Genomic DNA, 55684 nt, shown 5'->3' on the forward strand with positions numbered 1-55684 from the left:
CTCGCGTGCGCCGCTATCGCGACATCGCGCGAACGCTGCGCTGTCGCGAATTCGCATTCGCGCTACTGAGCGTGGCGCTGCTCGCAACGCTCAGCGCGGCCGTCGCCGTGCTCGATTATCTTTGCGTGGCGATCGCCCCGCCGTCGATCGAAAGCCATCTCGTTCGCTTCGATGCGATGCTCGGTTTCCATTGGCCGGACCTGTACCGATGGGTGACGGCGCAAGCCGGCCTGCACCGTGTGCTCGACCTCGCGTATCGCAGCGGCATGCCGCAACTGTTTGCGGTGCCGTTCATCCTCGCGGCGGTCCGTCGCGTCGACGATCTCGCCGAGTTCGTCGCGCAGTTCATGTTCGCGGTGATCGTGGTCGTGCTCGTCTCCACGCCGTTCCCCGCCGCCAGCGCATTCGTCCATTTCGGCATCACCGACCCGGGCACCGCATCGACGGTGACGCACTACGGCCTGTTGCGCAGCGGGCAGCTCCGTCAACTGAATCTGGCCGACGCGCAGGGGCTCGTGTCGTTGCCGTCGTTTCACGTGATGCTGGCGCTGCTGTTCGCGTATGCGGTGCGGCATGTCCGCTACGTGTTTCCGGCTGCGATCGTGCTGAATGCGGTGATGATCGCGTCGACGCCGACGCAGGGCGGCCACTATCTCGCCGACGTGATCGCCGGGATCGTGTGTGGCGCGCTGTCGATCGCCACGGTGCGTCGCTGGATGGGCGGTCGACGCGCGATCGAGGCGGCCGGACCGCACGCGGCAAGCCCGACCTGATTGCGCGACGCCAGAGTCGCAACCTCCCCTTGCTTGCCGGCGGGCCCGGTTCCTCACCGTCGCCGAATCGCCGTCCTCCTCGCGGCAGCTCCGGCGGAATCCCGCTGCCGATGTCCTGCTTCAGCCTTGGTTTCGCGCGCCGTTAACAATGGGCGACGGCACGCGCCTTTTGCGTCGTCGCCGTTTCCCGTCGATTCAAGGTCCCATGAAGCTGAGCTACAAGATTCCCCTCGCATTCGCCATTGCGCTGCTGCTGATGTTCTGCGGCGCCCTGTACGGCATCCGCATCCTCAATCGCTCGATCGATACGTTCGCGAACGACGTGCAGACCCGGGTCGCCGACGAGCGGCTCGTGTCGGCGACGCTCGTGCAGTTCAAGCTGCAGGTCCAGGAATGGAAGGACACGCTGCTGCGCGGCAAGCAGCCCGACAAGCTCGACAAGTACTGGCAGGCATTCCAGACGCGCGAGCGCACGGTCGATACGCTCGCCGCGCAGCTCGTGAACCAGTTGCCGCCCGGCGAGAGCCGTACGCTCGTCGAGCAGTTCTTGCGCGCGCATGCCGCGATGGGTGACGGCTATCGGCGCGGGTTCGACGCATTCAAGGCCGCTGGCTTCGAGCCGACGGCCGGGGACGCGGCCGTCGCGGGCGTCGACCGTGCACCCGCCGCGCTGCTCGAGCGCGCGGCGAAGGTGATTGCCGACGAGAGCGCCGCCGTGTCGGCGCAAGCGAGCCGCGATGCGAGCCACGCCACCGCGGCGAGCGTCGTGCTGATGCTGATCGTGCTCGGCATCGCGATGATCGGTGCGTTCCTGTTCAGCCGCGCGATCCTGCGGCCGCTCGATCGCGCCGTGGCCTGTGCGCAGGCGGTGGCGGGCGGCGACCTGACGCGCGATGTCGACGCGGCCGGTCGTGACGAGATCGCCGATCTGCTCCGGGCGTTGCGGACGATGCAGGCAAGCCTGTCGGGCGTCGTGCTCGAGGTACGTACGCATGCCGAAGCCGTCGCGACCGCGAGCGCGCAGATCGCGGCGGGCAATCATGACCTGTCGTCGCGCACCGAGGCGCAGGCTGCGTCGCTCGAGGAAACCGCCGCCAGCATGACCGAGCTGACGGGTATCGTGCGTCAGTCGGCCGAGCACGCGCAGCACGCGGCGCAGTTGGCGCGCGACGCGTCGGACATCGCGTCCGCGGGCGGCGGCGTGATGACCGACGCCGTCGACACGATGGGCGGGATCGCCGCCAGCGCGGCGAAGGTCGGCGAGATCATCGCGGTCATCGACGGCATCGCGTTCCAGACCAACATCCTCGCGCTGAACGCGGCAGTCGAGGCGGCGCGCGCGGGGGAGCAGGGGCGTGGCTTCGCGGTCGTCGCGTCGGAGGTGCGCACGCTCGCGCAGCGCAGCGCGGCCGCCGCGAAGGAGATCAAGGCGCTGATCGAGCAATCGACGCGGCGGGTCGACGAGGGCGCCGTGCTGATCGCGCGCGCGGGCGAATCGATCCACGAGATCGTCGGCGCGGTGCAGCGGGTCACGTCGATCGTCGGCGAGATTTCGTCCGCATCGCAGGAGCAGAGCGGCGGGATCCAGCAGGTGAACGTCGCGGTCACGCAGATGGACGAGGCGACGCAGCGCAACGCGGCGCTGGTCGAACAGGCGTCGGCCGCGACGCAGGCGCTGGCCGAGCAGGCGAGCGCGCTGCGGCACGCGGTCGCCGTGTTCAGGCTGCCGCAGGCCGCGTGACGATATCGGAGACCGCGACCACACCGTCGAGCATCACGCCGCGGCCGAATACTGCGCGAGCACGCGCGCGCGGATCGACGGCTTGATGTTGGACTGCGCCATGTCGCCGCCGTAATGCGCGACGACACGCGGATTCATCACGCGATACCAGAGCGGCGGCACATACGCGAACAGGATCATCGTCGCGTAGCCGGCCGGCAGTTGCGGCGAGTCGTCGAAGTGGCGCAGCGCCTGGTATGAGCGTGTCGGGTTCGCGTGATGGTCGGCGTGCCGCTGCAACTGATACAGGAACAGGTTGGTGACGACGTGATTGCTGTTCCACGAATGCTGCGGCGTGCAGCGTTCGTAGCGGCCGCTCGGCAGCTTGCGGCGGCCGAGCCCGTAGTGTTCGACGTAGTTGACGACTTCGAGCAGCGACGCACCGTACACGGCCTGGATCACGAGGAACGGAATCGCGACCTTGCCGGCCATTGCGATCGCGATGCCCCACACGACGACGGTCATCGCCCACGCATGCAGCACCTCGTTGCGCCAGGTCCACGGCGAATGCCCGAGGCGCTCGAGGCGCGCCGTCTCGAGCCGCCAGGCCGAGCGGATGCTGCCGGTCACGGTGCGCGGCAGGAACGCCCAGAACGATTCGCCGTAGCGCGCGCTCGCCGGATCCTCGGCCGTCGCGACGCGCACGTGATGGCCGCGATTGTGCTCGACGAAGAAATGCCCGTACGCGACCGGCGCGAGCGTGACTTTCGCGAGCCAGCGCTCGAAGCGGTTGGTCTTGTGCCCGAGTTCGTGCGCGGTGTTGATCGAGATGCCCGTCGCGGCGCCGAGCGACAGCGCGAAGCCGACGTAGTCGTGCCACGCGAGCGCATGCGTGCCGACGATCCACACGCACATGAAGAACGCGATGTATTCGACCAGCGTCGCGAGATAGACGATGTAGCGGTAGTAGCGCTCGCGTTCGAGGTGCGGGACGGCGGCTTCGGGCGGATTGTCGCGATCGTCGCCGATCAGCGTATCGAGGACCGGGATCACGCCGAACGCGAACAGCGGGCCGAACCACCAGAACACGTGAAGGCCCGTCGACAATGCGAGCTGGGCCGAGAGGATCGGCAGCGTGATCGTCACCGCGCCGAGCAGCCATAGATAACGTTTGCCATCCGACCAGCCCGAGGCCGATGCGTCGGTCATTGCCATTGTCTCCCTCCTTGTTTTGGCCGGCTCCCGCGTGTGCGGGCGCGGCGGCCGGGTGACGCGTTCGTCGTCGTTCGAATCGTCGCGGATCAGCGGCACGACGCGCGGCCCGGATCGTTGGTCCGGTTGTGCCATTTATACGACCGTCGCGCACGCTTTCCAAACCCTCGCGTTAGGCGTGCAACTCCAAACGGCGGACCGTGCATGACACCGGTCGGGAAGGGCCGGCATGGGGTGATTGAAACAGGCGGGCGCGGGCCGATTCCCTTGCGCGGCCTGCGTTCTTGTCAGATGAATGCTCGGCGCGACGCACGCGTGCATTCGGCGGCGAAGTTCGCAACGAATGTTGCGGCGCAGCAGGCGCGGCGCGACGCCGCCCGGCGGCGCGGTTCGTCTGGATACATATGTAACGAACCATTACGGCCTCGACGACGAAATGCAGGACCCTCGCCGCATGAGCGCCATGCATGACAAGGCGAGCGAGGCGACGCCTCCGGTCTCGCAGTGCGGGCCGCATGCGTCGCCGCACGTCGACGCATCGATGCTGCACCTGCACACCGGCGTGTGCGCGACATCGATTGCCTTTCGATCGGCGCTGCCATTTGAAAATTACGATTTGACTCATGCCCCGCTTTCGGTTGAAGCTAATAGCTTGCTGTCCGAAGGGGGCTGTGCCTGCATGAGTTCGACCTTGACCGTTCGTCGTATCGCTGCCGACCAAGGCCGCGTGTATCGCGAACTCCGCGCCGCATCGCTGCGCGAGCCCTACGCGCCCGGGGAAGCGCCGGAGGCCGAATTGCTGAACGTCGATTCCGACGCGGCGGCGGCCGTCGCCGCGCTGCGTGCCGCGTCCGACGAGTCGACGACTTTCCTGCTGTATACCGAAGGCCATCCGGCCGGCATGATCGGCGCGTATTTCGACAATACGCCCGAGCGGCGCGCGTTCGTCAGCGAGCTGTGGGTCGCGCACGCGGTCCGCCACCTGCGCGGCGGCGTGCTGTTGCTCGAAACGGCCACTGCGTGGCTGGCCGAACGCGGTGCGCAGGACGTCTACGCATGGATCGCCGATGCGAACCGCAACGCGATCCGTTTCTACGAACGCGCGGGTTTCGGCAACACGGGCGAGCATGCGCCGATCGCGCGGATGCCCGGCGCGATGAAGTCGTTGTTCGTGTCGCACGTCAACACGCCCTGACGCATGAATGCGCGGGCCGCACGGTGCGATGAATACCCGGCCGCCCGTCCGATTGCCCGCCTGCCGGTTGCGCGTTCGCCGCGACCGTCGCCACCCGGTTCCCCAAAAATAATGGCCGCGCGCGTGGACGCCTGTAAAATACGCAAAAATTTTTTGCAGAGTGTCCATGTCGCTTAAAAAATCGCCATTCTTCGAGCTGCGCAGCGGATCGGTCGATACGTTGCTGTTCACCGTGAAGACGACCGATCTCGATGCGTTGCGTACCGAACTGGTCAAGCGCTTCGAAGCGACTCCCGAGTTTTTTGCCGATGATGTCGTCGCGATCGACGTCCGCCGCCTCGCGGACGGCGAACGCGTCGCGCTTGCCGACATCCGCCAGATGCTGAACGATGTGCGGATGCGCCCGGTGGGCGTCGTCGCGCTCGCCACGCAGGGCTGGGCGGCGGAAGCCGGCCTGCCGTTGCTCGAGGCGCGCGACCGCCGCGTGTCGACGGCGAAGCCGGCCGAGGAAGCGGAGCCGGCGCCTGTCGCGGCCCCGGCCGCTGCCGCGGCAGCCGAACCGGCACCGGAACCCGCGCCGACGCCGGTTGCGGCGGGCGGCCAGACGCTGGTGATCGATCGGCCGCTGCGTTCGGGGCAGCAGATTTACGCGAAAGGAGACCTCGTGGTGCTTGCGCCGGTCAGTCACGGCGCCGAGATCATCGCGGAAGGCAACATCCACATCTACGCGCCGTTGCGCGGCCGCGCACTCGCGGGCGTGCACGGCAATCACGACGCGCGCATTTTCTGCACGTGTCTGGAGCCGGAACTGATTTCGATCGCGGGTATCTATCGAACGACCGAGAACCCGTTGCCCGCCGACATACTGGGCAAATCGGTGCAGATCCGGCTCGAAGAGGAAAAACTGATGATCGAACCGCTGCGCCTGACGTGATTCACGCGGCACGCTCCGGATCGATCGGCTCTCATTGACGAACACAGGGTATTGGGTAAATGGCAAAAATCATCGTGGTGACTTCGGGCAAGGGCGGCGTAGGCAAGACGACGACCAGCGCGAGCTTCGCGTCCGGCCTCGCGCTGCGCGGCCACAAGACGGCCGTGATCGACTTCGACGTCGGCCTGCGCAACCTCGATCTCATCATGGGCTGCGAGCGTCGCGTGGTGTATGACCTGGTCAACGTGATCCAGGGCGAAGCGAACCTGAACCAGGCGCTGATCAAGGACAAGAAGTGCGAGAACCTGTTCATCCTGCCGGCGTCGCAGACGCGCGACAAGGATGCGCTCACGCGTGACGGCGTCGAGAAGGTGCTGAACGACCTGGTCGCGATGGACTTCGAATACATCGTCTGCGATTCGCCGGCCGGCATCGAGGCGGGCGCGCTGCACGCGATGTACTTCGCGGACGAAGCGCTGATCGTCACGAACCCGGAAGTGTCGTCGGTGCGCGACTCGGACCGCATTCTCGGCATCCTGTCGTCGAAGACGAAGCGCGCGGCCGAAGGCAAGGATCCGATCAAGGAACACCTGCTGATCACGCGCTACAGCCCGAAGCGCGTGAGCGAAGGCGAAATGCTGTCGCTCGAGGACATCAGCGAGATCCTGCGCATCAAGCTGATCGGCGTGGTGCCGGAATCGGAAGCCGTGCTGCACGCATCGAACCAGGGTCTGCCGGCGGTGCATATCGACGGCACCGACGTTGCGGAAGCGTACAAGGACGTCGTCGCTCGTTTCCTCGGCGAGGACAAGCCGCTGCGCTTCACCGATTACCAGAAGCCGGGCCTGCTGCAGCGCCTCTTCGGCAGCAAGTAACGGAGGCCGCCCATGTCCATCCTTTCGTTTCTCCTCGGCGAGAAGAAGAAGTCCGCATCGGTCGCGAAGGAGCGCCTGCAGCTCATCATCGCGCACGAGCGGGTCGGCGGCCGGCCGCCGGCCGATTACCTGCCGGCGCTGCAGAAGGAGCTGGTCGCGGTCATCTCGAAGTACGTCCATATTTCGAACGATGACATCCGCGTGAGCCTCGAGCGCCAGGACGATCTCGAGGTCCTCGAAGTGAAGATCGAGATCCCGCAAGCCTGACGCTTGCCTGTCCCCCCGCACGGCGGCGCATGCCGTCGTGCGCGTCTTACGCCCTGTTGCACTTTCGGGCTCGCCGTAACACGGCGCCTGTCGGCCGCCGATCGACCTCCCGCATTGAACGAATACGCTCGCGTCATTTGTTAATCAGGAGGTTGTAATGGCTGTCTCTACCGTTCGACGTCGTATCGTTTCGCTCGCGCTGTTCGCCGCGGGCCTGTCAGCCATCGCCGCGCCGCTTGCCGCACGTGCGGACGAAATTCTCGTCGGTGCGCCGGTGATGGTGCAGTCGGGCCGGATGGTCGTCGCCGAACCGGTGGCGGCGCCCGTCGAGGAAATCGTCGTCGTCGCGCCGAATGCGCCGCCGCCCGTGCGCTACGAGGTCGTGCCCGACGCGCGCGTCGGCTATGTCTGGGAGCGCGGGCACTGGCGCTGGGATCACGGTCGCTACGTCTGGATCGGCGGTCACTGGGAAGCCGAGCGCATCGGCATGCACTGGGTGCCGGGCCACTGGGATCAGCGTGGCCCGAACTGGTTCTGGAACCGCGGCCACTGGGCTTGACGGAGGCCTGCGATGAAACGAACCGCCATTGCCATCGCGCTCGTCGCGATCACGCTCGCCGGCTGTATCGTCGTGCCGGCCCGTCCCGTCTATTATCGGCCGGCGCCGGTGGTGATCTACTGAGGGTCACGCGGGCCCGTCCGCGCCGGGCCGCTCGCACCGGATGCTGACGGGTCGGGTTCGTGCGGCGTCGCCGTCGTGTGCGTGGCGACGTTGCCGGCCACCGGGGCCTCCGGCTCGCCAGCGTCCCGCTCGCGCAGGGTGTCGAGCGGATCGGCTGGCGCGGCGGCTGCATCCTGCGGCTCGACGACACCGGCCGCAGCCGCCGGCGCCGCGGCGGGTTCGGCGGTGGCGGCGGGCGGCGCGAGATAGCGCTCGGCGAGTGTTTCGTAGAGCGGCGGCGCGAAGAAGCGCGCCATGCGGCTCGATACCAGCGCGGTCGCCATCAGCGAAATCACGAGCGCGTGACCGTTGATCATCTCCATCACGATCACGAACGACGTGATCGGCGACTGGGTGACCGCCGCGAGGTAGCCGACCATCGCGAGCGCGATCAGCATCGGCAGGCTCATGTCGCCGAACACGATGTGCAGCAGGTTGCCGAACCCGGCGCCGATCGACAGCGAAGGCGCGAAGATCCCGCCCGGGATGCCCGGCAGGTATGACGCGACCATCGACACCATCTTCAGGAACGGATAAAGCACCGACAGGCGTTCATGGCCGTCGAGCAGGCCGCGCGCCTCGGCATAGCCGCTGCCGAACGTCGTCCCGCCCGACACGAGGCCGACGACCGCGATCACGAAGCCGCACAGCGCCGCGAACGCGATCGGGCGCTCGCGATACAGGCCGAGCAGGCGCGCGGGCAGCCAGCGGCCCGTATTGAGCAGCAGCCAGCTGAAAAGGCCGCCCGCGATGCCCGTCACGATCGCGGTGACGAGCACGGCGACGGCCAGCATCTTCGGAAAATGCTGGCCGGCGTCGATCGTGCCGAAGTACGTGTAATTGCCGTTCAAGCCCAATGCGACGACACCGGCGAGGATGATCGCGGTGATCAGCACGCCGCTTGCGCGGGCGGAGAAGCTGCGGGTCAGCTCCTCGATCGCGAACACGATCCCGGCGAGCGGTGTGTTGAACGCGGCCGACAGGCCGGCCGCCGCGCCGGCGAGCACGAGCTGCCGTTCGATCTGCGCGTTCGAGCGCGGGTAGAAGCGCCGCAGGTTGAACATCAGCGCCGCGCCGACCTGCACGGTCGGGCCTTCGCGGCCGATCGTGAAGCCGCCGAGGATCCCCAGGAACGAGATCAGGACCTTGCCGAACAGGATGCGCAGCGTCAGCAGTCGCGCACCGAATGCGCTCGGGCTCGCGTGCAGTGTCGCGATGACCTGCGGGATCCCGCTGCCCTCGGCACCGCGGAAGAAGCGGCGCGTCAACCATGCCGACGCCGCGGCGATCGACGGCGTCAGCAGCAGCGGCAGCCATGCGGCGTGCTCGCGCATCGTGCGGAATGTGTCGTAGCCCCAGTCGATCAGTCGCGCGTACAGCACCGCCGCGAGGCCGACGGCGATCGCGCCGAGCCAGAACACGCCATACTGGCGCCAGATCCGCAGCGACCGGCGGGTGAGAGCAGGAAACAGCGCGGGAAAGGGAGGGCGTTGCATCGGCAGCGGGCCGGAAGAGCAAAGAACGCATTATAAAAAGAACCCGATGCGGCCGGGGCTCGACAAATATTCACAAGAACGTCGCATTTTGTTGCAAATGTAATGCCGGCGTAATGTCTGCGCACCGCAAGCGTCGTTAGCATGGCGCAATGGCCAGCCATTCCTCATAACGAACGTGAAACGCATCCTCATCGTGAAAGTGACGTCGCTCGGCGACGTCGTCCAGACGCTGCCCGTCGTCGCGGACCTCCATCGCGCCTTCCCGGGCGTGACGGTCGATTGGGCCGTGGACGAATCGTGCGCGGAGGTCGTGCGCTGGCATCCGGGCGTGAGCGAGGTGCTCTGCGCACCGCTGCGGCGGTTCAAGAAGCTGCGCAACGGCGGCGACCTGAAGGCGATCTCCGCGTCGATCGGCGCACTGCGCGCGCACCGCTACGACGCCGTCATCGACCTGCACGGCGTCTACAAGAGCGCGATCATCTCGGCACTCGCGCGTGCCGCACGCCGTGTCGGCTATCAGACCCAGGATCTCGGCGAGACGGGTGCCCGTTTCGCGTACTCGCATCGCTTCGGCCCGCGGCCGGACTGCGACGCGTGGCACGGAATGCGCGTGAGCGCCGGCGAGGCGCTGGGCTATGTCCCCGAAGGCATCGCCACGTACGGAATCGTCCCGCCGCAGGATGCGAACCTGCCGCCCGCCGTGGCCGACGGCGCGCCGTTCATGCTGCTGTTCCATGCGACGTCCAATCCCGACAAGAAATGGCCGGCCGACGACTGGGCCGCGCTGGCCATCCGGATGATGGCGCGCGGCGTGCGCGTGCTATTGCCGTGGGGATCGGCCGCCGAGCACGACGATGCGAAGGACATTGCCGCCCGCGCGCCGGGCGCGATCGTGCTGCCCGCGATGTCGGTGCGTGAACTGGGCGCGGCCATCGGCCGGGCTGCGCTCGTGGTGGGGGTCGATACCGGGTTCGTGCACATGGCGCACGCGCTGCAGCGGCCGACCGTGATGATTTTCGTCGCAACCTCGCGCCACCATTGCGGCATCGGCGGCGCACCGAATGCACTGTCGATCGGCGAGCCCGGCGTGCCGCCGTCGGTGGCGCAGGCACTCGATGCGATCGATGCGGTCGGGCCGGCCTACGACGCGCAGCGCGAGCGGCTGACGGCCTAGCCTGCACAGGCCCGGCTTTCGGTGTGAACAGGCCCCGGGGAAACGGAGCCAATCGGTTCAGGCGAGCAGCGCTTCGACCGTGATCACCGCGGCGACGGCGGCCAGGTTGGCGAGCAACGCCTCGAACAGAAGGCCGCGCCAGGTTTTCGGCCGGAAGCGTGCCGCGAGCAGCAGGGCGCCACCCAGCGCGAGCGCCAGGATCAGCACGAGGTCGGCGTTGTTGAGGTGGATGTTCATCGCGGCGGCTCCTTCGGGGATCCAGGGGGGCGCCACGGCGCCCCCGGATCGAGTATAGGCAGCGCCGCCCGCCGCACAACCCGGGGCGCCCCGGAGGCTCAGACGAGCGATGCGTCGCGGGTTTCGCGCATCAGCAGCACGCCGATCAGGCTGATCGCCGCCGCGACCGACACGTAGCCGCCGACCCACGACAGGCCGCCTCGCGCGGCGAGCAGCTGCGCGATGTACGGCGCGATCGACGCGCCGAGGATCCCGCCGAGGTTGTACGCGACGCCCGCGCCCGTATAGCGGACGTTGGTCGGGAACAACTCGGGCAGCAGCGCGCCCATCGGCGCGAACGTCACGCCCATCAGGAACAGCTCGAGCGTCAGGAACAGCGCGACGAGCGGCATCGAGCCGCTGCCGAGCAGCGGCTCCATCGCGAAGCCGGACAGCAGTGCGGCGATCGCGCCGACGGCCAGCACCGGCTTGCGGCCGAAGCGATCCGACGCCCATGCCGACAGCGGCGTCGCGAGCCCCATGAACACGACAGCAAAGCACAGCAGGCCGAGAAAGCTCTGGCGCGGAATATGCAGCGTCGACACGCCGTACGACAGTGAAAACACGGTCGAGATGTAGAACAGCGTGTAGCAGACCACCATCGCGAGCGCGCCGAGCAACGTGGGCTGCCAGTGTTGCGAGACGAGCGTCGCGACCGGCACGCGCACGCGTTCGTTGCGGTCGAGCGCGGCCTGGAACGCCGGCGTCTCGGTGATCTTCAGCCGTACGTACAGGCCGAGCGCGACGAGCACCGCACTGACGAGGAACGGGATGCGCCAGCCCCAGCTGCGGAATTGCTCGTCGGACAGCGACAGCGCGAGCGCGAAGAACAGCCCGTTCGACATCAGGAAGCCCACCGACGGGCCCAGTTGCGGGAACATCCCGAACCAGCCGCGCTTGCCTTGCGGCGCGTGCTCGGTCGCGAGCAGCGCCGCACCGCCCCATTCGCCGCCGAGGCCGATGCCCTGGCCGAAGCGCAGCACGCACAGCAGCACCGGCGCGAGCGTGCCGATCGTGTCGTAGCCGGGCACGAAGCCGATCGCGGTAGTGGACACGCCCATCACGAGCAACGACGCGACGAGCGTCGACTTGCGGCCGATGCGGTCGCCGAAGTGGCCGAACAGGAACGAGCCGATCGGCCGCGCGATGAACGCGATGCCGAACGTGACGAATGCGGAAAGCGCCTGTGCGGTCGCGGAGCCGTGGGGAAAGAACACGGGGCCGATGACGAGTGCCGCGGCGGTCGCATACACGTAGAAGTCGTAGAACTCGATCGCGGTGCCGATGAAGCTCGCGAACACGATGCGCCGGTGGCTGACGGCGCCGGCCGAACCGGTTGCGTGTGCAACGGCCGGGGGAGATGCGGACATGGATGTCTCCGTTTTGTCGTTGGGCATTCGACTGAGCGTGCGCTCGGGCGGGCAGGTGGACGCCTGCCGGGAGAGCGCAGCCGGGCGGATGATGCGGTAGCGGCGTGGACGCGCGTCGTGGCGCGGACGTCACCCGCCGGTCGACGATGGAGACGGATAGGCCGCCGCCGCCCTGTGCCGGCATGGTCGGCTCGCATGCCGGGTGCGGCGCGCGAACGCGCGCGCGGGAGGGTGGCCGCGCGATTGCGGAAAATTATAGCCAGCGCCGCGACATAGCGGCAATCGCGGGTGGGCGCGGGCTCAGTCGATCGATTGCGCCTGTGCGGATGCAGTGCTTTGCAGCTGGAAATGGCCGTCGTCGTTGAACAGCCAGCCTTCCATCATCTCGAGCCGGCCATTGCCGTCCAGCAGTTTCGACGGCGGTGGCGGCAGCGGTGCCGAGCGGCGCAGCGACGCGAGCGCGAGCCCTTCCGCTTCGCTGTCGCCGTTGCTGCGATAGACGGACGCGTTGACGAGGCGGCCGCTGCCATCGACGGTGTACGCGACGACGACGAGCGAGCGCAGCATCGCCTGCGGCGTCCCGTGCGAGACGCCGGACGGATTGTGCTCGGTCACGCAGCGCGCGACTTCCACGCGATATTGGTCGCGATTCGCGCTGCGGATGACGGACGGAATCGTCAGCACCGAGTGCAGCGACGGCGGCGGCGTGATCGTGCACGCGGCAAGCAACGAGGCGGCGACCAGCGCGGCAATACGCAGCCAGCTGGCGCATGAGAGGGGAAGAGGGGACATGGCGGAGTGCCGGAGGGTGACTATAAAAAAATGATAGGCGTCCCGGCGCGACCTGTTATCGGGAGAAACGCATAGTGGGCGAAGCGCGACCTGGCGATTCGCGAAGGATGGCGATCGGCGGGCCGACCGGCATGCGTCGCGATGTGACGTGACATGTGACGTGACATGTGACGTGACATGTGACGTGACATGTGACGTGACATGTGACGGCGCGGGCGCGATATGTGCTCGCGCATCGTGCGCCGTGGCGGTGGGCGTGGCCCGACCGGCCCGCTCAGTAGCCGTGCGTGACGAGCGACAGAACGGACAGGTCCGGATGCGTGCCGTCGATGATGCTCTTGCCGATGTGCACGGCTTCCCGAACCGCTTCGTCGACGCTCGCGAAGCTTTCCTCGCCGTCGGCGTGGAAGGGCACCGCATGATCGGGCAGCGCGGGATTCACGCCGGGATGGCAGACATAGCCGGTGTAGGTGTAACGCGTGTCGCTGCCGGGAGCGAGGCCCGGCACCACATGGATCTCGAAGCCTTCGTAATCGACGTGATCCGTCGCTGTCGACAGTTCGGTCATGGCGGTCTCCGTGGGCCGCTCGCACGGATGGTGCGGGCGGCATCGAGTCGCGGCGGCGGTCGTGTCGCCGTGCTGATCGAATTCTAGGCGATGGCGGCCCGGCTCGTGAGGCGCGCGCGCGTCGTCGGCTGCCACGGCGGGCGTGCCGTGTCGCGCGTTACCGCGTGCAGCGCGCGTCCTTGCGCTGCACCACGAGGATCACGGGATACTTCTCGCCGTGCTCGAGTTCCACAGGCGCGACGACCGTCAGCGTCGCCGGGTCGGAATCGTCGTACACGCTGACCTGTTCATTGCGGATATAGGTCACGCCGGTGCAGTTCGATGCGCGCCCATCGTCCGACACCTTGCACTGGATCTCGTTTTCCTTCAGGTAGTTGTACGGCGTCGGGCTCGCGAGATATTCGCGCAGGCTGCGCGGCGAGCCGCCGACGCCCTTCACATACGCGATCGCGCACGAAGGCGTTTGCGCGTCCGTGCCGGAGGCGGAATCGGCGGCCGCGGCGTGCGTGCCGACGGCAGCCAGCAGGGCGACGAGCGACGAGGCGATGAAGGGCTTCATGACGTGGTTTCCCGTTTCGCGAATCGGAGCGCCGGATTGTAACGGCATCGCGCGAGATGCGTCGGCCCGTTGTGCGGGCACCGTGCGTGGCGCGCGGCGGACAAACAAAAACCCCGTCATTCGATGAATGGACGGGGTTTGGCGAACTTCCTGGCGGAAGCGGTGAGATTCGAACTCACGGACAGTTTCCCGTCGCCGGTTTTCAAGACCGGTGCCTTAAACCGCTCGGCCACGCTTCCACACGAGGCGGCATTGTAACCGAAATGCCGCCTCGTTCAGCCTCAATCGTCGCGCAGGAACAATTCCTGCAAGTCGTTGAGGAAACGTTGACCAAGCGGTGTCGGCGCGATCTGCGCAAAATCGCGCGTGATCAGTCCGCGCTGCTCCGCTTCCTTGAGTGCCGGCTCGATCGTGCCGATCGGCAAGCCCGTGCGTTCGACGAAGCTGTGCACGGGGAAGCCCTCGACGAGCCGCAGCGTGTTCAGCATGAACTCGAACGGCAGGTCGCGCGCACCGACTTCACGTTCCTCCTGAACCGGCGTGCCGGCCATCGCCTGTTCGATGAAGGTGGCCGGATGCTTGTAGCGTGCCTGCCGCAGGATCCGGTTCGGGAACGACAGCTTCGTGTGCGCGCCCGCGCCGATCCCGAGATAGTCGCCGAAGCGCCAGTAGTTCAGGTTGTGCTTGCACTGATGATTCGGCTTCGCGTAAGCGGACACTTCGTAGCGGTCGTAACCGGCCTCGGCCGTGCGCGCGTGGATCCATTCCTGCATGTCGGCCGACGCGTCGTCGTCGGGCACCGCGGGCGGAAACTTCGCGAACAGCGTGTTCGGTTCGAGCGTCAGGTGATACAGCGACAGATGCGGCGGCGCGAACGACAGCGCGGTCTCGATGTCGGCCCGGCATTCGTCGAGCGTCTGGTTCGGCAGCGCGAACATCAGGTCGAGGTTGAAGTTGTCGAACGTCTTCGCGGCGATCTCGACGGCCGCGCGCGCCTGCGCGGTGTCGTGAATGCGGCCGAGCGCCTTCAGATGGCCCTCGTTGAAGCTCTGGATGCCGACCGACAGGCGGTTCACGCCGCTCGCGCGGAACTGCGCGAACTTCGCGGCCTCGAACGTGCCCGGGTTGGCCTCGAGCGTGATCTCGGCATCGGCATCGAGCGGCAGCAGCGCGCGCACGTCGGACAGCAGCCGGTCGAGACCGGCCGCGGACAGCAGGCTCGGCGTGCCGCCGCCGATGAACACCGTATGCACCTGCCGGCCCCAGACGAGCGGCAGCGCCTGTTCGAGATCGGCGCGCAGCGCGTCGAGGTATTCGGCTTCCGGAAACCGCTCGCCCTTCCACTCGTGCGAGTTGAAATCGCAGTACGGGCACTTGCGCACGCACCATGGAAAATGCACGTACAGCGCGAGCGGCGGCAGCGACGTGAGCCGTACCTGCCCGGGCGACGTGAAGGCCGCGACGACGCGCGCGCCGGTTTCCGCGGCCTGGCTCATGCGGCCTCCGGTTGCGAATGCGTGACGAAGACGATCATGCCGGTTCCTCCGCGAGCCGCGCGAGCAGTGCCTTCAGCGCGAGCGCGCGATGGCTGTGCGTGTTCTTCACGGCCGGCTCGAGTTCGGCTGCCGTCGCGCCGAGCGACGGCAGGTGGAAATACGGGTCGTAGCCGAATCCGTGCTCGCCGCGCGGCGTGTCGACGATCTCGCCCGCCCAGCGACCTTCGGCGAACAGCGGCTCGGGATCGTCCGCGTGGCGCACCAGCGCGAGCACGCAGCAATAGTATGCGCGCCGGTCGGCGACGCCGCGCAGCTGCTCGACGAGGTACGCATTGTTCGCCGCGTCGCCCTTGTCGCCGCCCGCGCGCTGCGCGTAGCGCGCCGAATAGACGCCCGGCGCGCCGCGCAGCGCGCGCACGCACAGGCCGGAATCGTCGGCGATCGCCGGCAGGCCGGTGAGCCGCGACGCGTGGCGCGCCTTCGTCAGCGCGTTCTCGATGAACGTGCCGAACGGCTCTTCCGCCTCCGGCACGGCCAGATCGCCCTGCGGCACGATCTCGATGCCGACCGTCGAGAACAGCGCGGTGAACTCGCGCAGCTTGCCGGCGTTGTTCGACGCGAGCACGATGCGCGACAGCGGCGCGAGGGTGCGATCGTCAGACATGGCCGGCGCCCAGCACGTCCTTCTGCAGCTGCACGAGCTGGCCGATCCCGCTTTGCGCGAGGTCGAGCAGCGCGTTCATCTCGGCGCGCGAGAACGGCACGCCTTCAGCGGTGCCCTGGACTTCGACGAAGCCGCCGGCGCCCGTCATCACGACGTTCATGTCGGTGTCGCAGCGCGAATCTTCCGCGTAGTCGAGATCGAGCACGGGCGCGCCTTCGTACACGCCGACCGAGATCGCGGCGACGTGGTCGGTGATCGGCGAGCGCGCGAGCTTGCCGGCCGCGATCAGCTTCGACACGGCGTCGTGCGCGGCGACGAAGGCGCCGGTGATGCTGGCCGTGCGCGTGCCGCCGTCGGCCTGGATCACGTCGCAGTCGATGTGGATCGTGCGCGGGCCGAGCGCTTCGAGATCGAACACCGCGCGCAGCGCGCGGCCGATCAGGCGCTGAATTTCCTGCGTGCGGCCCGTCTGCTTGCCGCGCGCGGCTTCACGGTCGCTGCGCGTGTGCGTCGCGCGCGGCAGCATCCCGTATTCCGCCGTCAGCCAGCCCTGGCCGCGATCGCGCAGGAATTCGGGCACGCGTTCGGCGACGCTCGCGGTGCAGATCACCTTGGTATCGCCGAATTCGACGAGTACCGAGCCTTCGGCGTGTTTCGTGTAATGGCGCGTGAGGGCGACCTTGCGCAGTTCGTCGGCGCGGCGGCCGCTCGGGCGGGACAGGGAAGACGTCATGGGGGAATCGTGGACGGAAGAGGAAACCCCGATTTTAGCGCCGAACGGCAGCCTTGCCCGGCGGGGTGGGGCGCAAAAATGGGATAATGCGCGCTTCCCGCCCCGCGCCTTGCAATGCGCCGGGCGCCTCGACATATTCCCGCCCGAGAAGGGCACCCAGACGGCGAGACGAACCATGATCTACAGCATGACGGGCTATGCGAGCGCGACGCGCGAACTCGCGACGGCTACCGGCAACGGCGGCACCAGCGTGTCGGTCGAACTGCGCACCGTGAACTCGCGCTTCCTCGACCTGAATTTCCGCATGCCGGACGACGTGCGCGCGTGCGAGCCCGCGCTGCGCGAAATGCTGATGAACAAGCTGTCGCGCGGCAAGGTCGACGTGCGCATCAACCTGCAGCGCGGCGAGCAGAGCATCGGTGCCGGCGCGCTGAACCAGACGGCCCTCGGCCAGCTTGCCGAGCTCGAGCGCTCGGTGCTCGATTCGTTCCCGGGCGTCGGCCGCCTGCGCGCGGGCGAGATCCTGCGCTGGCCGGGCGTGCTCGCCGAGAGCGGCGTGTCGGCGGAAGCGATCCGCGACGCGGTGCTAGCGTGCGGCAAGGAAGCGATCGGCGAGCTCGTCGTCGTGCGTTCGCGCGAAGGCGCGCAGCTGGCGACGATGCTGCTGTCGAACGTCACCGAAATGGAAGCGATCGTCGCGCGCATCACGCCGCTCGTGCCGGAGCTGATCGCGAAGCATCAGCAGAAGATCGTCGAGCGGCTGCAGGAAGCGCTCGGCCTCGCGGCGCCCGAAGGCAGCGCGCCGATCGTCACGCGCGAGGAAGCCGCGGAACGCATTCGTCAGGAAGTGACGATGTACGGCATCCGGATCGACATCGCGGAAGAACTGTCGCGACTCACCGCGCACCTGAACGAAACGCGTCACGTGATCGAGAAGGGCGGCCGCGTCGGCAAGCGTCTCGACTTCATGATGCAGGAACTGAATCGAGAAGCAAACACGCTCGGCTCGAAGGCGGCGGCAAAGGAACTGGCCGACGCATCGATGGCGCTCAAGCTGTTGATCGAGCAGATGCGTGAGCAAGTGCAAAACCTGGAGTAACGCAACATGACCCATCCCACTCACGACGGCCACGCGTCGCATGCGCTGCACGGCGGCGTCTATCCCGGCAACCTGTTCATGGTCATCGCGCCGTCGGGCGCCGGCAAGTCGACGCTCGTGAACGCGCTGCTGTCGAAGGACAGCGACATCTGCCTGTCGATTTCGTACACGACGCGCAAGCCGCGCCCGGGCGAGCAGGACGGCCAGCACTACCACTTCACGACCGTCGAGGATTTCCGCACGCGCCACGCCGCGCACGAATTCCTCGAAAGCGCGGAGGTGCACGGCAACTATTACGGTACGTCGCGCGTCTGGATCGAAGAGCAGATGATGAACGGCCACGACGTGCTGCTCGAGATCGACTGGCAGGGCGCGCAGCAGGTGAAGAAGCAGTTCCGCAACGCGGTCGGCATCTTCATTCTGCCGCCGTCGCTCGACGCGCTCGAGGAACGTCTGAAGAAGCGCGGCCAGGACGAACCGAACGTGATCACGCGACGCCTGCTCGCGGCGGGCAGCGAGATGGCGCACGCGTCCGAAGCGGAATACGTCGTGATCAACGAGAATTTCGATCGTGCACTGGCCGAGCTCGAATGCATCGTCGCGGCGACGCGCCTGCGCTTTGCTTCGCAGTACGCGCGACATGCCGAGCTGTTCATCGAGCTCGGCATCCATTTGCCCCACGCGGAATGACGCGGGGGTAGAGGGACATAAGGTAGAATAGGGACTATATTCAGAAGGAATTACCAACATGGCTCGCATTACCGTCGAAGACTGCCTGAAGCAAATCCCCAACCGCTTCGAACTGGCGCTCGCCGCCACTTACCGCGCGCGGCAGCTCGCGCAAGGCCATACGCCGAAGATCGAGAGCCGCGACAAGCCGACCGTCGTCGCGCTGCGCGAGATCGCCGCCGGCCAGGTCGGCGTCGAGATGCTGAAGAAGGTGCCGGTGTAACGCGCATCCGGCCCGTTCCAGCCATGTAGTCCACGCGCGCAACGACTCGACCTGGAGGCGAATATGAGCACCACCCCATCGTCCGCCTCCGCGGATTCGACCACCGAAGCCACGGCCCAGTCGCCTGCGCGCCAGTACATCGACGCGGTCCTCGAACAGTCCTTCCGGCATCTGTTCGGGCCGACCGCCACGCCGGAGCAGCCGCGCAAGCACGGCGTCGTTTCGATCGCGAAACTGACGACCGCGCTTGCCGAGTATCTCCCTCCGGAAGAAATCAAAGAGGTCAAGGCGGCGTTCCACTTCAGTGACGAAGCCCACCTCGGTCAATATCGCCAGAGCGGCGAACCCTATATCACCCATCCCGTCGCCGTCGCGGAAATCTGCGCCGGCTGGAAGCTCGACGCGCAGGCCGTGATGGCCGCACTCCTGCACGACGTGATGGAAGACCAGGGCGTGACGAAGAGCGAGCTGGCCGAACGGTTCGGCCCGAAGGTCGCTGAACTGGTCGACGGCCTGTCGAAGCTCGACAAGATGGAGTTCCGCAGCCGCGAGGAAGCGCAGGCGGAAAACTTCCGCAAGATGCTGCTCGCGATGGCGCGCGACGTGCGGGTCATCCTCGTCAAGCTCGCCGACCGTCTGCACAACATGCGCACGCTCGGCGCGGTGCCGATGGAAAAGCGCCGCCGCGTCGCACGCGAGACGCTCGACATCTACGCGCCGATCGCGCACCGCCTCGGGTTGAACAACACGTATCGCGAGCTGCAGGACATGAGCTTCGCGAACTTCAACCCGCATCGCTACGCGACGCTCGAGAAGGCCGTGAAGGCCGCGCGCGGCAACCGCCGCGAAGTGATCAGCAAGATCCTCGAGGCCGCGCAGCGCGCGATGGGCGACGCGAAGCTCGACGCCGAGATCACCGGCCGCGAAAAGACGATCTACAGCATCTATCGCAAGATGCGCGACAAGCAGCTGTCGTTCTCGCAGGTGCTCGACGTATACGGCTTTCGCGTCGTCGTCGAGAATCCGCTCGACTGCTACACGTGCATCGGTGCGTTGCACGCGCTGTACAAGCCCGTGCCCGGCAAGTTCAAGGACTACATCGCGATCCCGAAGATCAACGGCTATCAGTCGCTGCACACGACGCTCGTCGGCCCGTTCGGCGCGCCGATCGAGTTCCAGGTGCGCACGCGCAAGATGCACGAGATCGCCGAGGCGGGCGTGGCCGCGCACTGGCTGTACAAGAACGGCGGCGCGGATCTGAACGACGTGCAGAAGCGCGCGCATCAGTGGCTGAAGTCGCTGCTCGACATCCAGAGCGAAGCCGGCGATTCGAGCGAATTCCTCGAGCACGTGAAGATCGACCTGTTCCCGGATGCGGTCTACGTGTTCACGCCGAAGTCGAAGATCATGGCGTTGCCGCGCGGCGCGACGGCGCTCGATTTCGCGTATTCGATTCACAGCGATCTCGGCAACCAGTGCGTGGCCGTGAAGATCAACAACGAGTTGCTGCCGTTGCGTACCGAGCTGAAGAGCGGCGACATCGTCGAGGTGATCACCGCGCCGTATTCGAAGCCGAACCCGGCGTGGCTCGGCTTCGTGCGCACCGGCAAGGCACGCTCGGCGATTCGTCACTACCTGAAGACGATGCGCCTGAACGAGTCGGTGCAGCTGGGCGAGCGGCTCGTCGACCAGAGTCTGAAGGGTTACGGGCTCGCGCTCGCCGATGTCACGCCCGAGGTGTGGGAGAAGCTCGTCCAGTGGACGGGCAACAAGAGCCGCCAGGAAATCTTCGCGGACATCGGCCTTGGCCGCCGCGTCGCCGCGGTGATGGCCAAGCGCATCGAGGTGCTGATGAGCGGCCGCGATGCGGACGACGATCTGCCGAAGTCCGAGCGGCATCCCGCACACAATGCGCCGCCGGTCGTGATTACCGGCACGGAAGGGATGTCCGTGCAACTGTCGGCGTGCTGCCGGCCGATTCCGGGCGATGCGATCATGGGCTATATCGGCATCGGCCTCGGGATGGCGATTCATACGACCGATTGCCGGGTCGCGCAGCGCATCCATCGTCGCGATCCGGGCCGCTGGATCGACGTCGAGTGGGCGCCGCAGCCGGGTCGTCTGTTCGACGTCGCGGTGAAGGCGCTCGTGAAGAACACGAAGGGTATCTTCGCGCGTGTCGCGGCGGACATCACGTCGGCCGACGCGAACATCGTGCACATCGCGATGGACGAGGATCTGACGCACGAATCGACGGTGCTGCGGTTCGTGATCCAGGTCAGCGATCGCGTGCATCTCGCGAACGTGATGCGGCGCGTGCGGACCAATCCAGACGTGATGCGGATCATGCGCGAGCGCTCGACCGACGACAGCGTGCATGCGCGTCACGACGGCGGCATGCGCATCGAGCGCGAGCGGCAGGATTACTGACGCCGCGCGTGGGTTTGCGGCGGGATACGACGGCGGCCACGGGCCGCCGTTTTCGTATGTGCCGCGGGTCGGGTGGTGTCGCGCAGCGGCAACCCGACTCGAGCCGAGCGGGCGATGGCCGAAGAGAAGAGGAGCGGAAAAGAAAAAAGGGCCTTCCCGGAGGAAGGCCCTTCTGAGGTGGCGCGGCTGGCAGGATTCGAACCCACGACCCCTTGGTTCGTAGCCAAGTACTCTATCCAACTGAGCTACAGCCGCACGCAAAACGGTACTGCTTCAACTGTCGGAGCCTTCTGCGATGGGAAGGCCCCCAAAAAGGTGGCGCGGCTGGCAGGATTCGAACCCACGACCCCTTGGTTCGTAGCCAAGTACTCTATCCAACTGAGCTACAGCCGCACGCAAAACGGTACTGCTTCAACTGTCGGAGCCTTCTGCGATGGGAAGGCCCTCGAAAAAGGTGGCGCGGCTGGCAGGATTCGAACCCACGACCCCTTGGTTCGTAGCCAAGTACTCTATCCAACTGAGCTACAGCCGCACGCAGAAGCGGAAGTATAGCAGGGTTGTATAAAAAGGGAAGCCTTATTCGCAAAAAATGTCACCCGATCTTGGGCGGCCGCGTTCGTGTACCCTTGATGCACCAGTCATCCATGTGTTGAATCTGCATCATGAACAAGGCGTTTGTCAAAGAGTCGGACGGCGACGACGACGATCTCGACCCGAGTCAACCCGCGATTCCGGCGGGCACGAAAAACTACATCACCCCGGCCGGCCACAAGCGGCTCAGGGACGAACTCCTGAACCTGATCGACGTCGAGCGTCCCGAGGTCGTGCGGCTGGTGTCGTGGGCGGCGTCGAACGGCGATCGGTCGGAGAACGGCGACTACATCTACGGCAAGCGGCGGTTGCGCGAGATCGACCGCCGGATCCGCTTCCTGACGAAGCGGCTCGATCTCGCCGAAGTCGTCGACGCGAGCCGGCAGGAGAATGTCGACCAAGTGTTCTTCGGCGCGACCGTCGATTATGCGACGCCGGACGGCGAGGATCACACCGTCACGATCGTCGGGATTGACGAGGTCGATCTCGATCGCGGTTGTGTCAGCTGGATCTCGCCGGTCGCGCGGGCCCTCATCAAGGCGAAGATCGGCGACACCGTCACGCTGATGACGCCGGCCGGTCCCCAGCCGATCGACGTGCTCGACGTTCGCTATCCGGCACCGGGCAGCACGTGAGCAGCGAGTGGCGCATCCGCGCAGTGCCGCGCCGAAACGACGAGCGCCCCGGGGTGGGGCGCTCGTCATGACGCTCCCGGCCGAAGCGCCGGGACCGATGGCGTGGCTCAGAAGCGGTGGCGCATGCCGGCCGTGACCGCGATCTGCTTGTTCGTCGACGACGCGGTGCCGAGCCCGTTGATGTTCGCGCCGACCGCCAGGCCGTCCGCATTGACCCGCTGGTACTCGCCCTGCAGATACAGGTCGGTGCGCTTCGACAGCGCATAGTCGGCCTGCAGGTTGAACTGGTGCCAGCTCGGCGTCTGGCCGTCGAGGCGGCCGTCGGTGTACGTGTACGAGCCCGCGAGCGAGAACGCCGGTGTCAGCGCGTAGCGGCCGTTCACTTCGTAATTGTTGAAGCGCGTGCCGCCGGCGAGCGGGATGCCGCCCGACACACCGGACTGCCCGGCGCTGATCCTGGCCGAATCGGTCAGGCGCGTCTGCGTGAACACGAAGCCGGCCGTCGCGGGCCCGAACGTGTAGTTGAGGCCCGCGCCCCAGGTGCGCTGACGGCTGGCGGCAAACGTCCAGTCGCCGGCCACCGCGCCGGGGTCGCTGGCTGCGAGCGACAGCGCGTTGATGTTGTTGTTGAGCTGCATGTACGCGGCCGCGACGTTGAAGCCCATATAGCTGTACGACGCGCCTACGCTGTATGCGCGGTTGTTCGAGAAATCGCTGGAATTCGAGAAGCCGTACAGCGCGCCGAACTTCAGGCCGCCGTAATTGGCACTCTGATACTTGACCGAGTTGTTGATCCGGAACGAGTTGTTCAGGTTGTCGTTGTCGAACGGATGCGCGAACTGCGTGCCGCCGTATTGGGTGCCGGTCAGCGACAGCGGGCCGAGGAAATCGACGACGCTGTCGTACTGGCGGCCGAGCGTGAGCGACCCGTAGCTCTCGTGCGCGAGGCCGACGAACGCCTGGCGGCCGAATTCGCGGCCGTTCTGCTTGAGCGAACCGTTGTTGATGCCGAAGCCGTTTTCCAACGTGAAGATGGCTTTCAGTCCGCCACCGAGATCTTCGGTGCCGCGCAGGCCCCAGCGGCTGCCGTTGATCGAGCCGCTCGTCTCCTGCCACGCGCTGTGGCCACCCTGGTTGTTCGTATAAGTGATGCCGGCGTCGATCAGGCCGTACAGCGTGACGCTGCTTTGCGCATGGGCGGCAGTGGCGCACACGCCGGTCAATGCGGCGACGATCAGGGGCTTTTTCATGATCTGTCTCCAGACAGGATGATGTCGATCGAACCTGCTGCGGGCATCGGCGGCGTCGCGGGTTGGCGACGCCGTGCGCGTGGAGCGCGGCACCCTCGTCGGAAATCCATTTGCAGTGTACGGATGGGGCCGGGTGCAGAAGAAAATTGCTTCCGGCAATACTGTATTTTGAATCCCGCAAGAATAAGTGTATGCGCCGGGAGCCCCGGCCATCAAGGCTTTGCGGCAGCGCAGCAGGCGGAGAAGGTGCTCAGGACTGCATAAAGGGTGTCGTGGACGTTGCGCGATCGCGACAGGCATTCACTGGCGGGCGGAAGCAGGCATAGCGCGATTATTGACACATCGGCAATAGAGGTTTGTGTGGAGCATGGATAATGAAAGGATGTTCTCTCGCTATACTGCGATCTCTGCTTTCCGAAGCAGACTTTTTCGTTGACGGAAAAGATCTCCAAACCTTTGTCGGCGCGACTTCCCAGTCGCGCTTTTTTTTGCCCGTCTTCCAGGTCCCTATTGCGTGTACGAGCGTCGCTTGCGCTTTCCCGTCGGCGGCGTGTCGTCGGCTTCGGGTTGCGGCGGCGTATACGTCCAGTCTTCCATCACGTAGTGACGGGCGTCCAGCGGTGACGCCAGCAGGTTCTGCCAATGATCGCCGTGCCAGGTCGGGTCGAATTCGGTGTCGCAAGGTGTGTCGCGGGACTCGGCCAACGCGCGGGACTTGCGGCGCACGCGTGCGAGTCGGCTCGCGAAGCGTTTGATTCCGTCCAGCCACATGACCTTCTCCTTCCATTGCCTTGCACCAGCATCGCAACGTCCCTCGTTCTTCGCAATCCGGAAAAAACCCGAGGATTTTACCGCCCCGATTTGTCCCCGGTAGGTTTTTCACGGTTTCGATTATGTGGGATTCGATCCCGGTAATATTGACAGGTTTTTGGTGCGGATCAATTAATAAAAGGCGATGGTGTACCGATTCCAGTGGTATTGACGTTTTTTTGATAAAGAAAGCGCCAAAAATTCCCTTGACGCGCCTGGATTGTCCAATTTATAAAGTCAGCACTCCGTCCCCGGGCGGAGCGCTGGGGGTGAGTGTCGGCGCGCCGTTGCGGGATTTCGGGAAGCGGCTATAAACAGTAGCTTTTTTGATCTAATCGAGTGGGGAACGAAGGTATGGATACCGGTATCGTAAAATGGTTTAACGATGCTAAAGGTTTCGGCTTTATTACGTCCGACAATGGCGGCGAAGATTTGTTTGCGCACTTTTCCGAAATCCGCATGGACGGCTTCAAAACGCTGAAGGAAAACCAGCGCGTTTCCTTCGAAGTGAAAGTCGGGCCGAAAGGCAAGCAGGCAGCGAATATCCAGGCGGTCTGACGCGCCACGCATTGCCGAACTCGTCCGGCCCCCGCATCGCGGGGGCTTTTTGCTTTTCGGGGCACGAAAACCCGGGACCGGCGAATCGAATCCGCTTCGGACTGGTCGCGAACACGCCTGCCGGTGCATACTCACGGAAGCATCGTTTCTCCCGCCTTTTATGTCCGATTTCAGCCCGTCAGATCCCGCCTGCGAACAGCCGCTCGTCTTCGTCGACCTCGAAACCACCGGTGGTTCGTCCGCCGAACACCGCATCACTGAAATCGGCGTGGTCGAAATCGGCCCGCTGGGCGTGTCGACATGGACGACATTGGTCAACCCGGGGCAATCGATTCCGCCGTTCATCCAGCAACTGACGGGCATTGCCGATGAGATGGTGCGCGACGCGCCGTCGTTCGCGTCGCTCGCGCCCGTGCTGTTCGAGCGGCTCGACGGCAAGCTGTTCGTCGCGCACAACGCAAGCTTCGACCGGGGCTTCCTGCGTGCCGAATTCGAGCGCGCCGGCTTCGCGTTCAATCCGGACGTACTGTGCACGGTGCGGCTGTCGCGCGCGCTGTTTCCGCGGGAGGCGCGACACGGACTCGATGCGCTGATCGAACGCCACGGTCTCGTCCCCGCCGCCCGCCACCGGGCGCTCGCGGATGCCGATCTCCTTTGGCAGTTCTGGCGGCAATTGCACGAGATCGTGCCGCTCGAGCGTCTGCGCGACCAGATTACGCGCACGACGCGCCACTTCCGTCTCGCGGGCGGCATGACCGAAGCGTGGCTCGATACCGCGCCGGCCGGATGCGGCGCGTACGCGCTGTTCGGGGAGGGCGACGAAGCGCTGTACGTCGGCCGCAGCGTGCGCGTGCGGCAGCGCTTGCGTGCGCTGCTGACCGGCGAGCGGCGTTCGTCGAAGGAAATGCGGATTGCGCAGCAGGTGCGGCGCGTCGAATGGCGGGAGACCGGCAACGAGCTCGGCGCGATGCTTGCGGAAGCGCAGTGGATCGCTCGCCTGCGTCCGTCATACAACCGGCGTCCCACGGCCGAAAGTGGCCGTGCCGGCAATGCGCCCTGGCCGTTCGACGGCCCGGTCGCGTTCGAGGCGAGCGGCGAGCGCCGCCTGTTTCACGTGATCGACGGCTGGCGCTACCTCGGTGCGGCCGAATCGCTCGATGCGGCCGCGCGGCTCGTGGCCGACGGCGCGGACGGTGCGTTCGAACCGCATACCCATCGTCTGCTGCAGACGCATCTCGCGCGCGGCCTGCAACTGATTCCGCTAGCGGCGCTCACGCCAGCCGACTGAGCACGGCCGTGCTGCCGCGTGCAATGGCCGTGCGCCGTCAGCCGATCGCACTGGCGCCGCCGGCGGAGCAGACGTGCGACAGCGCGATGCCGAGCGCCTGCGTCTGGGTGCGGTCGTAGCGGGTCAGTGTCTTCCAGTTCGCGATGCTGCGTGCGAGCCGCGCCTGGCAGTCGGGGGCGTCGCGCAGCGGTGCGACTTGTGCGAGGCCGGCCAGCATCTTTTGCGTGAGCTGATCGAGCGCCGGCCGCGTGCTGGTCGCGAGGTCGGGCGGGGAGCCTTCCGGCGGCCGCGTCGCGCGCCACGTTGCAAAGAGCGCGTTCTGCACGTCCTTGCTCGCGGCGATCTGATCCTCGAAGAACGTGCGCGCGAACGCCGGATCCACGCCGGACTGTGCGGCGCGTTTTTCGACCGATGCGAGCAGTGCCGCTTCGCGCGGCTGGTCCTCGATCGCCTTGTGATTTGCCCATTTCCATCGCGCGACGGGTTCGGCAAGCGCGAGCCGCTGCGATGCGAGCGCGACGAGATTGGTGAGCGCGGTGTCGTCGCCGTCCGCGCGTGCGATGTGCGGTGACGAAAAAAAGGCGACGCCGAGCGCGGCGACAGCGACGCTGGCACGAATGGCTTGTTTCATCGGAACGATCGGGAGAACCGGACGGGCCGGAGGTGGGAAAACCAGAAGGATAGACGAAGACAGTCGCGCGGCGGAACGACGCGACAGAAGAATCAGCGGACGCGCTGATCCGACACCGTCAGGCCGTTGCAGCCCGGGTGCGAAGCGATCTGCGCCGAAAACGCAGCGATGAACCGCACGATATCGATCGACACGTGGCGGTTACAGAACGGAACGTAGGTTCACTTCGGCGAGTACAGCTTGTGCTGCTCGTCGAAGAATGCCCGGACATACTCGGGCAACTCGGCGAGGAATTCCACGCCGACGGGTTCCGGATCCGGGCTCATCACTTGCTCGGGCGGGGGCATGCGGGTTGGTCTTTCGTCCATGGTCGTTTCTCCAGCAGGTTCAATAATTATCAACCTCGCGCTCGGATTTATGCCAGAGGCGAATCGTTAGATTTTGTCTCTGTTGTATTAACGGCACATGCGCTGCTGCGCACCGTGCGATGCCGGCTATTGCACCTCGCACGTCGGCAACGATCGGGCCGCTTGTTATACTTGCGCGCACTTTTTCCTGGACCGCGATGAAACGAACGACGCGATGGATCGGCCTCGTATGGTTGGCGCTCGTACTGAACGTACTGTCGCCCGTCGTCGGCTACGCGCGTCTCGCATCGAACGGTTCCGGCGAGCTCACGCTCGAATTGTGCAGTGCGGCAGGTGCGCGTCAGATCGTCCTCGCGCAGTCGGGCGACGACCGCGGCACATCGTCGTTCGACCATGCCGGCGTGCCGCACTGCGTGTACTGTCCCGGCTTCGCGGCGAACGTGGCGCTCGGCACGAGCCTACCTGCGTTGCCGGGCTTCGTGCGCGCCTTCGCGTACCGGGCCGCCGCCCCGGCCGTTCCCGTTTTTCCCCGCAAGGGCATCCGCCTCGCGCAGCCGCGCGGCCCGCCTGAAAACGTCCCGATCTGATTGATATCGTCCGCGCGCCCCGGTGGCGCGCGTGCCGCCCGCGGCCCGGTCCGCGCGCCGCGCCGTGTGCGCGCGGCGCGTCGGCTCGCGCCCGGCGGCGTCCGGTCACGTTTTCAGGAATTCATCCATGTCGTTCACCTTCGCCGCGCGGCCGTCGCGCGGCCGGCTCGCGCTCGCCTGCGCGGCCGTTTTTGCCTGGCCTGCCGCGCAGGCGGCCACGATCGATGGCGTATCCGCCGACCCGGCGCCCGGCGGTCCGGGCGACCCGGCCGGCCATGCCGCACCGGTTGATGCGCCCGCGCCGACGGGCGACACGCTGACCGCCGTCAGCGTCACCGCCAGGCGGCAGCCCGTCGATCCCGATACGCCGGCCGTCGTCGAGTCGATCACGCGCGAGCAGATCGACGCGCACACCAACGTCACCACCGAGGACGCGCTGAAGTACGCCCCCAACCTGATGGTTCGCAAGCGCTACATCGGCGACCGCAACAGCGTGTTCGCCGGCCGCGACTTCAACGAGCTGCAGAGCGCGCGCGGGCTCGTCTACGCCGACGGCCTGCTGCTGTCGAACCTGCTCGGTTCGAGCTATGCGTATCCGCCGCGCTGGTCGCTGATCGCGCCCGACGATATCGCGCGCGTCGACGTGCTGTATGGTCCCTTTTCCGCGCTGTATCCCGGCAACGCGATCGGCTCGACCGTGCTGTTGACGACGCGGCGTCCCGACGCACTCGAGGCGTCGCTGTCGACGCAATTCTTCACGCAGCGCTATCACGACGGCTACGGCTTCGCGGATAGCTTCGGCGGCAATCACCAGACCGCGCGGATCGCGAACCGCATCGGCAAGTTCTGGTTTTCGCTGTCGCTCGACCGGCTGGAGAACAACGGCCAGCCGATGCAGTATGCGAGTCCCAATTCAGCCTACAACCCGAAGCTCGGCGCCGCGGTGCCGGTGACGGGGGCGGCCACCGACATCGGGCCGAACGGCAAGCCGCGCACGATCGTCGGCGCGCAGACCATCGAGCGGACCGAGCAGCTCAACGGGACGGTGCGGATGGGCTACGCGTTCACGGACCGCGTCGACGCGACGCTGACGCTCGGGCACTGGGAAAACCATTACCGGCAGCACGGCGAAACCTTCCTGCGCGATGCGGCCGGCAATCCCGTCTACGGCGGCAACGTGTCGATCGGCGGCCGGAACATGACCGTCGCGCCGAGCGCGTTCGCGCCGCAGCGCGGCGACCAGGAGAACTGGCTGTACGCGCTCGGCCTGAACGGCCGGCTCGATTCGGGCTGGCGGCTGTCGGGCGTGGTGTCGGCATACGACGTGTCGCGCGACGTGCTGCGCGCGGCGTCGACCGTGCAGGGCGGGGCGGGCACGCTGTTTCAGGGCGACGGCACGGGCTGGCGCACGTTCGACCTGAAGGCCGAGGCGCCGGAAGTGAAGGGCCACGCATTCACGTTCGGCTATCACTACGACAACTATTTCCTGCGCAACGTCACGTACAACACGGCCGACTGGCTGGCCGGGCCGACTACGTCGCTCGCGAGCGTCTACCGGGGCGACACGCGCACGCAGGCGCTGTTCGCGCAGGACGCGTGGCGTTTCGCGCCCGGCTGGCTCGCGACCCTCGGCCTGCGCTACGAGCGCTGGGACGCATACGGCGGCGCGCTCGGCAACGCCAACGGCATGCTCGGCTACGCGGACCGCGGCGCAAACGCGCTGTCGCCGAAAGTCGCGCTGCAATGGGACGCGACGGACGTCTGGCGCTTCCGGCTGTCGTTTGCGACCGGCACGCGCTTTCCGACGGTCGGCGAACTGTTCCAGGGCACGATCTCGAACAATGCGATCGTCAACAACAACCCGAACCTGCGCCCGGAAAAGGCGATCGACTGGGACTTCACGGCAGAGCGCGACGTGGGTGTCGGCGTCGTGCGCGCGAGCGTGTTCCAGAGCGACCTGCGCGATTCGATCTACAGCCAGACGACGGTGTCGGGCGCGTCGACCGTCACCAACATCTCGAACGTCGATCGCGTGCGCGTACGCGGCGTCGAACTCGCATTCAGCGGTCAGAACGTCGGGCTGCGCGGGCTCGACATCGACGCGAACGTGTCGGCGAGCAATGCGCAGATTCTGGCCGACGCCGCGAATCCGGCTTACGTCGGTTCGCGCTTTCCGCGCATCCCGCGCATGCGCGCGAACCTGCTCGCGTCGTACCGCTTCGACGAGCACTGGCTCGCGAGCGTCGGCGTCCGCTACTCGGGCCGCCAGTTCAATACCCTCGACAACGGCGACGTGAATCCGGACGTGTACGGCGGCACGAGCATCTTCACGGTCGTCGACCTGAAGGCGCGCTACCGGTTCGACCGTCACTGGACCGCGTCGCTCGGCATCGACAACCTGACCGACCGCCGCTATTACGTGTTCCACCCGTATCCGGGCCGTACTTTCTTCGGAGAACTGAAATGGTCGCTGTGAAATCGTTCGCGGCAGGCTGCGCGCTGTGGCTCGCGGCGCTGTCGCCCGCACGCGCGCACGACGCGCCGAATACCGTTGATCCGCACGCGGCGCACATGAGCATGCAGGCCGCACCGGCGCAGCAGAAGCAGCCGCTCGCGACCGGCGCCGCATTCGACGCGCGGCACCGGCTGTGGGTCGCATGGGTCGAAGGCGCGCACGTCGTCGTCGCGCGCTCGGACGACGCGGGCCGCACGCTGTCCGCACCCACGACCGTCAACGCGATGCCCGAGCCGATCTACACGAGTGCGGAAAATCGCCCGAAGATCGCGACGAGCCCGGACGGCAGCGCGGTGTACGTGTCGTGGTCGATGCCGCTCGATGCGCCGTACACCGGCATGGTGCGCTTCTCGCGTTCGCTCGACGGCGGCGCGACGTGGAGCGTGCCCGTCACCGTGCATCGCGACCGGCAGGCGATCACGCACCGCTTCGACATGATGGCGGTCGATCCAGCCGGCAACATCGCGATCGCGTGGATCGACAAGCGCGATCTCGTCGCGGCGAAGGCGGCGGGGCAGACGTACGACGGCGCGGCCGTGTACTACGCCGTGTCGCGCGACGGCGGCGCGTCGTTCGAGCCCGAGCGCAAGGTCACCGATCACACATGCGAATGCTGTCGCATCGCGATGGCGATCGATCCGGCCGGGCATATCGAAGCGGCGTGGCGCAACGTGTTCCCGGGGCAGATCCGCGACCATGCGCTCGCGGTGCTGCCCGTGTCGGCGTCGGAGCCCGTCGTGCCGGTGCGCGCGACGTTTTCGAACTGGCACGTCGAGGCGTGCCCCGAGCACGGGCCGGCGCTCGCGATCACGCCGGACGGCACGCGCCACATGGCGTGGTTCGGCGTCGTCGACGATCGCGCCGACGTGTTCTACTCGCGCATCGGCGCCGATGGCCGGCCGCTCGGCACGCCCTGGGCGTTCGGCGCGAATCCGTCGGTACCGGCCGAGCAGGCATCGCATGCGGCGCTCGTCGCGCGCGGCGATGTCGTGTGGCTCGCATGGAAGGCGTTCGACGGCGACACGATGCAGATCAAGCTGCGCCGCTCGGACGATCGCGGCGAGCACTGGTCGGCGCCGCGCGTGATCGCGTCGACGTCGGGCGCGAGCGACAACCCGCAACTGCTCGACGATGCAGGACGCATCTACCTGTCGTGGCGCACGCGTTACGACGGCTATCGGCTCATTCCCGTGGAGGGAGCGCGATGAAACGGCTGATGGTGTCGATCGGCGCCGTGCTTGCGAGCCTGCCCGCATGGGCCGGTGAACTGCAGCCGCTGCGCGCGGCCGAGGTCGCAAAGTTGTACGCGACGGCGCCCGAACGGCCGCTCGCGGTCGAGATCTGGTCGCTCGATTGCGGCTACTGCCGCGAGAACGCCGCGCATCTGGTCGCATGGCAGCGCCGGCATCCGGACGTGCGGCTCGCGATGGTTTCGATGGACGCGTACGACGACAACGGTGCGGCGATCGCACAGGCGCTCGCGCAAATGAACCTGCCGCAGCAGGTCGCGCAGTATGCGAATGCGGAGCCGATGCCCGAGCGTCTGCGGGCGGCACTCGATGCGAGGTGGCGGGGAGAAATGCCGCGTACCGTGTGGATCGGACGCGATGGCGCACGCGAGGCACGCAGCGGATTGCTGACGACCGACGTGCTCGACGGCTGGTTGCAAGGCGGCAAGCGCCGGTGAAAGCGAAAGGTGGCGCGCGGGCGGTGCCGCGCGCCGCTTCGATGCAGATAAGAAACGAAAGCGCGCCCGAGGGCGCGCGAGAAGATCGTCAGGCCGCGCGCCTGAACAGCCGGATCACGAACAGCAGGATCACGGCGCCGATGACCGCGACGATCACCGAACCGATGAAGCCGCTGCCGAGGCTGATGCCGAGCACCCCGGCCAGCCAGCCGCCGATCACCGCGCCGACGATACCGACGATGATGTCGACGATCAGGCCGAACCCGCCGCCCTTGACGAGCAGGCCTGCCAGCCAGCCGGCGATCGCGCCGATGATGAGCCACATAATCAAGCCATGAGTCATGGTGATCCTCTCCTTGTGTTGAGTCGAAATGACCGGACGTCGGCTGTTTCGCCGCAAGCTGCATGAAGGCGGCATGCGACCCGCCGCGCCGCCCACGCAATGTAACGCGATAGACGGGTCGGAATCGTTAAGTAATGTTATGCACCCTTAACGGGTTTTTCCAGGGGATTCGTCTGTCTACGCAATGAATCTGTAAGGAAAGGAGCGCCATGTGTCATCGTCCGTGCGTCGGCGTCGATGCGTCGGTGTCGGGCAGGCCGTCACCGGCGTCGGCAATCAGGCGGGTGACGGTCGCCGCGTCGCCGATCGCCTCGATCGCGAGCAGTGCGAAGCGCGCGAGAAAGAGCGATGCATCGGTTTCGCCGATGCGAGTCATCGTGCGGCACAGGTCGGTGTATAGGATGTCGCGTTCGGTGTCGGTCATCATGCGTTCTCCTGAGGATCGGATGACGTGTGCGGGTGCAGCACGCGTTCGAGTGCGGCGCTCAGGTCGGTGACGCGCGCATCGTGCCAGCGGCCGAGCACATGTCCGTCCGGACGCACGAGATAGACGGTGCCGTCGCGCGCGCCGTACAGGTCGAACAGCCGGCCGTCGGCATCGTAGCCGCCGCATCGCGGATGTTGCGGTGCCGCGTGCCGCGCGAGCGTCACCAGCGCGAACGGTATGCCGGCGTCGTGCAGGCGTCGTTCGAGATCGGCGAACGACGGATCGGACGCACCGTCGCGTGTGAAGCGGAAAGCGGTGAAGCACGTGCCGACGAGATCGGTCAGGTGACCGCGCCGCGCGCCGTTGTCGTTGCCGATGTCGCTCGACGCCTGCAGCATCAGCGGACATTCGGCGAGTACCGTGCCGGGCGGCGGCCCAGCGGAGAACGCATCGCGTTCGTCCGCATTGAGCGGCGACGCCGTGTAAGCGATGGCCGATGTCTGACGCGGATTGATCAGCGAACGCAACGCCGGATGCCGGGCCGCGAGCGTCAGCACGGCCTTGCGCATCAGGTCGAATGCGAACGACGGCGGCGCCATGAACTCGGTGCTCTTGGTGCCGTAGCGCAGATTCTCGTGCGTCGCGAACACGCGCTCGTCCGAATAGCTGTCGAGCAGCGCGTCCGACGCGAGGCCGCGAATCACGTACGCCAGTTTCCACGCGACATTGTCGGCATCGTCGATGCCCGAGTTCGCGCCGCGCACGCCGAAGATCGGCACGAGGTGCGCGGCGTCGCCACAGAACAGCACGCGGCCGTGCCGGTAGCGTTCGAGCGTCAGCGCGTTCGCCTTGTAGATCGTGATCCAGATCGGCGACCAGTCGCCGCGCTCGCCCATCATGTCGAGCAGGCTCCGCACGCGCGGGATCACGTTCTCGGGTTTGACGGCCGCTTCGGGATCCTCATCGTCGCGCAGCTGATAGTCGATCCGCCACACGTTGTCGGGCTGCTTGTGGACGAGCACCGTCGAGCCCGGATTCGACGCCGGGTCGAAGTAGGCGAGCCGCTCGGTCGGTCGATCGCTGTCGAGCGCGATGTCGACGATCACGTAACGGCCTTCGTAGCTGGTGCCGCGCAGCGACAGGCCGAGCGCATCGCGCATCGTGCTGCGCCCGCCGTCGCTCGCGACGACCCAGTCGGCATCGAGCGCGTAGCCGCCGAGCGGCGTATCGACGTCGAGACGCACGCCGTCCGGGCGCTGCGTGACGCTGGCGACCTTCGTCTGCCAGCGGATTTCGATGAATTCGGGGCGGTGCAGTGCGGCGTCGAGCAGGAACTGCTCGATGTGATACTGCGCGAGGTTCACCATCGGCGGCAGCTTCTGGTTTTCGTCCTGCGGCATCGTGAAATGCAGCACTTCGTCGTGACGATAGAAGCTGCGTCCGCCGCTCCACGGCAGTCCGACGCGAAGGAAACCATCGAGTGCGCCGAGCCGCTCGATGATCTCGAGGCTGCGTCGCGAGATGCAGATCGCGCGGCTGCCGTGACAGACCGAATCGTCGGCTTCGAGCAGTACGCTGCGGATGCCGTGATTGGCGAGGCCGAGCGCGACGGCGAGGCCGACTGGCCCGCCGCCGACGATCGCGACGCGGTGCCGCTGCATGTCGACACCGTCGCTGCAGGTCGGCAGGTGCGCGGGATGGCGCGCGGCGACGAACGGATATGGCTTGAATTCGATGCCCATCGTTGGCTTCCAGGTTGCACTGTTGGAATGCGCATGCTCGACGACGCGATGCGTGCGGCAGGCTGGATGCAGTATGGAAGCCGTACCGAACACCGCTGTCCCCATTCCGGGTACAGCGTACGGCCGGCGGCGGGCCGGGATTTACCCTCGACGCGTTCAGGATCGGCGAGCGCGGTTCAGGGTTGCAGGCACAGCGCAAAAAGCTGGCGCTGGCTCGAGATGCCGAGGCGCCGGTACGCGCGCTTCTGATAGGTGACGACGCTGGAGGCCTTCACGCCGATCGTTTCACCGATCTCCTGCGCGGTCTGGCCTTCGAGCACGCCGCGCAGCACGTCGAGTTCGCGCTTGGACAGTGCCGGGCATGCGCCGCGCAGCCGCGCGAGAATCAGTTGCGGGATGCCGATCTGCGCCGCGCCAGCGAGCGCGTAGTGATGCTGCGCGGCCTGCGCGATCAGCGGTGCGAGTGTTTCGATGGCCGCGATCTCGCGCGGCTGGAACGCGCCGCTGCGATGCGCGCGATACAGGTTGATCGACAGCCAGGTCGAGTCGTTCGGCTGCATCAGCAACGCGAGGCGATCGGACACGTCGGGGCCGCGGTAGCAGGCTGCCCGATATGCGTCGTGGCAGATCTCGTCGCCGGCCTGCTGATGCAGCAGCACGTCGCGGCGGTGGGTGCCGCGACCCGCGGCCGAGACGATCTTCTGGTTGCCGTCGAGCGCATAGAAATGTCGCACGTAGGTGTCGGCGACGTCACGCAGGTAGCGGCCGCCGCGATGGTCGGCGACCGACACCGTGCGTGGCCGGCTGCCGAACTCGTACGCGAAGATCGTGCACTGCGTGACGGACAGCGCATCGTCGAACAGCTTCAGGATTTCCGCGGCGAACGCATTCGGCTCGCTGCCGCCGATCGCGGTGACGAGACCGGTCGCGCGGGACACGTCCAGTTGTCCGCCGAGGTTGGGTCGTTCGAGGCGCCAGATGCGCATGATGCGGGGGAAGGGCCGGGTGGTCCGGCGATTGTAATCGGCGGCGCGCGGCGCGGGAGTCGGGAGATGCCCGCAAGCGGAAATGACGGGGAGGGTGGCGCAGGACTTCGTGTATAGGAAATCGTCGCCGGAAAAGAGAAAAGGCCTGATAAGCGATGCTTATCAGGCCTTTATATCTTGGTGCCGGAGATAGGAGTCGAACCTACGACCTTCGCATTACGAATGCGCTGCTCTACCAACTGAGCTACACCGGCAGCAGAGAAATGAAATTATATGGTGAAATCCGAGATCTTGGCAATAGGTTTTGCGAAATTTTTTTCAGCTTGCTGCGGCTGCTTCGCGAAACCATCGATCCGGCGGACTTCCCGCTTTCACTTCACTGCGATGCAGCCTGTCAGGGCCACATCGCGAAGGCGCGATTGTACTGGCGTCTCGCACCTCCGTCTAGTGCTGCAGTGCAAATTTATTTGCCTTCGCCTTCGTTGTGATAGCTGGTCACACGCTCGACTTCGTTCTTCGAGCCGAGGAACACCGGCACGCGCTGGTGCAGGCCGGTCGGCTGCACTTCCATGATGCGCTGCGTGCCCGTCGTCGCGGCGCCGCCGGCCTGTTCGACGATGAACGACATCGGGTTCGCTTCATACATCAGGCGCAGCTTGCCCGGACGATCGGGCGTGCGCTTGTCGGCCGGGTACATGAAGATGCCGCCGCGGTTCAGGATCCGGTGCACGTCGGCCACCATCGACGCGATCCAGCGCATGTTGAAGTTGTCGCCGCGCGGGCCTTCCTTGCCGGCGTTCAGTTCGCTGACGTAGCGCTGGACCGGCTCATACCAGTGGCGTGCGTTCGATGCGTTGATCGCGTATTCGCGCGTATCGGCCGGAATCTGCATGTTGCTTTGCGTGAGCACCCACGAGCCGACTTCGCGGTCGAGCGTGAAGCAGTTCACGCCGTTGCCGGTCGTCAGCACGAACACGGATTGCGGGCCATACACCGCGTAGCCGGCCGCGACCTGCTCCGTGCCCGGCTGCAGGAACGATTCCTCGGTGGCCTGCTTGCCGTCCGGGCAGCGCAGTACCGAGAAGATCGTGCCGATCGACACATTCACGTCGATGTTCGACGAGCCGTCGAGCGGGTCGAACACGAGCAGGTATTCGCCGCGCGGGTAGTTCGCGGGGATCGGGAAGAACGTTTCCATTTCTTCCGACGCCATCGCGGCGAGGTTGCCGCCCCATTCGTTCGCGTCGAGCAGGATTTCGTTCGACAGGATGTCGAGCTTCTTCTGCACTTCGCCCTGGACGTTCTCGCTGCCGGCGGTACCGAGTGCATCGCCGAGCGCGCCCTTCGACACGTTGTAGCTGATCGCCTTGCACGCGCGGGCGACGACTTCGATCAGCAGGCGGAGGTCGGCGGGGAGGTTGTTGGTCTCACGCTGCTGCTCGATCAGGAACTTGGACAGCGTGGTGCGGCGGGCAATGGACATGACAGACTCCGAAAGGCCAAAGAATCCTTGAATTGCCGCAATTTTACCCGGCGCGCCTCCCGAGCCGCCGCCTTTTTTCGTCCGGTTACATGGTCGGTCGGCTGCCCCGGCCGGGTGCCGGCGTGCGTGGCGCGGCGGCTCGGCGCGAAAGCGGCGGTAAAAACCGGGCGCCTGAACGCGTGGTCCCGCTCCGACCCCGCCAACCTTCAGACGACAAAAAAGCCGGCGCCGCAACGGGGCGGCGCCGGCTTCGTCGCACGGGCACGCGACGCGAATCGCGTGCGTGACGTTACGCGAGGGCCTTCTCGACGATCTCGCGCACGTCGCGCGATTTCGCGCCGGCGGCGACGTGCTCGAGCGCCTCGCGCATCCGGTCGCGCAGCGCCGGCGTGAAGCGGCGCCACAGTTCGAGCGAGCGGGCGAGGCGCGCGGCGACCTGCGGGTTGATCGCGTCGAGCGCGAGCACCTGTTCGGCCCAGAACGCGTAGCCCGAGCCGTCCGCCGCGTGGAATTGCGCCGGGTTCGCCGCGCAGAAACTGAAGATCAGCGAGCGTGCACGGTTCGGGTTCTTCAGATTGAACGCGGGGTGGGCCATCAGCTTGCGGACCTTCGCGAGCGTCGGTTGTGCGGACGTGCCGCGCTGCGCGGCCTGCATCGCGAACCATTTGTCGATCACGAGCGCTTCCTTCTCGAAGCGACGGTAGAAGTCGTCGAGCGCGTGTGCGGCCGCGTCGTTCGCGCCCGATGCCGCGGCGGACAGCAGCGCGCCGAGCGCGGCGGCACGATCGGTCATGTTGTTCGCCGCGTCGTACTGCGCGGTCGCGATGCGCACGGCGTCGGCCGGATCCTCGAGTTCGGCGAGATACGCGAGCGCGAGGTTCTTCAGCGCACGGCGGCCGGATGCGTCGGGCGTCGGCGCGTACGCGCCCGGCGTCTGATGCTGCTCGTACGCGGCGAGCCACTCGGCGCGCAGCGCGGTCGCGAGCTGGCGGCGCACGAACTGGCGCGCGCGATGCACGGCGGCCGGATCGGCTTCCGCCATCTGGTCGGCCAGATAGGTTTCCGACGGCAGCGTCAACGCGAGTTCGCGGAACGCGGGCGACAGGTTTTCATCGGTCAGCACGCGGCGGAACGCGGCGACGAAGTTCTCGCCGAGCGTGAGCGGCTCGTTCGCGGCGGCGCGCGCGGCGAGCGTCAGCAGCGCGCGCGTCGCGAGGCGCTGGCCGGCTTCCCAGCGGTTGAACGGGTCGCTGTCGTGGGCGAGCAGGAAGGCGAGGTCGTCGTCGCTGTAGTCATACTCGACGATCACCGGTGCCGAGAAATTGCGCAGCAGCGACGGCAGCGGCTGCTCCGGCACGTCGACGAACGTGAAGGTCTGTTCGGTGTCGGTGAAGTCGAGCACGCGCGTCGTGCCCGACGCGGCCGCTTCGCCGTCGAGACGCAACGGCAGGTCGCGGCCGTCGCGGCCGATCAGGCCGATCGCGAACGGAATCAGCAGCGGCCCCTGCTGCGTCTCGCGCGCGGCCGGCGACGCATCGCCGTAGCCTTGCGCGAGCGTGACCGTGTAGCGGCGCGCGGCTGCGTCGTACGCGGTGCGCACCGACACGCGCGGCGTGCCGGCCTGGCTGTACCAGCGTTCGAATTGCGCGAGATCGCGTCCGTTTGCGTCGGCCATCGCGTGACGGAAGTCGTCGCACGTCACGGCGTGACCGTCGTGGCGCTTGAAGTACAGGTCCATCCCCTTGCGGAAGCCGTCGCGGCCGAACAGCGTCTGGTACATCCGCACGACTTCCGAGCCTTTCTCGTAGACGGTCATCGTGTAGAAGTTGTTGATCTCGACGTAGCTTTCCGGACGCACCGGATGCGCCATCGGGCCCGCATCCTCGGCGAACTGCAGCTGGCGCAGCACGCGCACGTCCTCGATGCGCTTGACCGCGCGGGCCGCGGAGTCGACGTCGTCGCCCGCCGCCATGTCGGCCGAGAATTCCTGGTCGCGGAACACCGTCAGGCCTTCCTTCAGGCTCAGCTGGAACCAGTCGCGGCAGGTCACGCGGTTGCCGGTCCAGTTGTGGAAGTACTCGTGGCCGACCACCGATTCGATGTTCGCGAAGTCGGTGTCGGTCGCGGTCTCGGGGTTCGCCAGCACGTACTTCGTGTTGAAGATGTTGAGCCCCTTGTTCTCCATCGCGCCCATGTTGAAGTCGCCCACGGCGACGATCATGAAGCGGTCGAGATCGAGCTCGAGGCCGAAGCGCTTCTCGTCCCAGCGGATCGAGTGAATCAGCGAATCCATCGCGTGACGGGTCTTGTCGAGGTCGGCCGGTTCGACCCAGACCTGCAGCAGCTTTTCCTTGCCGGAGCCGGACGTGATCTTCTCCTCGATCGCGACGAGCTTGCCCGCGACCAGCGCGAACAGATAGCTCGGCTTGCGGAACGGGTCTTCCCATTTCGCGAAGTGGCGGCCGTCGGGCAGCTCGCCCGAGTCGACGAGGTTGCCGTTCGACAGCAGCACCGGATACGCGGTCTTGTCGGCGCGCAGCGTGACGGTATACGACGCCATCACGTCGGGGCGGTCGAGGAAGTAGGTGATGCGGCGAAAGCCCTCGGCCTCGCACTGCGTGAAGAAGTTGCCGCTCGACACGTACAGGCCGGACAGCGTCGTGTTCTGGTCCGGCGCGCACGCGCTGTCGAGCGTGAGCTCGAACGCGTCGGGCACGTTTTCGACGGTCAGCCCGTGTTCGTGCACGCGCACCGCGCCATAGGGCGCGCCGTCGAGGTGTGCACCGAGGAATTCGAGCGCTTCGCCCAGCAGCTCCAGGTGCGGCGTCGGCGCCGCGTCCGGATTGCGGCGCACGCGCATCGTATTCCTGACGATCGTGCGGGCCGGCGCGAGATCGAATTCGAGCGCGACGGAATCGATGAGGAAGGCCGGCGGCGTATAGTCGGCGCGGCGGATCACGGTGGAGGAGGCGTTGTCGGACATGGTCGTCGAGATCGGTGGAATGGGGATCGGGCCCGCGGCGCGGGCCGGGCGAACCGGGCCATTGTACAAAGGCTGGCGGCTGCGTGCCGGGCGAACTTTTTACCGGTTCCGGCTGTCCGCGTATTATCGGCATCCCGTGCGGTTCGCGCGGTGCGACGAACGGATGACGGATCGACGAGGATCGACATGAAACACGAATGGATTCAACGGAGTGCGGGCTGGGCGGCGGTGCTGTGCGTGGCGCTGCTGACGGGCTGCACGAGCTACGTGACGACGCAGGTCACGGCCTTCTCCGACTGGAGCGGCAGCGACGCGACACGCACGTACGCCTTCACGCGCACGGATGCGCAGAAGCACAGCATCGAGCAATCGACTTACGAGCCGATCGTCGCGAACGAGCTGTCCGCGTATGCATTCAGGCAGGTGCCGGCCGCGCAGGCCCGCTATCTGATCGGGCTGGCCTACGGGGTCGGCAGCGATCTGGTGACGGTGCCGCAGCCGGTTTACTACGACCCGTGGTTCATGGGGCCGGGGCCGTACTGGCGGGGCGGGCCGTGGGGCCCGTGGGGGCCCTGGGGGCCGATGCCGGCCGGCTACGTCGCGCAGACCTATCAGGTCTTCGACTACACGCTCGGCATCCGGATCACCGAGCGCGCGACCGGCAAGGAAGTCTACAACGTGACCGCGCGCACCACCGGCGACAACGGTGCGCTGCTGTATGCGATGCCGTTCCTCGCGCGCAGCGCGCTCGCCGATTTCCCGTTGGCGAACGGCGCGATCCGCACGGTGCGGTTGCCGGTCGACAAGCACGGCGGCCCGGCCGCGCCGGCCGCCAACGAGCGTGCGGTGCCGGCCGTGCCGGCATCGGGGGCGGCGGTCGCGAAGTAACGCGGTATCGACACCGGCGCGGCCGCCCGGCCGCGCCACGTGCCTGCGCGCGTCACGTCCCGATGCCCAGCAGCGCCAGCGCGCCGAGCACGACGAACAGCACGGCCGCGATGCCGTGCACCAGCTTCGTCGGCAAGCGGTGCGCGAAACGGTCGCCCAGCAGGATGGCGGGCACGTTCGCCAGCATCATCCCGAAAGTCGTGCCGGCCACCACGCCGATGTAATCCTGGAAGCGCGCGGCGAGCGCGACGGTCGCGATCTGCGTCTTGTCACCCATTTCCGCGAGGAAGAACGCGACGAGCGTCGCGCCGAACACGCCGAGCCGCGAGCGGTTGGCATTGGCTTCGTCCGCATCGAGCTTGTCCGGCACGAGGATCCACAGCCCCATCGCGATGAACGAGAACGCGAGCGCCCAGCGCATGATCGACGGCGTGACGAGCGCGCCGAGCCATTCGCCGAGCGCGCCGGCGAAGCCGTGGTTCACGAGCGTCGCGACGAGTACGCCAAGAATGATCGGCACGGGCTTGCGATAGCGCGCGGCCAGCACGAGGGATAGCAGTTGGGTCTTGTCGCCGATTTCAGCGAGGGCGACGGCGCCGGTGGAGATCAGGAAAGCTTGGGACACGTATGGGGTTCCACGGGCCGGTGTTGTGCGTGCGAGCGACGATCCACCGCGCGCCGGGCCCTGATGCGGCGCGCAGTGAACCATCGGTCTCGCCAGGCCTTCGTGGCTGCGTCCGCCATGGCCGAAAGGCCAAGTCTGTTGACGGACGCCTCCGTCACGATGCGCGCCGTTGGCGCGGGGCATCGAGCGGAGCGGCTACTCCCCAATGAGCGGCGAATTCTAGCACGCCATGTGGCGGGCGCGGTGCGAATCCGGTTGCGCCGGCCTGCGCCGCGACGCACGCCGGCGCAAGCATGGGCGAGCGCGCGCGTTACGCGGCGGCGGTGCGGCGTGCGGCGCCGCGCTCGTGCACGAGCTGGCCGGCCGCATACGTGCGGTACACGGCGCGGTCGTCGCCGAGCAGCGCGAACGCGAACAGCAGTTCCTCGAGCGACTCCGCGCGTTTCGTGCGACGCGCGAGCAGCGGCGTGGCCTGCGGGTCGAGCACGACGAAGTCGGCTTCGGTGCGCGGCGCGAGCGTGCCGACGGTGTCGGCGAGGTCGAGCGCCTGGGCGGCGCCGGCCGTCGCGAGCCAGAACATCCGCGTCGCGGTCAGGTGGTGGCCCGACAGCCGCGCGACCTTGTGCGCCTCGTTCATCGTCTGCAGCATCGAGAACGACGTGCCGCCGCCGACGTCGGTGGCGAGCGTGACGGGCACGTCGAATTCGCCGGCCTTGTCGAAGTCGAACAATCCGCTGCCGAGGAAGAAGTTCGACGTCGGGCAGTGCGCGACGACGGTGCGCGTCTCGGCCATCCGGCGACGGTCCTCGTCGTCGAGGTGGATGCAGTGGCCGTACACCGCGCGCGGGCGCAGCAGCCCGTAACGATCGTAGATGTCGAGATAGCTGCGGTGGCCGGGGAACAGCTCGGCCACCCATTTCACTTCATCGACGTTTTCCGCGACGTGACTCTGCACGAACACGTCCGGATGGCGACGCGCGAGTTCGCCGCATGCCTCGAGCTGCGCCTCGGTGGACGTCGGCGCGAAGCGCGGCGTCAGCGCATACATCTGGCGGCCCTTGCCGTGCCAGCGGCCGATCAGCTCGGCGCTGTCGTCATAGCCCGATTGCGCGGTGTCGCGCAGGAATTCGGGGCAGTTCCGGTCCATCAGCACCTTGCCCGCGATCATCCGCAGGTCGCGCGCGTCGCTCGCCGCGAACAGCGCGTCGGCCGACTGCTTGTGCACGGTGCAGTAGACGAGCGCGCTCGTCGTGCCGCAGGCGAGCAGTTCGTCGACGAAGAAGTCGGCGACCTCGCGCGCATGTTCCGGATCGCCGAACTGGCGCTCGGTCGGGAACGTGTACTTGTCGAGCCACGGCAGCAGGCCGGGCGCCGGCGACGCGATCATGTCCGTCTGCGGATAGTGGATGTGCGTGTCGATGAAGCCGGGCACGATCAGCTTGTCGCGCAGATCATGGACGACCGCGTCGCGCGCGAGCGTCGCGGCGAGCCGCGCATGCGGGCCGGCCGCGACGACCTTGCCGTCGTCGACGATCAGGAGGCCGTCGGTCTCGTGGTTCGCGGCCTGGCTCGACTGCGCCGGGTCGCCGTTGAAGGTCAGCAGTTGGGAACGGAAAGCGGTTTGCGTCATGACGAATGGTCCTGCATCAAGGTAAGGCGAACAGAAGAAAAGGTCGGCGTCGCGCGGGCGACGGCATGGCGGGTGCTGCCTGCGCATGCGCGACGCGGCGAAGCGCGAAGGCCGGGGCGCCGCGGATGGCGAGCGCGCACGCGAGCATGGCGGCATGTGCGACCGGCGCGGCGGCGAGCTGCATGACGAGCCGCAACGACAGGCTTCGGCCCGCGGCGTCGGCGTGTGCGCGCGGGGCACGCACGCGGCCGGCATGGCGCAGGGTCGAGCCGGTCGCCACGAAGCGGATGTCGTCGACGTGTTTCATCTGTCTAGCGAACCTCGATGCCGGCCGTCACGCGGCTTGCCAGTACGAATCGAGACGCGCGATCAGCGCATCGCGCTGCGCGGCGTCGACGAACGACGCCTCGAAGCCGTTGCGGATCACCGTGTGCACTTCGGCGTCCGTCAGTTGCAGCCCGTCGACCGTCGCGAAGTAGTTGTCGTTCACGTAGCCGCCGAAATAGGCCGGATCGTCGGAGTTGATCGTCACCGCGACACCCCGATCGAGCAGCGCCTTCAGCGTGTGTTTCGTCATGTCGTCGAACACGCACAGCTTCAGGTTCGACAGCGGGCACACGGTCAGTGCCGTGCGCGTGCGGGCGAGGCGTTCGACGAGCGCCGCGTCCTCGATGCTGCGCACGCCGTGGTCGATCCGATCGACCTTGAGCACGTCGAGCGCTTCGTGGATGTAGGCGGGCGGACCTTCCTCGCCCGCATGCGCGACGAGCTTCAGCCCGAGCGCACGCGCCTTCTCGAACACGCGCGCGAACTTCGTCGGCGGATGGCCGAGCTCGGACGAATCGAGACCGACGCCGATCAGCCGGTGGCGATAGCGTTCGAACAGCGGCAACGCGGATTCGAACGTCGCGAGCGCATCTTCTTCGGACAGGTGGCGCAGGAAACACAGGATCAGCTTGCTCGACAGCCCGCGCTGCTCGGCATCGGCGAGCGCGCGGTCGATGCCGGCAACGACCGTCTCGATCGGCACGCCGCGTTCGGTGTGCGTCTGCGGGTCGAAGAACAGTTCGGTGTGGACGACGTTGTCGGCGAGTGCGCGTTCGCAGTATGCGGCCGTCATGTCGTAGAAATCCTGCTCGGTCAGCAGCACGCTCGCGCCGGCGTAATAGATGTCGAGGAACGACTGCAGGTCGGTGAACGCATACGCGGCGCGCAGCGCGTCGATCGACTCGTACGCGAGCTTCACGCCGTTGCGCTGCGCGAGCGCGAAAATCAGTTCGGGCTCGAGCGAGCCTTCGATATGGATGTGCAGCTCCGCTTTCGGAGCGCGGGCGATCTTGTCCTTGAATGTCGGGGTCATGGCGTTGTTCTTGGTCGGTCAGAATTGTGGGGAAACCTGCACGGGCGCGTTCGCCTCGACGGCCTGCAGCAACTGCGCGGCCACCGAGATCGCGATCACTTCGGGTGCTTTGTCGACGATGCCTTCGACGCCGATCGGGCAGCGCATCCGCGCGACCTGGGCCGGATCGATGCCGATCGCCGCCAGCCGATGATCGAACTGCATGCGCTTGGTGCGCGAGCCGGTCATCCCGAAATACGCATAGTCGCCGCGCCGCAGGATACGTTCGGCCAGCACGAAATCGAGTGCGTGGTCGTGCGTCATCACGACGAAGTACGCATGCGGCGGCGCCGTGTCGACGGCATCGGCCGGGCTGGCCATCGCGTCGATCGCGAGATTGCCGATCCCGGCGAGTGCGTCGGCCGGCGGGAACACCGCGTCGGGCCCGTCGATCCAGTGCACGTGGCACGGCAGCGTCGCCAGCACCTTCACGAGCGCGGTGCCGATGTGTCCCGCGCCGAACAGCACGACGGGGAACGCAAATGGCGCGATCGTTTCGGTCATCAGCGACACGCCGCCGGTTTCCCACAGCAGGCAATCGGCGCGTGCCGCGGGCGATTCGGGCTCGCTGAGCAGCGGCGCGCCCGGCGAGGGGCCGAATGATACGCTACGCCCGGTCGCGGCGCCCGCCGCGACGCGCTTGGCGAGCGACATGATCCAGCCGAGGTCGCCGACGTCGAGCCGCTCGAACGCGAGCACGACCGCGCCGCCGCAGCACTGGCCGAGGCTCGGGCCGAGCGCGAGCCGTTCGAGCCGGCGTGCGTGGGGCACGTGCGCGCCGTCCTTCAACAGGTGGCGCGCGATCTCGATCGCCTTCCATTCCAGATGACCGCCGCCGATCGTATGGCGGGCCGTGTCGCGCGTGACGAGCATCTTGGTGCCGGCCTCGCGCGGCGCGGAGCCGTCGGTGTGCGCGACCGTCACGAGCACGGCCGCTTCGCCGTGCGCGAGCAGTTGCTGCAAATCGCCGAGCCAGGCTTCCATCAGCACGCTCCGGTCGGGACGACGCGGCACGACGCGCGGCGCGGGCTGGCGGGCGCGGCGGCAACGAGGACGGATGGGAGCGACGCGGGCCGGCTGCCCGACTGATCCGGTGCGGCGGCCGTGCGCCGAGGGCGCGCGCGAACGACGCCGCGGGACGTGCGGACGCCATGAGGGTGACGGATGCGGATGGTTTGCGTTGTCATGATGAATCCAGTCGACATTGCGGATCGGGCGCGCGTTACGCAGGAGGTGAGACCGCTGGCCTCGCGCACGTAGATCGCCATCCAGTCGCGAAGATAGCACCGCAAGGCGGCGGAAACATTGCCGGGCGGTGATCCGGGCTATCAGGCGGCGATCATGTCGATCATAGGCCCGCCGCGCGGAATCGGGGCGCAGATGCGCGGGCATCGGCCCGAAACGCATGTGCGGCGGGGCGTGCGCGCGGATGTCGCGCGACGTGCGTTCGCCCGGAAATCCGGGTTGCGGCGGGGGTAGGTGTTTACGCGCGGCGGGCAGGGTGCGGGCGCGTCGGGGCTGCCCCGGCGCAGCCGGGTGAGCGGCGCGACGCGCCTGCGCGGCCTCGACCGGTCGGCCGAACCGCGTGGCGCGTCCGGTCAGCCCGCCAGCTTGCGGCGATGGCGCCAGAGGCTCGAGGCGACGGCGATCAGGATCGCGGCGAAGCCGATCAGGGCCCAGCCCGGCAGCAGGATGCCGAAGATCGGCGGGTAGACCGTCTCGCACAGGCCGGCGACCTTGAACATGCCGGGGAACCACTGGGCGGGCGGCAGGCTGTCGACGATCGGCTGCAGCGTGTCGAAGCCGCAGCTGAAGCCCGGATTCATCTGGATCGACAGGTGCCGCGCGGCGGTGCCGACGCCGCCGGCCGCGGCGATCGCGATCAGCAGCTCGAGCACCCAGATGCCGCGCCAGTTGCGCATCCCGGCCGCCAGGAACGCGAAGATCCCGATCGCCGCGAAGAAGTAGCGCTGGATGATGCACAGCGGGCACGGATCTTCGTTCTTCACGTACTGCAGATAGAGCGCGCCGGCCAGCAGGGCGATGCACACCCATCCGAGCAGCATCAGCAGGCGGCGTTCACGGCGGAGTGCGAGCGTGGAGTCGTTCATGTCGGCGGGATTCCTGTCGTTGGTCGGTCCGATAAACAATCGCGCGATTTTAGCGCGAACGATCTGGCACGAAACTGACAGCGCACGTGCGGCACCCCGCCGCAGCCACTGCGTCCGGGGCATCTGCCGCCGTCATTGCGCCCGTGTGGTCATCGGATCGTGTTCAGCACGGCTTCGACCGCCTGGCCGATCGCGAGCAGCGCGTCGTCGCGATGCGGCGCGGCCGCGAGCATCAGGCCGACCGGCGCTGCGTCGCGCGGATGGCACGGCAGCGACAGCGCGCAGGCGTCGAGGAAGTTGAACGCGCTCGGGTTGCGAAGGATCAGCGCGTTGGTGCGCGTGAAGGCGGCGTCGTCCGCTTCGAGTTCGGCGATGCGCGGCGGCACGACCGGCACCGTCGGCGCGACGAGCGCGTCGAAGCGCGACCAGACCGTGTGCGCCGCTTCGTCCAGCATCGCCTGGCGGGCGGCGAGCAGGTCGAGATAGTCGGCCGCGCTCGCCGGCTCGCCCTTCAGGATGCGCGACAGCACGCGCGGATCGTATTGGTCGCGGTGCTGCGCGAGCAGCGGGCGATGCCACGCGTAGGCCTCGATCGGCGAGAAGCCGAAGCGGTTGATGTCCGGCAACCGGTCGAGCGCGGAAAAGCGCACTTCCGTGACGATCGCGCCGGCGGCTTCGAGGTGTTTCAGCGATGCGTCGAGCGCGGCGGCGACATCGGCGTCGACACCGTCCGTCACATAGTTGGTCAGCACGCCGAGCCGCACGCCTTCGAGTGGCCGTGCGGCCGGCACGTGCGGCTCGAGGCCCGCGAGCATGCGGTCGACGAGTGCGCAACAGGCGACCGTCAGGCCGATCGGGCCGAACGAATCGAGCGTGGTCGACAGCGGCACGCCGCCTTGCGTCGGGATCCGGCTCGCGGTCGGCTTGAAGCCCGTGAGCCCGCACAGCGCGGCCGGAATGCGGATCGAGCCGCCGGTGTCGGTGCCGAGCGCGACGGCCGCCATCCCGTCGGCGACGGACGCGGCCGCGCCGGACGACGAGCCGCCGGCAATCCGCGCGTCGCCCGGCACGTCGCGGCGGTACGGCGAGCGCGGCGTGCCGAAGTGCGGATTCAGGCCGAGCCCCGAGAACGCGAACTCGCTCATGTTGGTGCGGCCGACCAGCACCGCGCCCGCGCGCTTGAGCCGCGCGACGGCGACCGCATCGGACTTGGCGGGCGGCGCGCCGTCGAGCACGCGCGAGCCGGCGCGCGTCACCTGGCCCGCGACGTCGAACAGATCCTTCACCGACACGGGGATGCCCGCGAGCGGCGACAGCACGGTGCCCGCCGCACGCAGGCGGTCGTGGGCATCGGCGGCCGCGCGCGCGTTGTCGGCGTCGACTTCGGTGAAGACGGCGGCACCCTGGCCGGCCGGATCGGCGATCCGGTCGAGCGCGACGTCGACGAGCGCGCGGCTCGTGGTCCGGCCGGCGGCGAGGTCGGCGGCGAGCTGGGCGAGCGGAGGGAAGGGCGTGAAGGTGGTCATGGGCGGCTCAGGGACGAAGATGTTGGACAAGCGTGGCGCGAAACGAATCGATATGGCGTTCGACGGCCGTGCGTGCGCCGGCGGCATCGCGCGCGGACAGCCGTTCGAACAATTCGAGGTGTTCGCGCTGGACCTCGGACAGGTGGCGCGGCTCGGACAGCGTGACGAACCAGAAGCGCAGCGAGCGTTCGTGCAGCGCGCGCAGGATTTCCGCGAGCACGGTGTTGCGTGCCGCCGCGGCGATCGTCTGATGAAACGCGCGGTCGAGCTCCATCATGCCTTCGACGTCGTGCGTGCCGACGCAGGCCTGCCCGTCGTCGAGCAGCGCGGCCATGCGCGCGAGATCGTCGGGCGTCGCATGGCGGGCGGCGAGTTCGACGCAATGCGCTTCGTTGATGCGGCGCACGTCGATCACCGCGACGATGTCGTCGAGCGACAGCGGCTGCACCATCAGCCCCTTGCGCGGCATCACGGACAGCAGCCCTTCGAGCACCAGCCGGTGGACGGCCTGATGGACGGGCGTGCGGCCGATGCCGGTGCGTGCGACGAGGTCGGCTTCGTTGAGCGCGGCGCCGGGCTTCAGGCGCATCGTGATGATGTCGCGCTGGATCAGCGCGTATGCGCGATCGGCGAGGCTGACCGCCGATGCGGCGGGCCGGTCGTGGAGGGCGTCGGTCAGGTCGTTCATGCGGGCGGCGGCGCGGTGGCCGGGCAGGGCGCGATCATGGCGCGGTCGATCGGGTAGCGTGGGCGATTCGTGAATATTATTGTGATATATCACTGATGTCCAGTTTGCCCGGGCGACTGTCGAGGTTGTCGAACGGGGCCGGTGACGCGCGTCGCGGCGGATGCGACGAGTTGCAACAATATCGACAGGATGTTGCTCGTTTACCGCGCGATCGTGCACTGAAGCATAATGAATCCTCGTCAATCCACCACGCGCGAGCGACGTACCAGACCATCGTCATGAGCGAAAACACGCCTTCCCCGGCCGGTCTGCCCGGCACCTCTTCCGCTTCCACCGATTCCCCCCGTTCCAGTCCGGCGCATACGCCGGAGGCGCCCGCCACACGGGCTGCCGCCGCGCAGATCGTCGCGGCGGACGGCGCGTCGCCGGTCACGGCGGCGTCCGAGCCGGGCGCCGCGGGCACGACAGGCGCTGCCGCAGAAGGCCGTGCAGTGCCGCCGAAACCCGGTGCCGCGCCGCCCGGTTTCGGCGCGCAGCCCGATTTCGACACGCCGCGTCCGCCGCCCGCGAGCGCGCAGAACACGCCGCCCGCGTACCTGAAGCAAAGCGACACGCCGTGGTCGGTGTTCGGCCGGATCGTCGCGGCGCGCGCACGCCGGATCTTCGATCGCGCCGGCCAGCGGATCACGCAGCGCACGCTGCGCATCGGCGTGTCGGCGCGGATCTTCCATCCGGAGCCGGGCGCGAAGGGGCTGCGCGGCAAGACGCTGCAGTATCTCGAGGAATCGATCGCGCACTGGGTGATGTCGCGCGACGTGCTCGTGTTCATGATCCCGACGGTCGGTCACCAAGGCATGCTGCATCCGAGCAACATCCGCCTGCGCGACTACGCGAAGCATCTCGACGGCCTGCTGCTGCAAGGCGGCGCCGACGTGTCGCCGCAAACCTACGCGGCGTCGGATGCGCGCCCCGAATGGCCGGGCGACCGCGTGCGCGACATGTACGAGCTCGAGCTGTTTCACGAGTTCGTCGAGTCCGGCAAGCCGGTGCTCGGCGTGTGCCGCGGCGCCCAGTTGATCAACGTCGCGTTCGGCGGGTCGCTGTACCAGGACATCGCGACGGACGTGCCGACCGCGAATGCGCACGTGAGCGAGCATTACGACCAGCATCGCCACGCCATCCGCTTCCCCGACTCGTCGACGCTCGCGAGCATGTTCCCCGGGCGCAGCGAAGCGATCGTGAACTCGATCCACCATCAGGCGATCCGCGATCTCGGCCGCGATCTGAACATCGAGGCCGTGTCGGCCGGCGACGGGATCATCGAAGGCATTCGCTACCGGCGTGCGCCGTTCGTCGTCGGCGTGCAATGGCACCCGGAGTTTCATCGTGCCGGCGGCTCCGAGTTGCTCGACTGCACGCCGCTGCTCGATGCGTTCCTGCGCGCCGCCCGCGAGACCCGCCTGTAACCCGTTCTGGTATTGCCGCGCAGGAAAGCCGGCCGCATCCCGATAAATTCGAGATGCGGCCGTTTCGTTTTGAACGATAATCGCGACTCCCGATTCGTTCGACGGAGTCTGACGTTGGCCTTCCGAGATTTTTCCCCTGCACGATGCGCGACGTGGATCGTTGCGCTGGCCGCCTGCGCGCACGCGGGCGCGGCGTGGTCCGACGCGACCGCGCCGGTCGCGGGCACGCGCCCCGCGGTGACGAGCCTGAGCGGCGATGCGGCGACCGCGACGCCGGCGTCCGCCACGGAGGCCGCCGCGCAAGGCAACGTCGCCGAACTCACGCAGATGCTGCATGACGGACGAATCGTCGAGATGCGCACCACCTACAACGGCAGCTATGGCGCAAGCCTGATGTTCGATCCGCGCGAGATGACGTATTACGTCGCGCTGTTTCAGGACAAGCATCTGTGGCGCGTGATCAAGTCGCAGGAGAAGAACCGCGCGGAGATGGTGTACGCGAACTTCGTCCAGCAGACGGCGCAGCTCGCGGATGTCGAAATTCGTCGCACCGAACTCCAGGCGCAGAAGACGTTCCTCGAACGCGTGATCGCGCTGCAGGCGAATCGCGCGCAGCAACTGCAGGCCGATCTGAATATCGCGCGCGGCCAGCAGGCCGAAGTCGCGCAGCGGCAGAAGGCGGCGCAGGAGCAGACGCAGGCGCTGCAGATCGAGAAGCGGGCCGCGCAGGTGCAGTTGCGTGATCTGCAGGAGCAGGTACGGCAACTCGAACGGCAGTCCGAAACGGGATTGCCCGCGCACAAGTGACGATTCGGTCCGATGGACCGACGGACGGACGAAAACCCGGCGAAGCCTGCTTCGCCGGGTTTTTTGTTGGGCGCTGTCAGCGGGTGAGCATATCCGGTACGTCGGTCAGGCGGCGGTGGGACAGTTGCGCTGTCCAGTCGAAGCCGGCGACGGGCGCATGGGCCGCCGGTGCCGGGCGATCGGCCTGCAGCGCGTTCGCCATCGCGATAAGCGTGAGCGGATCGTCGAGCGGGTCGTGGGGGACTCCGGGATGCGCAGGCGAACCGACGCGATCGGGCGTCGGCGTGCGCGACGCGTGGTGAGTGACTGACGGGCGGGCGGTGACTCGCGGCGCGGAAGGTGCGTGCACGCGTGCCGTTGCCGTGCGCCTGTTGTCCGAACGATGCGGCGTTGGCGGCGCGGCAGTGGCGACGCGCTGAACGTTCGGTGTCGTGTCGGGGCGGCGCGGCGCTGGCTTGGTCGCCGCGTCGCGTGCGACGGGCAACGCCGCGGCAGGCGTCGCAACCTGCCGTGCCGCGACGCGCTGAGCCGGCGCGATGGTCGGCGTGGCGGGCGCCACCGCGGTCGTTGGCACGGCAACCATGGACTGCACGGGATGCGCCGGCACGACGCCAACGGTCTGAATCGCAGGCGCACGCGCGAAACCCGGGAACGGCTCGTGCGCGGCGATCAGCCAGCCGATGATGCCGAGTGCGCCAATGCTCCAGCAGGCGGCGTGCCGCGCACGCCGGTCATGCGCGCGACCGGCGGCATGCTCGATGTGCTGGCCGGCGGCGCGCGCCGCAACGGCCGCTACACCGGCGGACACAGGGCGCGCGGCGGGCGGCGATTGCCAGCGGCACGTGCGATGCGGTGCTTCGACGTCGATGCACGAGGTCTTCAGGACGGCAGCACAGCGCGTGCCGAGGCGGGTGCCGGGCGCGCCGCGGAACGTCCATTCACGGCCGAACGGCGGCACGCCGTCGAGGGGCGCGACACGAGGGCGGGCAAACGGACCTTCGACGGGAACGAGAGGCGTTGGGATCATGAGGGCGGTACGCGGTGCGACACGGGCGACGATGCCGGCAGCGGCGCGAATAGCGTGGCGAGTCGTGACATTGTGGTGAGTCGCCGGCGACCTGTCGATCAGACCGATCTGATTTTCATGCGTTTTTCGAGGCGATTCGTACGAGACGAACGCGGCGACGTTGATCGCGGCCCCGGCCCCAAGGCAATTGTCGGCTTCGCGTGGCATCATTTGCCGACCATGCCGGCGTGCACATCGTTGCGCGGCGTGCCGCCGGCTGGCAACGATGTTCGTGCGCGCCGGTCCGGCGCCACACGCATCGTCGGATCCCTACGGCGCCGATGTCGCGCCATCCGCGCCGAGAGAGAACAACATGTCCACAGCAACACACGCCGTCGTCCAGGAATCGAAGGTTCGTACCGTGTTCCGGGTCGTCAGCGGCAACTTCCTGGAAATGTACGACTTCATGGTCTACGGGTATTACGCGTCGGCCATCGCGAAAACCTATTTTCCGAGCGGCAACGCGTTCGCATCGCTGATGCTGTCGCTATCCGTGTTCGGCGCGGGCTTCCTGATGCGCCCGGTCGGCGCGATCGTGCTCGGCGCATACATCGACCACCACGGCCGCCGCAAGGGGCTGATCCTGACGCTTGGGCTGATGGCGCTCGGCACGCTCACGGTGGCCACGATACCCGGCTATGCGACGATCGGCGTGCTCGCGCCGGTGCTCGTGCTGCTCGGCCGGTTGCTGCAGGGCTTTTCCGCGGGCGTCGAACTTGGCGGGGTGTCGGTCTACCTGTCGGAAATCGCGACGAAGGGGAACAAGGGGTTCTATACGTCGTGGCAATCGGGCAGCCAGCAGGTGGCGGTCGTGTTCGCCGCGTTCGTCGGCGTGCTGCTGAACCGCGCGCTGCCGGTCGAGGACATGACCGCGTGGGGCTGGCGCATTCCGTTCCTGATCGGCTGTCTGATCGTCCCGTTCCTGTTCCTGATCCGTCGTTCGCTGAAGGAGACCGACGAATTCCTCGCGAAGCGTCATCGTCCGACGATGGGCGAGATCATGCGTTCGATGCTCGAGAACTGGGGTGTCGTGATCGCCGGCATGGGGATGGTGATCATGACGACGGTGTCGTTCTACATGATCACGGCCTACACGCCGACATTCGGCAAGGAAGTGCTGCACCTGTCGTCGCTCGACGCGCTCGTCGTGACCGTCTGCGTCGGCCTGTCCAATCTCGTCTGGCTGCCGTTGTCCGGCGCGCTGTCGGATCGCATCGGCCGCCGCCCGGTGCTGATCGCGTTCACGGTGCTCACGCTGCTGTCGGCCTACCCGGCCGTGCTGTGGCTCGTGGCCGATCCGTCGTTCCTGCGGCTGCTGGCGGTCGAGCTGTGGCTGTCGTTCCTGTACGGCTCGTACAACGGCGCGATGGTCGTCGCGCTGACCGAAGTCATGCCGGCCGACGTGCGCACGGCCGGCTTCTCGCTCGCGTACAGCCTCGCGACGACGATCGGCGGTTTCACGCCGGCGATCTCGACGTTGCTGATCCACCAGACCGGCAACAAGGCGGCCCCGGGGCTGTGGCTGAGCGTCGCCGCGATCTGCGGATTGATCGCGACGCTCGTGCTGTATCGCACGCCCGAGTCGCGCAACCAGTACAAGGCGGCCTGACGCCACCCGCGTCGCGTCACGTCGAATGAAAGGAGCGCGTCGCGCTCCTTTTTTTCATCCGCGCTCGGCCGTGGTCAGGCGTCGCGCAGCGCGCCGGCGACCGCCGTCGCCACGTCGAGCCATTGCCCCGGTGCGGACTGGCGGGCGAGCCGCGCGTGCGGATACCACGGGCAATCGTCGCCGGTAAACCAGCGCCAGTCGGGCGCGAACGGCAGCATGATCCATAGCGGCTTGCCGAGTGCGCCCGCGAGGTGCGCGACCGCCGTGTCGATCGTGACGACGCCGTCGAGCCGTTCGATCAGCGCGGCCGTGTCGGCGAAGTCGTTCAGGCGCCCGTCGAGGCGATGCACGCGCGGATGCGCGTCGACGCGCGCGCGTTCATCTTCGTCGAGCGCCGGCTGCAGCACAACCCAGTCGATGTCCGGCAGCGCGAGCAGCGGCGCGAGCGCGTCGAACGGCATCGAGCGGTTTTCCTGCGCCTGCCGGCGCCCTGACCACGCGAGACCGAACTTGCGCTTCGACTGGCCGCCGAGCGAGCCGCGAAAGCGCCGGTGCGCGCTGTCCGGCGCGTCGAGGTAGCGTTTGCCCGCGACGATGTCGGCCGGCTGCAGGCCGAGCAGGAACGGCAGGCTCATCAGCGTGCACGCGACGTCCGCCGCCAGCGGCTTCGCGGCGCCCTGTGCGACGAGCGTCACGCGCCAGCGTGCCGCGGCCGGCGCGAGCAGCGTGACGAGTTCCGTCTGCACTTCGAGCACGACGCGCGCGCAGCGCGCGCGGGCGAGCGGCACGAAGCGGACGAACTGCAGCGTGTCGCCGAAGCCTTGTTCCGCGCGGATCAGCAGCGTGCGCGACGCAATCGGCTCGCCTTGCCAGCGCGGCAGCGTGCCGAGCGGCGTTGCGCCCGGCGTGTCGTGACGCGTTTCGTATGCGGGCAGGCCGCGCGTGAAGTCGCCCAGCGTCAGCAGCGTGACGGCACGATGCAGGTGCGCGAGTTTGAGGTCGGGAGCGACGCGCAGCGCCTGGTCGTACGCGCGCAGCGCCATCTCGTGCGCGCCGAGTGCGTGATGCGCGTTGCCGAGGTTCAGCCACGCGAGACTGAACGACGGATCGAGGCCGACCGCGCGTTCGTAATAGGGCAGCGCTTCGCGCTGGCGTGCCTGCGCGCACAGCGCGTTCGCGAGCCCGAAAAGGGCGAGCGGGAACGGCGGGTGCAGCGCGAGCGCGGCTTCGAATGCGGCGGCGGCTTCGGCGTGACGGCCGACCGCCTCGAGCGTGTTGCCGAGATTGAAATGCGCGGCGACGAAGCGCGGCTGCGCGGCGATCGCCGCCTGGAAGTGCGCGATTGCGTCGTCGGCCCGGCCCATCGCGTTCAGCGCCATCGCGAGATTGTTGTGCGCGCCGGCATGCCCGGGCCGCAACTCGAGCGCGCGATGGAATGCGGCGAGCGCGTCGTCGTGACGGCCGAGGGCATTCAGCGCGTTGCCGAGGTTGTTGTGGATCGATGCGTCGTCGGGCGTGAGCCGAAGCGCGCGGCCGAACGCGTCGATGGCATCCTCGTGGCGCTGCAGCGCCGCATACGCGTTGCCGAGGTTGTAGTGCGCGAGCGGAAATTCGGGCGCGAGCGTGAGCGCGTTGCGAAAGCGGTCGATCGCTTCGTCGAGTCGGCCGAGCGCCTTCAG

53 protein-coding genes, 5 tRNA genes and 1 riboswitch (2 of these 59 only partly in view) are annotated in these 55684 nt (G+C 67.3%); of the genes, 23 read left to right on the forward strand and 35 right to left on the reverse strand.

The genetic code is table 11. The features are described from left to right. Both WS45_RS08895 and WS45_RS08900 read left to right on the forward strand, forming a co-directional pair. Positions 1-773, forward strand: partial view of a phosphatase PAP2 family protein gene (locus tag WS45_RS08895; RefSeq protein ID WP_257140325.1) — the 3' portion only. 175 nt of this gene lie to the left of the window's left edge; only the last 773 of its 948 coding nucleotides appear in the window; its start codon lies off the left edge, out of view; its stop codon occupies positions 771-773. A gap of 205 nt (positions 774-978) precedes the next feature. Then, positions 979-2514 carry a methyl-accepting chemotaxis protein gene (locus tag WS45_RS08900; protein WP_059699429.1) on the forward strand — a complete coding sequence of 512 codons (1536 nt, stop codon included), beginning with the start codon at positions 979-981 and terminating at the stop codon, positions 2512-2514. 33 nt (positions 2515-2547) lie between these two features. Here WS45_RS08900 and WS45_RS08905 read toward each other — a convergent pair whose 3' ends face one another. Continuing rightward, positions 2548-3708, reverse strand: coding sequence for an alkane 1-monooxygenase (locus tag WS45_RS08905; protein WP_059699431.1), 1161 nt, complete (start codon positions 3706-3708; stop codon positions 2548-2550). Positions 3709-4246: 538 nt separating this feature from the next. Between WS45_RS08905 and WS45_RS08910 the strand changes: the two genes are divergently transcribed. The 5 genes from WS45_RS08910 to WS45_RS08930 all read left to right on the forward strand — a co-directional run bounded on the left by WS45_RS08910 (position 4247) and on the right by WS45_RS08930 (position 7535). After that, positions 4247-4900, forward strand: a complete 654-nt coding sequence (locus WS45_RS08910) for a GNAT family N-acetyltransferase (RefSeq protein ID WP_236873226.1) — start codon at positions 4247-4249, stop codon at positions 4898-4900. 166 nt (positions 4901-5066) lie between these two features. Further along, positions 5067-5834, forward strand: a complete 768-nt coding sequence (minC, locus tag WS45_RS08915) for a septum site-determining protein MinC (protein ID WP_059530157.1) — start codon at positions 5067-5069, stop codon at positions 5832-5834. A gap of 59 nt (positions 5835-5893) precedes the next feature. Beyond that, the gene (gene minD / locus WS45_RS08920) at positions 5894-6709 is read left to right on the forward strand and encodes a septum site-determining protein MinD (RefSeq protein WP_044849298.1); all 816 of its coding nucleotides are present in this window, start codon (positions 5894-5896) and stop codon (positions 6707-6709) included. A 12-nt stretch (positions 6710-6721) separates the two neighbouring features. Continuing rightward, entirely contained in the window at positions 6722-6976 is a 255-nt protein-coding gene (gene minE, locus WS45_RS08925; RefSeq protein WP_006486661.1) for a cell division topological specificity factor MinE, read from the forward strand. 157 nt (positions 6977-7133) lie between these two features. Further along, the gene (locus WS45_RS08930) at positions 7134-7535 is read left to right on the forward strand and encodes a YXWGXW repeat-containing protein (RefSeq protein WP_059530155.1); all 402 of its coding nucleotides are present in this window, start codon (positions 7134-7136) and stop codon (positions 7533-7535) included. 116 nt (positions 7536-7651) lie between these two features. Here the strand turns inward: WS45_RS08930 and WS45_RS08935 are convergent, their stop codons facing one another. Continuing rightward, entirely contained in the window at positions 7652-9193 is a 1542-nt protein-coding gene (locus tag WS45_RS08935; protein ID WP_059699433.1) for a chloride channel protein, read from the reverse strand. A 175-nt stretch (positions 9194-9368) separates the two neighbouring features. On the opposite strand from WS45_RS08935, the gene waaC reads away from it, so the two are divergent. After that, entirely contained in the window at positions 9369-10367 is a 999-nt protein-coding gene (gene waaC / locus WS45_RS08940) for a lipopolysaccharide heptosyltransferase I (RefSeq protein ID WP_059699435.1), read from the forward strand. Between the two features lie 57 nt (positions 10368-10424). On the opposite strand, the gene WS45_RS08945 is transcribed toward waaC, so the two are convergent. From WS45_RS08945 to rph, 9 genes are all read right to left on the reverse strand, one after another. Further along, positions 10425-10604, reverse strand: a complete 180-nt coding sequence (locus tag WS45_RS08945) for a hypothetical protein (RefSeq protein ID WP_059530148.1) — start codon at positions 10602-10604, stop codon at positions 10425-10427. 98 nt (positions 10605-10702) lie between these two features. Beyond that, positions 10703-12013, reverse strand: coding sequence for an MFS transporter (locus WS45_RS08950; RefSeq protein ID WP_059680776.1), 1311 nt, complete (start codon positions 12011-12013; stop codon positions 10703-10705). 300 nt (positions 12014-12313) lie between these two features. Continuing rightward, positions 12314-12805, reverse strand: coding sequence for a TonB family protein (locus WS45_RS08955; protein WP_059699436.1), 492 nt, complete (start codon positions 12803-12805; stop codon positions 12314-12316). A 274-nt stretch (positions 12806-13079) separates the two neighbouring features. Continuing rightward, on the reverse strand, positions 13080-13373 hold the full coding sequence (locus WS45_RS08960) for a hypothetical protein (protein ID WP_059530138.1): 294 nt from the start codon (positions 13371-13373) through the stop codon (positions 13080-13082). Positions 13374-13530: 157 nt separating this feature from the next. Beyond that, complete coding sequence (locus WS45_RS08965; protein ID WP_059507119.1) at positions 13531-13932, reverse strand: hypothetical protein; 402 nt, start codon at positions 13930-13932, stop codon at positions 13531-13533. Between the two features lie 151 nt (positions 13933-14083). Next, a tRNA-Ser gene (locus tag WS45_RS08970) sits at positions 14084-14171 on the reverse strand. Positions 14172-14213: 42 nt separating this feature from the next. Beyond that, complete coding sequence (hemW, locus tag WS45_RS08975; protein ID WP_059699438.1) at positions 14214-15428, reverse strand: radical SAM family heme chaperone HemW; 1215 nt, start codon at positions 15426-15428, stop codon at positions 14214-14216. A 34-nt stretch (positions 15429-15462) separates the two neighbouring features. Then, positions 15463-16092, reverse strand: coding sequence for an RdgB/HAM1 family non-canonical purine NTP pyrophosphatase (gene rdgB, locus WS45_RS08980; protein ID WP_059530132.1), 630 nt, complete (start codon positions 16090-16092; stop codon positions 15463-15465). Continuing rightward, positions 16085-16825: a ribonuclease PH gene (gene rph / locus WS45_RS08985; RefSeq protein WP_059530129.1), complete on the reverse strand. Its 741-nt coding sequence runs from the start codon at positions 16823-16825 to the stop codon at positions 16085-16087. The genes rdgB and rph overlap by 8 nt, the downstream gene beginning before the upstream one ends. A 175-nt stretch (positions 16826-17000) precedes the next feature. Between rph and WS45_RS08990 the strand changes: the two genes are divergently transcribed. The 4 genes from WS45_RS08990 (at position 17001) to WS45_RS09005 (ending at position 21306) form a co-directional block, all read left to right on the forward strand. Further along, complete coding sequence (locus WS45_RS08990; RefSeq protein ID WP_059467048.1) at positions 17001-17924, forward strand: YicC/YloC family endoribonuclease; 924 nt, start codon at positions 17001-17003, stop codon at positions 17922-17924. Positions 17925-17930: 6 nt separating this feature from the next. Continuing rightward, positions 17931-18614, forward strand: a complete 684-nt coding sequence (gene gmk, locus WS45_RS08995; protein WP_059530126.1) for a guanylate kinase — start codon at positions 17931-17933, stop codon at positions 18612-18614. 58 nt (positions 18615-18672) lie between these two features. Continuing rightward, positions 18673-18876 carry a DNA-directed RNA polymerase subunit omega gene (gene rpoZ, locus WS45_RS09000; RefSeq protein WP_006025620.1) on the forward strand — a complete coding sequence of 68 codons (204 nt, stop codon included), beginning with the start codon at positions 18673-18675 and terminating at the stop codon, positions 18874-18876. 63 nt (positions 18877-18939) lie between these two features. Beyond that, positions 18940-21306, forward strand: coding sequence for a RelA/SpoT family protein (locus tag WS45_RS09005; RefSeq protein WP_059699440.1), 2367 nt, complete (start codon positions 18940-18942; stop codon positions 21304-21306). A 178-nt stretch (positions 21307-21484) separates the two neighbouring features. Here the strand turns inward: WS45_RS09005 and WS45_RS09010 are convergent. From WS45_RS09010 to WS45_RS09020, 3 genes are all read right to left on the reverse strand, one after another. Then, a tRNA-Arg gene (locus tag WS45_RS09010) sits at positions 21485-21561 on the reverse strand. A 61-nt stretch (positions 21562-21622) separates the two neighbouring features. Beyond that, positions 21623-21699, reverse strand: a tRNA-Arg gene (locus WS45_RS09015). A 62-nt stretch (positions 21700-21761) separates the two neighbouring features. Further along, positions 21762-21838, reverse strand: a tRNA-Arg gene (locus WS45_RS09020). Between the two features lie 130 nt (positions 21839-21968). Here WS45_RS09020 and greB point away from each other — a divergent pair. Then, the gene (greB, locus tag WS45_RS09025) at positions 21969-22532 is read left to right on the forward strand and encodes a transcription elongation factor GreB (protein WP_059699443.1); all 564 of its coding nucleotides are present in this window, start codon (positions 21969-21971) and stop codon (positions 22530-22532) included. Positions 22533-22639: 107 nt separating this feature from the next. On the opposite strand, the gene WS45_RS09030 is transcribed toward greB, so the two are convergent. Both WS45_RS09030 and WS45_RS09035 read right to left on the reverse strand, forming a co-directional pair. Further along, positions 22640-23782, reverse strand: a complete 1143-nt coding sequence (locus tag WS45_RS09030; protein WP_059530117.1) for a porin — start codon at positions 23780-23782, stop codon at positions 22640-22642. A gap of 507 nt (positions 23783-24289) precedes the next feature. Continuing rightward, complete coding sequence (locus tag WS45_RS09035; protein ID WP_059530114.1) at positions 24290-24553, reverse strand: hypothetical protein; 264 nt, start codon at positions 24551-24553, stop codon at positions 24290-24292. A 393-nt stretch (positions 24554-24946) separates the two neighbouring features. Between WS45_RS09035 and WS45_RS09040 the strand changes: the two genes are divergently transcribed. Together WS45_RS09040 and WS45_RS09045 are read left to right on the forward strand one after the other, a co-directional pair. Continuing rightward, positions 24947-25150 (forward strand): cold-shock protein, encoded by a 204-nt coding sequence (locus WS45_RS09040; protein ID WP_027783827.1) that lies wholly within the window; start codon positions 24947-24949, stop codon positions 25148-25150. A 160-nt stretch (positions 25151-25310) separates the two neighbouring features. Then, positions 25311-26438: an exonuclease domain-containing protein gene (locus tag WS45_RS09045; protein ID WP_059699445.1), complete on the forward strand. Its 1128-nt coding sequence runs from the start codon at positions 25311-25313 to the stop codon at positions 26436-26438. Positions 26439-26475: 37 nt separating this feature from the next. Here WS45_RS09045 and WS45_RS09050 read toward each other — a convergent pair whose 3' ends face one another. After that, entirely contained in the window at positions 26476-27069 is a 594-nt protein-coding gene (locus WS45_RS09050) for a chorismate mutase (RefSeq protein ID WP_059699447.1), read from the reverse strand. 221 nt (positions 27070-27290) lie between these two features. Further along, positions 27291-27437 (reverse strand): hypothetical protein, encoded by a 147-nt coding sequence (locus WS45_RS35620; protein ID WP_167359231.1) that lies wholly within the window; start codon positions 27435-27437, stop codon positions 27291-27293. Positions 27438-27634: 197 nt separating this feature from the next. On the opposite strand from WS45_RS35620, the gene WS45_RS09055 reads away from it, so the two are divergent. From WS45_RS09055 to WS45_RS09070, 4 genes are all read left to right on the forward strand, one after another. After that, positions 27635-28024, forward strand: coding sequence for a DUF2946 domain-containing protein (locus WS45_RS09055; protein WP_059530106.1), 390 nt, complete (start codon positions 27635-27637; stop codon positions 28022-28024). A 127-nt stretch (positions 28025-28151) separates the two neighbouring features. Continuing rightward, positions 28152-30500: a TonB-dependent receptor gene (locus WS45_RS09060; RefSeq protein WP_059699449.1), complete on the forward strand. Its 2349-nt coding sequence runs from the start codon at positions 28152-28154 to the stop codon at positions 30498-30500. Continuing rightward, positions 30488-31747, forward strand: coding sequence for a sialidase family protein (locus WS45_RS09065; protein WP_059699450.1), 1260 nt, complete (start codon positions 30488-30490; stop codon positions 31745-31747). Before WS45_RS09060 ends, WS45_RS09065 begins: the two co-directional genes overlap by 13 nt. Further along, the gene (locus WS45_RS09070; RefSeq protein WP_059699452.1) at positions 31744-32226 is read left to right on the forward strand and encodes a TlpA disulfide reductase family protein; all 483 of its coding nucleotides are present in this window, start codon (positions 31744-31746) and stop codon (positions 32224-32226) included. The genes WS45_RS09065 and WS45_RS09070 overlap by 4 nt, the downstream gene beginning before the upstream one ends. An 88-nt stretch (positions 32227-32314) precedes the next feature. Here the strand turns inward: WS45_RS09070 and WS45_RS09075 are convergent, their stop codons facing one another. The 7 genes from WS45_RS09075 to pepN all read right to left on the reverse strand — a co-directional run bounded on the left by WS45_RS09075 (position 32315) and on the right by pepN (position 40190). Next, positions 32315-32569 (reverse strand): GlsB/YeaQ/YmgE family stress response membrane protein, encoded by a 255-nt coding sequence (locus WS45_RS09075; RefSeq protein ID WP_059530096.1) that lies wholly within the window; start codon positions 32567-32569, stop codon positions 32315-32317. Between the two features lie 214 nt (positions 32570-32783). Continuing rightward, complete coding sequence (locus WS45_RS09080) at positions 32784-32996, reverse strand: hypothetical protein (protein WP_059530094.1); 213 nt, start codon at positions 32994-32996, stop codon at positions 32784-32786. Beyond that, entirely contained in the window at positions 32993-34738 is a 1746-nt protein-coding gene (locus WS45_RS09085) for an FAD-dependent oxidoreductase (protein WP_059699454.1), read from the reverse strand. The genes WS45_RS09080 and WS45_RS09085 overlap by 4 nt, the downstream gene beginning before the upstream one ends. A gap of 176 nt (positions 34739-34914) precedes the next feature. Beyond that, a complete protein-coding gene (locus tag WS45_RS09090) occupies positions 34915-35724 on the reverse strand; it encodes a helix-turn-helix transcriptional regulator (protein ID WP_059699456.1) in 810 nt (269 codons plus the stop codon). 178 nt (positions 35725-35902) lie between these two features. Beyond that, positions 35903-35978 (reverse strand) — tRNA-Thr (locus WS45_RS09095). 209 nt (positions 35979-36187) lie between these two features. Beyond that, the gene (locus tag WS45_RS09100) at positions 36188-37207 is read right to left on the reverse strand and encodes a class 1 fructose-bisphosphatase (RefSeq protein WP_059530086.1); all 1020 of its coding nucleotides are present in this window, start codon (positions 37205-37207) and stop codon (positions 36188-36190) included. A gap of 289 nt (positions 37208-37496) precedes the next feature. Next, positions 37497-40190 carry an aminopeptidase N gene (pepN, locus tag WS45_RS09105; protein WP_059699458.1) on the reverse strand — a complete coding sequence of 898 codons (2694 nt, stop codon included), beginning with the start codon at positions 40188-40190 and terminating at the stop codon, positions 37497-37499. Positions 40191-40376: 186 nt separating this feature from the next. Between pepN and WS45_RS09110 the strand changes: the two genes are divergently transcribed. Next, positions 40377-41078: a DUF4136 domain-containing protein gene (locus WS45_RS09110; RefSeq protein ID WP_059699460.1), complete on the forward strand. Its 702-nt coding sequence runs from the start codon at positions 40377-40379 to the stop codon at positions 41076-41078. Between the two features lie 52 nt (positions 41079-41130). On the opposite strand, the gene WS45_RS09115 is transcribed toward WS45_RS09110, so the two are convergent. The 8 genes from WS45_RS09115 to WS45_RS09150 all read right to left on the reverse strand — a co-directional run bounded on the left by WS45_RS09115 (position 41131) and on the right by WS45_RS09150 (position 49057). Further along, positions 41131-41703: a TMEM165/GDT1 family protein gene (locus tag WS45_RS09115; protein ID WP_059530078.1), complete on the reverse strand. Its 573-nt coding sequence runs from the start codon at positions 41701-41703 to the stop codon at positions 41131-41133. A 91-nt stretch (positions 41704-41794) separates the two neighbouring features. Next, positions 41795-41919: riboswitch (yybP-ykoY riboswitch) on the reverse strand. 94 nt (positions 41920-42013) lie between these two features. Then, positions 42014-43333, reverse strand: coding sequence for a guanine deaminase (guaD, locus tag WS45_RS09120; RefSeq protein ID WP_059699462.1), 1320 nt, complete (start codon positions 43331-43333; stop codon positions 42014-42016). A 16-nt stretch (positions 43334-43349) separates the two neighbouring features. Continuing rightward, positions 43350-43640 carry a hypothetical protein gene (locus WS45_RS09125; protein ID WP_257140326.1) on the reverse strand — a complete coding sequence of 97 codons (291 nt, stop codon included), beginning with the start codon at positions 43638-43640 and terminating at the stop codon, positions 43350-43352. Positions 43641-43667: 27 nt separating this feature from the next. Then, a complete protein-coding gene (locus tag WS45_RS09130) occupies positions 43668-44693 on the reverse strand; it encodes an adenosine deaminase (protein ID WP_059530071.1) in 1026 nt (341 codons plus the stop codon). 18 nt (positions 44694-44711) lie between these two features. After that, positions 44712-45716 carry a xanthine dehydrogenase accessory protein XdhC gene (xdhC, locus tag WS45_RS09135; protein ID WP_059699464.1) on the reverse strand — a complete coding sequence of 335 codons (1005 nt, stop codon included), beginning with the start codon at positions 45714-45716 and terminating at the stop codon, positions 44712-44714. Between the two features lie 614 nt (positions 45717-46330). Next, positions 46331-46843 carry a disulfide bond formation protein B gene (locus WS45_RS09140; RefSeq protein ID WP_059467072.1) on the reverse strand — a complete coding sequence of 171 codons (513 nt, stop codon included), beginning with the start codon at positions 46841-46843 and terminating at the stop codon, positions 46331-46333. 149 nt (positions 46844-46992) lie between these two features. Then, positions 46993-48369: an amidase gene (locus tag WS45_RS09145; RefSeq protein ID WP_059699466.1), complete on the reverse strand. Its 1377-nt coding sequence runs from the start codon at positions 48367-48369 to the stop codon at positions 46993-46995. A gap of 7 nt (positions 48370-48376) precedes the next feature. Beyond that, entirely contained in the window at positions 48377-49057 is a 681-nt protein-coding gene (locus WS45_RS09150; protein ID WP_059699468.1) for a GntR family transcriptional regulator, read from the reverse strand. A gap of 278 nt (positions 49058-49335) precedes the next feature. Between WS45_RS09150 and WS45_RS09155 the strand changes: the two genes are divergently transcribed. Together WS45_RS09155 and WS45_RS09160 are read left to right on the forward strand one after the other, a co-directional pair. Further along, positions 49336-50523: a gamma-glutamyl-gamma-aminobutyrate hydrolase family protein gene (locus WS45_RS09155; RefSeq protein ID WP_059699470.1), complete on the forward strand. Its 1188-nt coding sequence runs from the start codon at positions 49336-49338 to the stop codon at positions 50521-50523. 114 nt (positions 50524-50637) lie between these two features. Next, entirely contained in the window at positions 50638-51330 is a 693-nt protein-coding gene (locus WS45_RS09160) for a DUF2968 domain-containing protein (protein ID WP_059699472.1), read from the forward strand. Between the two features lie 76 nt (positions 51331-51406). Here WS45_RS09160 and WS45_RS09165 read toward each other — a convergent pair whose 3' ends face one another. Continuing rightward, positions 51407-52567 (reverse strand): hypothetical protein, encoded by a 1161-nt coding sequence (locus WS45_RS09165; RefSeq protein WP_257140327.1) that lies wholly within the window; start codon positions 52565-52567, stop codon positions 51407-51409. Between the two features lie 142 nt (positions 52568-52709). Between WS45_RS09165 and WS45_RS09170 the strand changes: the two genes are divergently transcribed. Further along, positions 52710-54005, forward strand: a complete 1296-nt coding sequence (locus WS45_RS09170; RefSeq protein ID WP_059699522.1) for an MFS transporter — start codon at positions 52710-52712, stop codon at positions 54003-54005. 74 nt (positions 54006-54079) lie between these two features. On the opposite strand, the gene WS45_RS09175 is transcribed toward WS45_RS09170, so the two are convergent. Then, on the reverse strand, positions 54080-55684 hold the 3' portion of the coding sequence (locus WS45_RS09175) for a tetratricopeptide repeat protein (RefSeq protein WP_441294165.1). 234 nt of this gene lie beyond the right edge of the window; only the last 1605 of its 1839 coding nucleotides appear in the window; the start codon falls outside the window, past its right edge; its stop codon occupies positions 54080-54082.

This window comes from Burkholderia sp. RF2-non_BP3 (assembly GCF_001522185.1).
Taxonomy (GTDB): Bacteria; Pseudomonadota; Gammaproteobacteria; order Burkholderiales; family Burkholderiaceae; genus Burkholderia; species Burkholderia diffusa.

What these genes read in the sequence shown, in the direction of transcription:
- WS45_RS08900 (WP_059699429.1), top strand. Translation starts at nt 979, where the DNA reads ATGAAGCTGAGCTACAAGATTCCCCTCGCATTCGCCATTGCGCTGCTG.
- WS45_RS08905 (WP_059699431.1), bottom strand. Translation starts at nt 3,708, where the DNA reads ATGGCAATGACCGACGCATCGGCCTCGGGCTGGTCGGATGGCAAACGT.
- WS45_RS08910 (WP_236873226.1), top strand. Translation starts at nt 4,247, where the DNA reads ATGCTGCACCTGCACACCGGCGTGTGCGCGACATCGATTGCCTTTCGA.
- minC (WP_059530157.1), top strand. Translation starts at nt 5,067, where the DNA reads ATGTCGCTTAAAAAATCGCCATTCTTCGAGCTGCGCAGCGGATCGGTC.
- minD (WP_044849298.1), top strand. Translation starts at nt 5,894, where the DNA reads ATGGCAAAAATCATCGTGGTGACTTCGGGCAAGGGCGGCGTAGGCAAG.
- minE (WP_006486661.1), top strand. Translation starts at nt 6,722, where the DNA reads ATGTCCATCCTTTCGTTTCTCCTCGGCGAGAAGAAGAAGTCCGCATCG.
- WS45_RS08930 (WP_059530155.1), top strand. Translation starts at nt 7,134, where the DNA reads ATGGCTGTCTCTACCGTTCGACGTCGTATCGTTTCGCTCGCGCTGTTC.
- WS45_RS08935 (WP_059699433.1), bottom strand. Translation starts at nt 9,193, where the DNA reads ATGCAACGCCCTCCCTTTCCCGCGCTGTTTCCTGCTCTCACCCGCCGG.
- WS45_RS08945 (WP_059530148.1), bottom strand. Translation starts at nt 10,604, where the DNA reads ATGAACATCCACCTCAACAACGCCGACCTCGTGCTGATCCTGGCGCTC.
- WS45_RS08950 (WP_059680776.1), bottom strand. Translation starts at nt 12,013, where the DNA reads ATGTCCGCATCTCCCCCGGCCGTTGCACACGCAACCGGTTCGGCCGGC.
- WS45_RS08955 (WP_059699436.1), bottom strand. Translation starts at nt 12,805, where the DNA reads ATGTCCCCTCTTCCCCTCTCATGCGCCAGCTGGCTGCGTATTGCCGCG.
- WS45_RS08960 (WP_059530138.1), bottom strand. Translation starts at nt 13,373, where the DNA reads ATGACCGAACTGTCGACAGCGACGGATCACGTCGATTACGAAGGCTTC.
- WS45_RS08965 (WP_059507119.1), bottom strand. Translation starts at nt 13,932, where the DNA reads ATGAAGCCCTTCATCGCCTCGTCGCTCGTCGCCCTGCTGGCTGCCGTC.
- hemW (WP_059699438.1), bottom strand. Translation starts at nt 15,428, where the DNA reads ATGAGCCAGGCCGCGGAAACCGGCGCGCGCGTCGTCGCGGCCTTCACG.
- rdgB (WP_059530132.1), bottom strand. Translation starts at nt 16,092, where the DNA reads ATGTCTGACGATCGCACCCTCGCGCCGCTGTCGCGCATCGTGCTCGCG.
- rph (WP_059530129.1), bottom strand. Translation starts at nt 16,825, where the DNA reads ATGACGTCTTCCCTGTCCCGCCCGAGCGGCCGCCGCGCCGACGAACTG.
- WS45_RS08990 (WP_059467048.1), top strand. Translation starts at nt 17,001, where the DNA reads ATGATCTACAGCATGACGGGCTATGCGAGCGCGACGCGCGAACTCGCG.
- gmk (WP_059530126.1), top strand. Translation starts at nt 17,931, where the DNA reads ATGACCCATCCCACTCACGACGGCCACGCGTCGCATGCGCTGCACGGC.
- rpoZ (WP_006025620.1), top strand. Translation starts at nt 18,673, where the DNA reads ATGGCTCGCATTACCGTCGAAGACTGCCTGAAGCAAATCCCCAACCGC.
- WS45_RS09005 (WP_059699440.1), top strand. Translation starts at nt 18,940, where the DNA reads ATGAGCACCACCCCATCGTCCGCCTCCGCGGATTCGACCACCGAAGCC.
- greB (WP_059699443.1), top strand. Translation starts at nt 21,969, where the DNA reads ATGAACAAGGCGTTTGTCAAAGAGTCGGACGGCGACGACGACGATCTC.
- WS45_RS09030 (WP_059530117.1), bottom strand. Translation starts at nt 23,782, where the DNA reads ATGAAAAAGCCCCTGATCGTCGCCGCATTGACCGGCGTGTGCGCCACT.
- WS45_RS09035 (WP_059530114.1), bottom strand. Translation starts at nt 24,553, where the DNA reads ATGTGGCTGGACGGAATCAAACGCTTCGCGAGCCGACTCGCACGCGTG.
- WS45_RS09040 (WP_027783827.1), top strand. Translation starts at nt 24,947, where the DNA reads ATGGATACCGGTATCGTAAAATGGTTTAACGATGCTAAAGGTTTCGGC.
- WS45_RS09045 (WP_059699445.1), top strand. Translation starts at nt 25,311, where the DNA reads ATGTCCGATTTCAGCCCGTCAGATCCCGCCTGCGAACAGCCGCTCGTC.
- WS45_RS09050 (WP_059699447.1), bottom strand. Translation starts at nt 27,069, where the DNA reads ATGAAACAAGCCATTCGTGCCAGCGTCGCTGTCGCCGCGCTCGGCGTC.
- WS45_RS35620 (WP_167359231.1), bottom strand. Translation starts at nt 27,437, where the DNA reads ATGGACGAAAGACCAACCCGCATGCCCCCGCCCGAGCAAGTGATGAGC.
- WS45_RS09055 (WP_059530106.1), top strand. Translation starts at nt 27,635, where the DNA reads ATGAAACGAACGACGCGATGGATCGGCCTCGTATGGTTGGCGCTCGTA.
- WS45_RS09060 (WP_059699449.1), top strand. Translation starts at nt 28,152, where the DNA reads ATGTCGTTCACCTTCGCCGCGCGGCCGTCGCGCGGCCGGCTCGCGCTC.
- WS45_RS09065 (WP_059699450.1), top strand. Translation starts at nt 30,488, where the DNA reads ATGGTCGCTGTGAAATCGTTCGCGGCAGGCTGCGCGCTGTGGCTCGCG.
- WS45_RS09070 (WP_059699452.1), top strand. Translation starts at nt 31,744, where the DNA reads ATGAAACGGCTGATGGTGTCGATCGGCGCCGTGCTTGCGAGCCTGCCC.
- WS45_RS09075 (WP_059530096.1), bottom strand. Translation starts at nt 32,569, where the DNA reads ATGACTCATGGCTTGATTATGTGGCTCATCATCGGCGCGATCGCCGGC.
- WS45_RS09080 (WP_059530094.1), bottom strand. Translation starts at nt 32,996, where the DNA reads ATGATGACCGACACCGAACGCGACATCCTATACACCGACCTGTGCCGC.
- WS45_RS09085 (WP_059699454.1), bottom strand. Translation starts at nt 34,738, where the DNA reads ATGGGCATCGAATTCAAGCCATATCCGTTCGTCGCCGCGCGCCATCCC.
- WS45_RS09090 (WP_059699456.1), bottom strand. Translation starts at nt 35,724, where the DNA reads ATGCGCATCTGGCGCCTCGAACGACCCAACCTCGGCGGACAACTGGAC.
- WS45_RS09100 (WP_059530086.1), bottom strand. Translation starts at nt 37,207, where the DNA reads ATGTCCATTGCCCGCCGCACCACGCTGTCCAAGTTCCTGATCGAGCAG.
- pepN (WP_059699458.1), bottom strand. Translation starts at nt 40,190, where the DNA reads ATGTCCGACAACGCCTCCTCCACCGTGATCCGCCGCGCCGACTATACG.
- WS45_RS09110 (WP_059699460.1), top strand. Translation starts at nt 40,377, where the DNA reads ATGAAACACGAATGGATTCAACGGAGTGCGGGCTGGGCGGCGGTGCTG.
- guaD (WP_059699462.1), bottom strand. Translation starts at nt 43,333, where the DNA reads ATGACGCAAACCGCTTTCCGTTCCCAACTGCTGACCTTCAACGGCGAC.
- WS45_RS09125 (WP_257140326.1), bottom strand. Translation starts at nt 43,640, where the DNA reads ATGAAACACGTCGACGACATCCGCTTCGTGGCGACCGGCTCGACCCTG.
- WS45_RS09130 (WP_059530071.1), bottom strand. Translation starts at nt 44,693, where the DNA reads ATGACCCCGACATTCAAGGACAAGATCGCCCGCGCTCCGAAAGCGGAG.
- xdhC (WP_059699464.1), bottom strand. Translation starts at nt 45,716, where the DNA reads ATGGAAGCCTGGCTCGGCGATTTGCAGCAACTGCTCGCGCACGGCGAA.
- WS45_RS09140 (WP_059467072.1), bottom strand. Translation starts at nt 46,843, where the DNA reads ATGAACGACTCCACGCTCGCACTCCGCCGTGAACGCCGCCTGCTGATG.
- WS45_RS09145 (WP_059699466.1), bottom strand. Translation starts at nt 48,369, where the DNA reads ATGACCACCTTCACGCCCTTCCCTCCGCTCGCCCAGCTCGCCGCCGAC.
- WS45_RS09150 (WP_059699468.1), bottom strand. Translation starts at nt 49,057, where the DNA reads ATGAACGACCTGACCGACGCCCTCCACGACCGGCCCGCCGCATCGGCG.
- WS45_RS09155 (WP_059699470.1), top strand. Translation starts at nt 49,336, where the DNA reads ATGAGCGAAAACACGCCTTCCCCGGCCGGTCTGCCCGGCACCTCTTCC.
- WS45_RS09165 (WP_257140327.1), bottom strand. Translation starts at nt 52,567, where the DNA reads ATGATGCCACGCGAAGCCGACAATTGCCTTGGGGCCGGGGCCGCGATC.
- WS45_RS09170 (WP_059699522.1), top strand. Translation starts at nt 52,710, where the DNA reads ATGTCCACAGCAACACACGCCGTCGTCCAGGAATCGAAGGTTCGTACC.